Genomic DNA, 57,671 nt, shown 5'->3' with positions numbered 1-57,671 from the left:
AGCCTTGGGACACCCCTTAAATCGAGTGGAAAATGGGTCACAATCCTTCGCCCCGACCTGCCCGCGCCTCCGAGTTGTCGGAAGCCTGCTGCCCGGTGGACGCCGCTGAAGCCGAAGACATCGCTGTTCGGCTCTATGACCTGCCGGGCGCAGCCACGCGCTTCGACACCGAAAAGGACGATACGTTCCTGATCGACGGTCAGGAGCGGGGGCGGTTCGTGCTCAAGATCGCCCATCCCTCTGAACAGCTGGAGGAACTCGACTTTCAGGTCGCGCTTTTGCGTCATCTTGAGGCGCAGGCAGCTGACCTGCCGGTCCCCCGTGCCCATCGTGACCTGAATGGCTCTGATCTGCCCATCATCACCACCCGCGCCGGCGAGCGGCGCGCCGTGCGGCTCATCACTTTTCTGCCCGGGACACCGCTCGACCGGACGACCTCCACCACCCCGCAGCGGGAGCAGATCGGTGAAGTGCTGGCAAAGCTGCGCCACGCCATGGCCGGCTTTTCCCATCCGGCCGACGGCCGGACGCTGGCCTGGGATGTCACCCACTTGCTCGATCTCGCCGACCTGACGTGCTTCATTCCCGAAGGACCCAAACGGGACTGGGTCACCCGTGCGCTGGAGCGGTTTGCGGAAATCAGGCCGCAGCTTGACCTGTGCCGGCGGCAGGTGCTGCACAACGACTTCAATACGTCGAACCTCGTCGTTGATCACGCCAGTCCGCAGTTCCTGACCGGCGTCATCGATTTCGGCGATGCGGTCCGCACGGCCATCGCCGTCGATGTCTCGACAGCGCTGATGAACCAGATGCCGAAGAACATCGATACTGCGGGCCGGTGCGATCTGTTCGACGAACCGCGCGACGTTTTGCGTGGCTATCTGCGCCATGCCGACCTGACCGCTGAGGAACTTCGCCTCATCCCCTTCCTGGCGATGGGGCGGCTCGCGGTCCGGGCCCTTCTGACCTGCTGGCGCGCTGAAATTTTCCCCCAGAACAGCCACTACATCCTGCGTCATACTGAGGCTGGATGGGCTCACCTCGCGTGGTTTCACGCACTCTCGACCGCGCAGATTTCCCAACTCCTGACCCGATAGGAACCGAAATGTCCAAGCAGACCGCTCCCCTGCCCAAAGGCTTCCGTGGCGACATGGCGAATGGCTTCAACCCTCAGGATGCAGCCCATCTCGAAAGTGAAGACCTGGCGCATGTCGCAAGGCGGCAACGGCTGCTCGGACCCGCATACCGGCTGTTTTACAAGTCGCCGGTGCAGATCTCGCGGGCGAAGGGCGTGTTTCTCTATGACCGCGACGGCAACGAATATCTGGACGCCTACAACAACGTGGTCTCGCTCGGCCATTCCCATCCCCGCGTCGTCGCGGCGATCAGCAAGCAGATGGAAACTCTCTGCACCCATACACGCTACATGCAGGAGCCCTTGCTGGACTTTGCCGAAGCTCTGATCGGCACCTTCGGCGGTGAACTCGGCCGGAACGGCTGCGCGATGTTCACCTGCACCGGGTCGGAAGCCAACGACCTTGCTCTTCGCATCGCGCGTTTCCACACCGGTAAGACCGGCGTCATCGTCACCTCCGAGGCCTATCACGGCAACAGCGGTGCTGTGGCGGCGATCTCACCGTCACTGGGCAAGAAATCGGCGCTCGATCCCTATCTGCGTACCGTCGCGGCACCGGATTCCTATCGCCTGCCCGCCGCCGAAATCGGCCGGAGGATGGCCGAAGATGTCGCGCGCCAGATCGCCGACCTGCAGCGCCACGGCGGCGGTCTGGCTGCCTTCATCGCGGATTCCGTCTTTTCCTCCGATGGCCTCTACACCGAACCCACCGATGTTCTGGCACCGGTTGCCGAAGTGGTCCGCAAGGCGGGAGGGCTGTTCATCGCCGACGAGGTGCAATCCGGCTTCGGGCGTACCGGCACCCACCTGTGGGGGCACGCGCGTCACAGGGTGGATCCGGACATCGTCACCATGGGCAAGCCAATGGGTAACGGCTATCCGGTTGCGGGCCTTGTGCTGCGGCCGGAACTCGTCAGCGAATTCGGTGCCAGCATGCGTTACTTCAACACCTTTGGCGGCAATTCCGTCGCCATTGCTGCAGCACAGGCCGTTCTCGATACAATCCATGAAGAGGGGTTGATGCAGAATGCGGTGAAGGTGGGCGGACAGATCCTCGATGGCCTGCGCGACTTGCAGGCGAAGTATGAGTTTGTCGGCGATGTGCGCGGCGCCGGACTCTATTTCGCCGTGGAACTGGTCAAGGACCGCGAGAGCAAGACGCCGGACATGGACCGCGCGCTCGCTGCCGTTAATGCCTTGCGCGAGCAGCGCATCCTGATTTCCGCAACGGGGGCGGATGCGCATATCCTGAAGATCCGGCCGCCCCTGGTCTTCACTCCGGATCATGCGGCTCGTCTGCTTGAAGGGGTCGATACCGCGCTGCGCGCCGTCCACGTCTAGTTCGGGTCGGATGTGCCGGCGGACACACCTTCATGCTTGCCCTGCGCCACCACCTGTGGCGTAGCTGCACCTAGCACGACCAAAGCCGAGCGATGCAGCTGAACATCATGACACAAACAGACGATCTTGGGACGGAAGCAGAACCTGCTTCCGTCAGCGCTGTGGACCTCCTCACGCAGACGCTACGACAGCGCATTTTGTCGGGCGATTTCCAGCCCGGCGAATTCCTCCGCGACATCAAGATGTGCGAAGAGCATAAAACCTCGCGGCACACCTTCCGCACAGCAGCACAGGTTTTGGTTACCCAAGGCCTGTTGCGTCAGATCCCCAACCGCGGCTTCATGCTCCCCGAGTTCGGGCCCGATGACATCGTCGACATCACACGCGTGCGGGGTGCCATCGAGGGCGAAGCCATCCGCCTGATCGTGCTGACCGGGATCATCCCGCCGGCCGCGCTCGAGGCCGTCGCGGTGATGCAGGCTTCGACCCTTACTGCCGATAAAACTGCGCTGGTCACAGCAGACCGGGACTTTCACCGTGCCATCATCGCCGCGAGCGGCAGCCCCCGCCTGAAGCGGACTTACGCTGGTCTCGAAGGCGAAATCGAGTTGCTGCTCGTGCAGCGGCAGGGCTTTTATGGCACCGCAGCGGAAATGGCTGAAGAGCACGAAAGGCTTATCATCAGCCTGAAAAGCCGCCATTACGATACTGCGCGCGACGCGTTTCAGGAACACTGGGAAGATCTGCAGATCAAGTTGCTTGACCAGCGTTAAAGTATTTTTGCATGGCAGCGTCTGCTTTCAGTTCGTTTCGCCTTTTCCACGCGAGCGGCTCAAAAACCAGAAATGCCGCAAGGTTGAGTGTCCAGGGACAGCGGACTGGACGGCATGATCAGCTCCTGAGATCAGCCAAGAGCTTGAGAAATGAGGGCGTAAGACTGCAGGCTGGTTGCCGGGCGGGTGCGGGGTGAATGCACCATTGCCGTTCCGGTCCCAGTGACGGACAGGCCAAGCGCCTCGGCATAGGCAGAAAGCCCCTGGTCCTCGGGCAGGTCCATCCGCAGGAAGCGGCCGGACAGATGCGTGGCGGAAGCAGCGATGAGCGCCCGCGCTGCGGCTTTATCATCTGCCACCACGGGGCCCAGCACATGACCGAGCCCAAATGGGCGCAACAAGGCAAAGCCGCCGTTCGTGGTCAGGGTTTCGCCCATTCCTGCAATACGCGACAGAAGCCCTGCACGGTCCATCCCGCTGGCGTCACGGTCCATCTTCTGAAGAATAGCGATATCAGCCGGGCCGGCGCGGACCGGGCGCTCCGGGCGCTCCGCACGGGCCAGGCCCTGAAGCTGCAGGATCCGTCCAGAGGGCACAAAGCCCTGTTTGCGGTAAAGCGGCAAGCCCGCCTCCGTGGCCACAAGCCGCATCTCGCGGTCCCCGGCAAGGGCCATGATCGCTTTCATCACCCGCCCCCCAAGCCCGCACCCGCGCATGGCGGCATCGACGATGATCATGTTGAGTGTCGCCACAGGGCCGTGAAAGGAACACAGCCCCGTTGCGACCACCTGCCCATACGCGACGGCGGCAACGCCTTGAGAAACGGTCAGTCCAAGCTGCCAGTCCTCGATACGGTGCGGCCACCCTGCAGCCTGCGACAGGGCCAGCGCGCCGGGTAAGTGCTCTGCGCAAAAGGGGACGATCTCGACCTTTGTCAGAGCAGATGTATCAACCATCGTCATTGCAGGTTTCCCTGTTCCGTTTCCTGAAGATTATCCCGCCTGCTGCAGAATTTTTGGCCCGTTCCCATGCTCTTGCGGCTGTTTGGGCCAGTGCTTGCGAAGGTGGCCGCAGAAAATGCCGTTCGCCGCGGATGCCCTCCGCCTGCCGCCGGACCGGCGCGCAAATGACGCGCAATTCACTCGGGTGTCTGCTTCTCGGGCTTGCGGGCATGGGAAACACCGGCCCGGACCCGGATCACCGCCACGATACGGGTGGCCCGGAGACGCCCGGCTTCAATGCCATGAAGGACCACGCATAAGCTTGGTATCCGCAACAAGATGCGGATTATCACCGGCAATGAGCCCGTTTCCTCTGTCACGCCGGCACATCGTTCCGGTCTGGCGTTCTGGGGCTCTGGAGGGGATGAGCATCAATGGCCGCAGGCACTGTTTGCCCCCCTTGAAGGGACAGGCGGGCTGGCCGCATCGTACCCCATTCTCCCTGCCCTAGAGAAAGCACAGAAGAATATGCCTGACAGCCGCGAAAGTTCGGTGGTTCGTGCTGCTGCCTCAACCATAAACGACTGCTTTTTGAGCCTGAAAAGACCAATCATGAAGAAGAGATGACGGATGCTCGGGAGCTTTAGATCTGGTCCGGACCGCGCCTTTCGAGGGCGGCAGGAATTCCAAGGAAAAGCGGGACGGCAACGGTAGCGAAGGGGACGCGATGAGCCAGGGACTTGAAAGTACCTTCAAGAAGGACATCGCGCTTTCGGTTCGTGGCCTGACTGTGAGTCTGCCCGAGGGAATGGAGCGGGCACACGCAATCGACGGCGTGTCCTTCGACTTGCCACGTGGTCAGATCCTTTGCGTGATCGGCGAAAGCGGTTCGGGCAAGTCCATGACGGCCAATACCGTCATGGGACTTCTGCCCAAAGCCATGAGGGTCACTGCCGGGTCTGTCCGTCTGGAAGATCGCGAAATCATCGGAATGGGCGCCGAAGAGCTGCGCAGTCTGCGCGGGCGCGTGGTCTCCATGATCTTCCAGGATCCGCTGTCGGCGCTGAATCCGCTGATGACCGTGGGCGCCCAGATCGACGAAGCAATGGCAGCCCATGGCGTCGGCACAGTGGTGTCGCGCCGGGAACGCTCGCTGGAACTGCTGACCGAGGTCGGCCTGCCCGAGCCTGAGCTGATGTATCACCAGTATCCGTTCCGCCTGTCGGGCGGCCAGCGTCAGAGGGTGATGATCGCCATGGCGCTGGCGCTGGAGCCGTCGATCCTGATAGCGGACGAGCCAACGACGGCGCTGGATGTGACGACGCAGGCGCAGATCCTGAAGCTTATCCGGGACATCCAGCGCCGCAAGGGCATGAGTGTGATGTTCATCACCCATGATTTCGGCGTCGTCGCAGAGATCGCCGACTCCGTGGTGGTCATGGAAAAAGGCCATTTGGTCGAGTCGGGGCTGGCCGCGAAGGTCCTGAAGAGCCCCGATCATCCCTATACCCAACGCCTGATCGCCGCCGTGCCGCATCTGCGCAGCGAAGATCGGGTGCCGGTTGTGACGGCAAGCGCCGAGCCGGTGCTGAAGGTCCGTGGTCTGGTCCGGACCTATCGCAGCGGCAGCAAACTGTTTCGCACCGAGCGGGTGGTACCTGCCGTGCGTGAAGTGTCGTTTGACGTCAGTCCCGGCCGCACTCTGGGCGTCGTCGGCGAAAGCGGGTCGGGAAAATCCTCTCTCGGACGCCTGCTCATCAAGCTGATGCCGGCCGACAGTGGGTCAATCCTTTTCGAGGGGCGCGACATTGCCCGGCTTTCCGAAAGGGACTTCAGCGGTATGCGGCCGAAGATCCAGATGATCTTTCAGGACCCCTTTGCCTCGCTTAACCCCCGCATGACGATCGGCACCATTCTGACCGTCGGACCTGTCGCACATGGAGTACCCGCAGCGCAGGCGCGTGAAGCCGCAAAAGACCTTCTGACCAAGGTTGGGCTCGAGCCCCGCGCGATGGAGCGCTATCCGCACGAGTTCTCGGGCGGACAGCGCCAGCGGATCGGCATTGCCCGTGCCTTGATGTTCAAGCCGAAGCTGCTTGTTGCCGATGAAGCGGTCTCCGCACTGGATGTCTCGATCCAGGCACAGATCCTGGAACTGCTGGACCGTATCCAGCGCGAGACCGGGGTCGCGATGATCTTCATCACCCATGACCTGCGCGTGGCCAGCCAGATCTGCGATGAGATCGCCGTGATGCAGAAGGGCCGGATCGTCGAGATGGGGCCGCCCTCACAGATCTTCTTCAACCCGCAAGCTGACTACACGCGCGAGCTGGTCTCGGCCATTCCGGGAGAAGGCATTGACCCCGGAGTTTCAGCGGCTTGCTGAATTCGGTGATCATCAACCAGAGACAAACAGAGGAGAACAAGATGACCAGTAAGATCACCAGACCTGCCGGATATTCCCGCCGTGCCGCACTGCAAATTCTGGCGGCAGGCGGCGCGATTGGGGCCTTTGCACCGCACCTCTTCGGCAAACCCGCCTTCGCCCAGCCCGCGACACCAAGTGGCCGAATTGTCGTCGGTCTGTCGCAGGAACCGACCGTGTTCAACCCGCTGATGCCGCATATCGAAGTCGACGACAGCGTCATCTACTCGGTTTTCGATGCGCTGTTCCGGATCACGGCTGAAGGTCAGATCGTGCCGAACCTCGCGGTCGAAGTGCCCACTCAGGCCAACGGCGGCATTTCAGCAGATGGCCTGTCCTGGCGCATCCGTCTGCGCGACGATGTGCGCTGGCATGATGGCACGCCTTTTACCGCCAATGACGTGAAGTTCACGCTGGAACTGATCGTCAACCCCAACTTCAAGGCCTGGAGGACGACCGGCCATAATTTGGTCCGCGACATTACCGTTGTTTCTCCGACCGAAATCACTTGGCGCATGGAAGAGCCCTTCGCGCCTTACCTCTCATTCCTGACCGAAACCTTCATCGTTCCTGAGCACCTGCTGAAGGATGAGAGCAACGTCAACGAGGCAGCCTTCAACCAGGCGCCTGTCGGCACCGGCGCCTTCAAGTGGGCGCAGCGTCAGGCTGGCGATCACGTCGAGCTGGTTGCCAACCCGAACTACCACGATGACGGCCCCTATATCGAGAAGCTCATCTTCAAATACATCCCGGACCAGACTGTGCTCTACACCCAGTTCCGCAGCGGAGACATCGACCTGGTCGGAAATGCCTTCATAACTCCCGACAACTATCATGAGGCGAGCACCCTGCCGAACCGCACCGTGACCCTGGTGCCGCGCAGTTCCGTCGAGTCGATCTATCTGAACCAGGGTCTGCCGCAGTTCAAGGAGAAGGCTGTGCGCGAGGCGCTGTACTTCGCCATCGACCGGCAGTCGATCATCGACATTCTGTACTACGGTGTCGCACGTCAGATTGAGACATTCATGCCGCCGCAGTCTTTCTACTATCATGAAAATCTGCCGAAGCATGAGTACAATCCCGCCCGGGCCGCGGAGATGCTGGACGCAGCGGGTTGGGTACGCGGAGCGGATGGAATCCGGACCAAGGACGGGGTCAGGCTGTCGTTCAAGAACTCAACAACGACGGGTGCGCATCTTCGCGAACAGGCCCAGCAGTTCATCCAGCAGTCTTTCGCCGAGATCGGCGTCGAGATGACGATCGAGAATATGCCCCCGGCAGTCATGTGGGGTGATTTCTGGAGACTGTCACAATTCGAAAGCGCGATGGTTGCCATCACCTATCTGGTCGGCGCTGACCCTGATGTGACCACCCGCTTCCATACCAATGCCATTGCGGCTCAAGGTGGGCGCGGATCGAACAACGCCCAGTATTCCAACCCGGAAGTGGACAAGCTGCTGGAAGAGGGCGCCAAGACCTTCGATCCCGAAGCGCGGCGTGCAATCTACCTGAAGGTACAAGAAATCATTCGTGACGATTTGCCTTTCCTGCCGTTGTTCATCAACACCGCAGTGTACGGTTGGAAGTCAAACGTTCAGGGTTTCGAGGCAAACAGCAACACCCGCACGGAATCTTCAAACGCGGCTTCCTGGTACTTGGACTGACGTCACAGATGCCGCCGCCCGTCCTTCGTGGCGGGCGGCGAACTTATCCGCACGCCACCGGAGGGAAACATGGCTGCATTCCTGTTAGGCCGACTGATGCAGAGCCTGGTGCTGCTGGTGATCGTTTCGATCATTGGCTTTACCGTCCTGAATATGATCCCCGGCGGCCCTCTGGCGCAATACGCCCTGGATCCCGGCATGACGCAGGAAGACATGGCGCGGATCAAGGAACAGCTGGGGCTGAACAGGCCAGTCTGGACCCAATACATCGATTGGGCCGGGCGCCTGTTACTGGGAGACTGGGGAACGTCGTTTCGCGATGGCAGTCCGGTTTTGTCGGTGATTTCCCGGCATGTGCCTGCCACTCTCCTTCTGATGGGGTCATCGACCGTGATTGCAGTGGCCGTGGGCACATGGGTTGGTATCCGCGGTGCTACGCATCGCTATTCGGCCTTTGATTACATGGCGACTGTCGGTGCGATGATCGCGCTGTCGATCCCGACCTTCTGGTTCGGGCTCATCGGCATCTATGTATTCTCGCTGAAGCTCGGCTGGTTGCCTGCGGGCAACATGTACACGATCGGCGACGGATCGGTGCTGAATTACCTGCACCATCTCATCATGCCGTCGGTCGTTCTGGCACTGGTCCACATTGCGATCTGGAGCCGTTTCATGCGCACGGCCACGCTGGACGCTATCAGCCAAGAGTTCGTCAAGACTGCCCGGGCCAAAGGGGTCAGCGAACGCCGGGTGATCATGAAGCATGTCGTGGGCAATGCGCTTTTGCCGATGATCACGCTTGCGGGGGTTCAACTGCCTTCGTTGCTGACGGGCGCACTGGTGACCGAAACCGTCTTCACCTGGCCGGGCATGGGACGTCTGTTCCTCGATAGCCTGGGCTATAGCGATTATCCGGTGGTGATGGGCCTGCTCATGTTCTCGGCGGTGCTGACCATCGCCGCCAACCTTGTCGCCGATATCGTGGTCGCACTCGTCGATCCGCGCATCCGTCTTACCTGAACCGCGCTCAAGGAGGCTCCCATGACCACCGTGCAAATTCTCCCTGCCCCGATGCCCCGCTGGTGGCAAAGCCTCGTCGTGCGGCGGTTCCTTACGCACCGGCTGGCCCTCCTGGGGCTGCTGATGATCAGCATTGTCATATTGCTGTGCGCCTTCGGACCCTACTTTCTTCCCTATGACATGCTGCAGGTCGACCTGCGGGCACGCTTCGCACCGCCACTTACCGGCCAGCACTATCTGGGGACGGACCCTCTGGGCCGTGACATTGCAGCACGTTTGCTGATGGCGGGCAGGATTTCGCTGCTCGTCGGCTTTTTCGCCATGCTTCTGGCGACGATCCTCGGGACGTTGATCGGTGTTGTCGCAGGATACAGCGGGCGCACGGTGAACGCTGTCATGATGCGGCTTGTTGACGGGTTCCTGTCTTTTCCCACGATCTTTCTTCTGCTGGCTCTGGCAGTCGCACTGAAACCCAGCCCGATCATGATCACGGTGATCATCGCACTTACCGGCTGGATGGAAGTGGCCCGCATCGTCGAAGCCGAAGTGCGGTCACTGAAAGAGCGGGAATATGTTCTTGCCGGCCGCATGCTGGGCTTGTCGCACAGCCATATCATGTTCCGCGAGATTCTGCCCAATTGCGTGGGGCCAATCATCGTCGCGGCCACCCTGACAGTGGCCCGCGCTATCCTGTTGGAAGCCTATATCAGCTTCCTGGGCTTCGGCATCCAGCCGCCTCTGCCAAGCTGGGGCAACATGTTGAACGGGGCGCAACAATACCTTGGATCAGCCCCGTGGATGGCGATCATTCCGGGCGCCGCGATTACCATCGCCGTGTCCAGCTTCAACTTCATCGGTGACGGTCTGCGTGATGCGCTTGACGTCCGCAACGACAGCTTCTGAGGAGATCTTGACGTCCGCATTCCAGCCTGCCCGGATCGCGCGTCATTGGTGTTGGAAGACAGCCTCACCAGCGCCTTTATCCGGCCAGCCGTTGTGCCAGTACAGACCGGTGCGGCGGTGCTGGGCGCATGTGTTGGGGGCGTGTTATGGCGCCGTCATGGCAGCCTTGCCGCGTCATTTGGCAGCTAACTCTCCACCGCACTGCCGCATGGGGTTGCGGCGTTGCAGCATTTGGGGTAGCGGTTTTTGCGGATGGCCCCTCCCGGCTGTCCAGGCACCCAAATTCAGGGGCGGCAAGCCCCCCTTTCCCGGCACACCTCCCGGCGCTGCTGGAAACACTCATGACTTCAAGGAGTTGACCCATGCTCGGCAGAAACGTTCCCGATGTGACCTTCCGCACCCGCGTGCGTGACGAAAGCGTTGGCGGGCCGAACCCGTTCCGCTGGGAAGACAAGACCACGGCCGACTATTTTGCCGGCAAGCGCGTGGTGCTGTTCTCCCTGCCCGGCGCCTTCACGCCGACCTGCTCGACCTATCAGCTGCCGGATTTCGAGAAGCTGTTCGGCGAGTTTCAGGCGCTCGGCGTCGATGCCATCTACTGCATCTCGGTCAATGATGCCTTCGTGATGAACGCCTGGGCCAAGGCTCAGGAGATCAAGAACGTTCAGGTCATCCCGGATGGCTCGGGCGAATTCACCCGCAAGATGGGCATGCTGGTCGCCAAGGACAACGTCGGCTTCGGCATGCGCTCCTGGCGCTATGCCGCCGTTGTCGACAATGGCCGCGTCGAGAAGTGGTTCGAGGAAGAAGGCTTCTCCGACAACTGCGCCACCGACCCCTATGGCGTCTCCTCGCCACAGAACATCCTCGAAGCCCTGAAGGCAGACGCGGCCACCAAGGCCGCCTGATCCGGCTTTCCGGCTGACGAAAACAGCAAACCCCGGCGCGAGAGATTGCGCCGGGGTTTTGTGTCTGGAGTTTTATGCCAGGGGCTTGCAAACGGCCCGCCCGTTCACACAGCGGCCATCACTTGCTTGCGGCTGAGACGGTTCTGGCGGCCTCGTCAATGGTGTCAGAGACAGTCTCCGGCTGCGTCATGAACAGAGCATGGCTCGCCTGCACCCGGGTGATCCTGGCATTGATGCGCCCGGCCATATGGACCAGCATGGCCTGATCAAATGCCTTGTCTTCGGTGGCGATCACCGCCCAGCTGGGCTTCATGCGCCAGGCTGCGTTTTCGAGCTTGGTGCCGAATGCCGACATATTGATCGGAACCTGCGAGTCCCGCATGAAGGCGGCCTCGGCATCCGTCGTGTCATGCGCGAAGCCAGCCTTGAACTTTTCCGGGCTGACATAGCCGAACCCGTCCGCCGTGATGTCCAGCACGAATGCCGATGCAGGGGCGAAGCCCTCATATTGCTGAGCCGTGGTCTCGCCCGCATCCGGGGACAGCGCGGAGACATAGACCAGCCCTGCGACCTTGGGATCAATGCCTGCTTCCGTGATGACGGTGCCGCCCCAGGAGTGCCCGACGAGAATGACCGGGCCGTCCTGCCGCTCAAGCGCACGCCGGGTGGCCGCAACATCGTCCTGAAGAGAGGTCAGCGGGTTCTGGACGATGGTCACGCGGTAACCGCGCTGTGTGAGGTTGTCGTAAACGCCCTTCCAGCCCGAGCCATCCGCGAAAGCGCCATGGACGAGCACGACGTTCTTGACGGACTGATCGTGAGGAATGCTGTCAGCAGCGTTTGCCACCTGTGCGGCAGACATTGCGGCGGCCGCTGCAATCGCGGCGATGGTGGTCCTGATCTGGCGGGTCATGATTATCTCCTTCTTAAGTTGCAATAACATTTATCGCGATATCTCTATTATCGAACCTCACTCGACGCGTCAAGCGGATTGTTATCGCGATATTGGTTTTCGCCGGCGCATGGGTTATATACCGGCTGACAGGAGCCCCGAATGACCGAACGCCCCAATGATCCGCCGCCCTTGCACGACCAGTTGTGCTACGCAATCTACAGTGCCGGCATCGCCATCCAGCGCGCCTACAAGCCCCTGCTCGACGGGCTGGGCCTGACGTATCCGCAGTATCTGGTGCTCAACGTGCTGTGGAGCGAAGATGGCCAGACAGTGGGTGCCATCGCCCGCGCCCTGGCCCTGGAATCCAGCACGCTTACCCCGGTCCTGAAGCGCCTCGAAACATCCGGACTGCTGCGCAGAACCCGGAACCTGAACAACGAACGGCAGGTGCTGATCGCCTTGACGGAAGAGGGCATCGCCTTGAAGCACAAGGCGGGCTGTCTCAGCGACACCCTGCTTGCCGCCTCGGCCCAGACGCCACAGCAACTGGCTGATCTGAACCGCGGCATCCGCCATCTGCGCGATGCAGTCTATGCGCAGCTCGGCGGGTGGGACACGCCCGCCTGACCAGCGGTTACATGCAGTGGCGGCTACACCGTCGGCACGGTTCCCCCGTCGATGGTGTATTCGCTGCCGGTGATCGAGGCGGCGCGGCTGGAGGCCAGGAAGGCGATCAGATTGGCGACCTCCTCCGGTTTTGCTGGTCGGCCCAGCGGAATGCCCCCCAGCGCGTCCATGATGATCGTCTTGCCGCCCTCAAGGTCCGTGCCCGCTTCTCTTGCCAAACGCTGCGCCAGATGAACCGAGGCTTCCGTCTCGATCCAGCCCGGCGACACCCGGACCACCCGCACGCCCTTGGGTGAAACCTCCTTGGAGAGGGCCTTGCTGTAGGCCGACAGCGCCGCCTTGGCTGCGGCATAGCCGGTGGTGGCTTCCGGCAGCGGCATCACGCTTTGGATGGAGGTGACATGCACGACCACGCCACTTCCCCGGGCCGCCATCTCCGGGACCAGCAGCCGGTCCAGCCGGACGGCAGGCAAAAGATTGAGCGACAGTTCCTGCTGCCAGTGATCCTCCGTCAGCGCCGCAAAGCCGCCGCCGGGGGCTGACGAGCCCCCCAGCATGTGGACGATGACATCTGTGCCGCCGAGCCGTTGACGTGCAGCCTCTGAGACGGTTTCGCATCCCTCAAGGGTGGTCAGGTCCGCTTCGACGAAAAGCGCCTCCGGCAGGCTTGCCGGACGTGCCCGCGCCGTGGTCAGGACCTGCGCACCCAGCTCGCGGAACAGGCTCACCACCGCAGCACCCGCCCCCTTGGTTCCGGCGGTGACGAGAACCCGCTTGCCCTCCAGATCGAGAAAGCCGCTCATGCCGTGATCTCCAGCGCGGTGATTTCACCGTCCCTGAGGGTGAAGGTATAGGAGAGGATCAGCGGGCTGCCGGGAAACTGGCCGCTGACCCTCGCACGGACGAAAGCCTTGCCGTCTCCTGAGGTGGCTTCAAGCGGCTCGGCAACAAACTGGGATGCGGCCTTGGCTGCGCTCCACCAGCTGCGAATGGCAGCCGTGCCCTGATGACGGGCGCCTTCGTCCTGCACGACCGCGTCCGCTGCGAAGGTGTCCGACAAGGCATCTGCATCGTTGCGGCTGTCTGCGTCAAAAAACGCTTTCACGATACCGGGCATATCCATCGTGTGTCTCCTTTTCCGATGACACGACTTTAGCCCTCAAGCATTGTATGGATAAGCAGGACAAAGATGCATATCGTGATGAATGGAACGGGACAATGGAACAGGCCAGCCTGAGGGAACTTGAAGCGGTCATCGCCATTGCACGGCGGGGAACATTCCGGGCAGCGGCGATCGAACTCGGCATGTCGACGACGGCGCTCAGCCACACGGTCAGCAAGCTGGAAGCGGGGCTGGGCGTGCGGCTGTTCAACCGCACCACGCGCAGCGTTTCGCTGACGGAGGCCGGCCGGCTTTTCGTGCAGCAGATCTCGCCTGCGCTCCAGGACCTGCATACGGCTTTGGACTGCGTCCGTGCGCAACGCGGCACCCCGTCCGGAACGATAAGGATCAACGCCGCGCCCTTTGCAGCCCGCGCGATCCTTTCGCCGCTCGTGCTGGAATTTCTGCGCCGCTATCCGGAGATGCACGCCGATATCGTCACCGAAGGAAAGATGGTCGATATTGTCCGGGACGGGTTCGATCTGGGCGTCAGGGTTGCGGGGCTCGTTCCGAGCGACATGATCGCCGTATCCCTGGGCCAACCCCAGCGGCATGCGGTGGTGGGAAGCCCTGCCTATTTCGAGAAACATGGCCGGCCGATGGTCCCGCCCGATCTGCTCAATCACCGGTGCATCCGCGTCCGCCTGCCCGATGGCGCGCTGTTCCGCTGGTGGTTCGAAAAGGAGGGGGAGCAGCTGCATCTTGATGTGCCGGGGCCAATCACCCTCGATGAGGCGAGCCTCGTGCGGGCAGCCGCGCTTGAAGGCACCGGTGTGGGCTATACGATGGAACAGGAAGCGCTTGCGGACATCGAAGCGGGACGCCTTGTCCGGGTCCTAGAGGACTGGACACCACCCTATCCGGGGCTGTGCCTCTATTATCCCGGCCGCCGCAATCTTTCCGCTGGTGTGCGGGCGTTTCTGGACCTTGCCAGGGAATATGCGCGCCGCATCGGATGAACGGTGGAACTGTACGGGTCTGCCAACACAGAGACCACGAAACAACGATGCCACGGCCGTAGCCGTGGCATGAGGCAGCACTGGTGGGCTGCTTCTTCGTTCTCAGCTTGCCTTCTTCTGCTTTTCAGTGTCCTCGCGCATTTCAAGCCACATGGCGTTGAGGATGGCGAGGCAGCAGGCCAGAGGCATACCGAGGATCCAGGCGAAGTACCACATGGGCAGGTTCCTTCAGTAAGAGGCGTGATCGTTGGCGACGCTTTCCTCGCTCACCTTGCCCCACAGCACCCGGTAGACATAGGCGGTGTACATGAGGATCAGCGGCAGGAAGATGATGGTCGCAACGAGCATGTTGAAGAGGGTGGCATGGCTTGAGGGCGAGTCCCATACCGTCAGTCCGGCCTGCGGCTGCAGCGAGCTGGGCAGGATGAAGGGGAACATGGAAACGCCCACCGTGGCGATGATGCCGAAGACGGCCAGCTTCGAGGAGATGAAGGTCAGCGCCTCGAAGCGGGTGTTGAGGCCGATGAGCGCGCCCACTGCCCCGGCAAAGCCGAGCACGGGGGCAAGGATCATCCACGGATAGAGGCTGTAATTCTCCATCCAGGCGCCGGGCGCCCGTTCCACCACCTTGGCCAGCGGGTTGGCCTGCATCTGCGGGTCAATGGCGCTGGTGATGCGGTAGCCCTCGACAAAGCCGGAGGAGACGGCAAGGCCGCCCAGCGCAAAGAGGACGATGACAGCGAGCGCGGCAACCGTGCCGTAGAAACGGCCGCGCTTCGCCACCACACCATCGGCCTTGAGGCCGAGCCAGGCCCCGCCGTGCATGACCAGCATGGCGACGGACAGCAGGCCGCAGAGCAGCGCAAAGGGCGAGAACAGACCGAAGAAGGACCCGGAATAGGTCATCCTCAGGTCATTGTCGAAGCTGAAGGGTACGCCCTGCAGCGCGTTGCCGACGGCCACGCCAAACACCAGCGCAGGCACGGCACTGCCGGTGAACAGCGCCCAGTCCCAGCGGCTGCGCCAGACCGGATCCGGGCTCTTGGAGCGGTACTTGAAGGCGACGGGCCGCAGGATGAGCGCGGCCAGCGCCACGAACATGGCAAGGTAGAAGCCGGAGAAGCTGACCGCATAAAGCGCGGGCCAGGCGGCGAAGATGGCCCCGCCGCCCAGCACCAGCCACACCTGATTGCCTTCCCATGTGGGGGCGATGGAATTGATGGCGACGCGCCGCTCGATATCGGAGCGGCCGACGACCGGCAGAAGGGTGCCGACGCCCATATCGAAGCCGTCCGTTGCGGCAAAGCCGATCAGCAGGATGCCGAGCAGGCCCCACCAGATGAGCTTGAGGACGGAATAGTCGATGAGTTCATAAAGGACCATGGTCTTACTCCGCAGCAATCTGGATGGGACGGGGCGAGGTCATGCCCGTCTCGGGAAGGGAGGGCTCTTCGGGCCCCTTGCGGATGTATTTCAGCAGCAGCTTCACCTCGATGACGAGGAGCGCGGTGTAGAGCGCCACGAAGCCGGCCAGCGTCATGAGCACATCCCCGACCGTGAGGCTCGAGACACCGGCAGCGGTGGTCAGCATGCCTTCGATGATCCACGGCTGGCGGCCATATTCGGCGACGAACCAGCCCATTTCCGCAGCGATCCAGGGCAGCGGAATGGACCAGACGGCCACATGCAGCAGCCAGCGGTGGTTCTTGCGGACCTTTTCCAGCTTGCCGGCTGAAGTGAGGTAGAAGAACACAGCCGTCAGCAGGATGAAGAAGAAGCCGCAGGCGACCATGATGCGGAAGGCATAGAACATCGGCCAGACATTGGGCACCGTGTTCCAGGCGGCCGCGTCGATCTGAGCTTCCGTCGCCTGTGTCAGCGTGTCCGTGTGGGGCTCAAGCAGGTAGCCATAGCCCAGATCCTGCACATGCTGCTGGAACAGGGCCCGCTTTTCCGGCGTGTCGTCTCCGGCGCGGATCTCGCGCAGGGTCTCAAGGGCAATGGCGCCGGAGCGGATGCGGTCCTTCGACTGCTCCACCAGTTCCTTGATGCCGGGCATTTCCTGATCCAGCGAGCGGGTGGCGATGAGGCCCATCACGTAAGGCACGTGGATGGCGAAGCTGTTCTCGCGCTTTGCCATGTCCGGAATGGCGATGATGTTGAAGGAAGCAGGAGCGGGCTCGGTTTCCCACATGGCTTCCATCACGGCCAGCTTCATCTTCTGGTTCGTGTTGGCCTCGTAGCCGCTTTCATCACCCAGCACGACGACAGAGAGGGCAGAGGCAAAGCCGAAGGCGGCGGCCACGGCGATGGAGCGGCGGGCCAGCTCCAGATGGCGGCCTTTCAGCATGTACCAGGCCGACACACCCAGCACGAACAGCGCCGCCGTGACATAGCCGGCGGAGACCGTGTGCACGAACTTGGCCTGTGCCACCGGGTTGAAGATCACGTCATAGAAGCTTGCGACTTCCATGCGCATGGTGTCGATGTTGAACACCGCTCCTACCGGGTGCTGCATCCAGCCATTGGCGACCAGGATCCACAGGGCGGAGAAATTGGTACCCAGCGCCATGGCCCAGGTGGCGGTCAGATGGCCGCGCGGGGTCATCCTGTCCCAGCCGAAGAAGAACAGGCCGACGAAGGTTGCCTCGAGGAAGAAGGCCATCAGCCCCTCGATGGCCAGCGGCGCGCCGAAGACATCGCCCACATACTGGCTGTAGTAGCTCCAGTTCATGCCGAACTGGAATTCCATGGTGAGGCCTGTGGACACCCCCAGCACGAAGTTGATGCCGAACAACGTGCCCCAGAATTTGACCATGCGCTTCCAGATCTCGCGGCCCGTCATCACATAGACGGTTTCCATGACCGCCAGAATGACAGAGAGCCCGAGGGTGAGTGGCACGAAGAGAAAGTGATAAAGCGCAGTCATGGCAAACTGCAGACGAGAGAGTTCTACGACCCCGATATCCATGGCTTGTCTCCCGTCCCGGACTGGCGCGAGAGCCCCATCTCGCGTTCCACCGGTGACATAGTTTCGGATTTGACGAACTATAATAGAACGCTGGTGGACGTTTTGTTACCAACAGTTGCCGCGGCGGTTTCGCGCAGGGGCAACAAGGTTCAGCCCGTAGGGTATTTCAGACTGATGACGCCTTGATTTCAAAGGTTTCGCCCCCTCTTGATACGTACAAGCCCCGATTTCAGACAATAGATGCGCCTGATCGAGATCAAGACTGGCGGAAGTGCAGAACACGGGTGGCGCGGTCCATTTCACGTCTGTGATGCGAGATCATCAGAACGGCAGAGTCGCCGCGCAGGATTTCGATCGTGTCGAGCACGCGGGCAGCGCTTATCGGGTCAAGCCCTTCCGTCACCTCGTCCAGCAGCCACAAGCAGGGGCGCTGCAAGAGCGCCCGGGCCAGCGTGAAGCGCCGGGCCTCGCCGCCGGAAAGGCCGGTGCTGCCCTGCCCCAAGGGGCTCAGCAACCCCTCCGGCCGGGCAGCGATGACATCCTGAAGACCCACCCGCTCCAGCGCCTGCCACATCTCGTCCGGGGTAGCCTCCGGGGCGGCAAGACGCAGGTTTTCGGCCACCGTCCCGGCGAAGAGGACGGGCTTTTGCGTGACCACGGCGACAGAGCGGCGCAGGGCGGCCTCCTCCAGAGCTTCGAGGGGCTGCCCCTCCAGCCAGATCCGGCCGCTGTCCGGCGGCATCAGGCGGCTGGCGAGGGCCAGAACCGTGGACTTGCCGCAGCCGCTGGGTCCAGCAAGGCAAAGCCATTCGCCCGGCGCAACCGTGAGGCTGAAATCCTCCAGCACGGGGCGGATGGCGCCGGGATAGGTGAAGCTGACCGATGAAAGTGCCAGCACGGCGCCAGCGGGGGCGGTTCCGGCATAAGAGGCCGCAGCAGGTTCCGCCGGACGGACATCCGCACCGGCGGCAAGCGGCACCAGCCGGTCCGCCGCGCGGCGGGTGCGGGTGAAGGCGGCAAGGCCGGGCAGCAAGCCGGCCAGCGTTTCGGCCAAAGCCAGCGAGGCCAGAATGACACCTGCGGCAATGGCAGCGCCCGCCAGCCCGCCTTCCACTTCACGTGCCATCACGGCCAGCGCAATGGCGGCAATCGCTTGCCCCGAGGCCATGACGGCAAGTTCCGCACGGGAGGTGACATGCTCGATGCGGCGGGCAGCCTTGGCGCGGCGCCGGTCGGCGGAAAGAACCGCCCCCACCGGCTGGTCAAGACCGCCATAGACGGCAAGGTCACGGCGGCCAGCCACGAGATCAACGGTGCGCAGACGGATGGCTTCTTCTGCCGCTTCTGCGCGGCGCGCTTCACCAGCCATGACCGGCGCCATGACACGGCGGGCAGCGCCCAGTAGCACCAGCGGGCCAAGCAGCACCAGCAGCAGGGCGGCGGGCACAAGGCTGGCAGCCATGAGCGCCGCCACCGCCAGCACGGCGGCAAGGGCAGCAGCAGGCACGGCAAGGCGCAGATAGACCCGGTCGAGCTGGTCGATATCCAGCGTCAGGCGGGAGAGCTTCAGGCCGCTGCGGCTCTGCTGGGCGCTGGCAGCGCGACGATGCGCGAAGCCGGTAAAGACACGGGCGCGCAGGTCCGCCAGAAAACGGAAGGTGGCGTCATGGGTCAGCATCCGCTCGCCATAGCGCCCGGCGGTGCGGGCAATGGCAAAGGCGCGGATGAGCGCGCTGGGGACGAAGAAATTCAGCAGCGTGCCGGCCACCCCGGCGAGGGCGGAGGCGGTGATGAACCAGCCGGACACGCCAAGCAGCAGGAACCCCGCCAGCGCGGGGACGAGGGCCGCCGCGAGCCCCAGAAGGAAACTGGCGCGGCCAGCGGCGAACTGCAGGCGCAGGAGTTGGAGAACGGAACTCATTCGGCCACCTCCGGCAGGCTCTGGGGCTCAAGATCGAAGACCCGGCCCGGCAGCGCGAGCAGCGCCGGATCGTGGCTGGCGATGAGCGCGCTGCGGCCCCGGCACAGGACTTTCAGGCCCGCGATGACGACGGCCGCTGTGTCCTCATCGAGCCCGGCGGTGGGCTCGTCTGCGAGCACCAGCAGCGGATCAGGCCGCAGCATGGCGCGGGCAAGGGCAATGCGGCGCGCTTCGCCAACCGAAAGGCCGAAGCCATCCTCGCCGAGGCTGGTCGCAAGGCCGCGCGGCATCTGTTCGACAAGAGTTTTAGCCCCTGCCAGTTCCAGCGCAGCCCAGATGTCAGCATCTGTGGCGTCTGGCGCGGCGCGGCGCAGATTGGCGCGCACGGAACCGAAGAACAGGCGCGGGTCCTGCGACAGCCAGGCAATGCGGCTGCGCCAGAGCCCCTGGTCCAGCGCGGAAAGCGGCGTGCCGCTGATCAGGATTTCGCCCGACAGCGGCGGATTGAGGCCGATGAGCGCATCCATCAAGGTGGATTTGCCCGAGCCGCTCGGTCCGCGCAGATGGAGCAACTCGCCGGGGCGCAAATCAAGATCAAGCCCGGCGAGCACTGGCCGGTCTTCATGGCCAAGCGTGACAGACCGGAACGTGACGGCCACCGGCCCGGCAGGCGGCGTCACGGCTGGCTGAGCTGGCGCGGGAGCCGCATCCTCCTCCGCCATAGGCAGCTGTGCCAGATGGGCGGCTGCGGCCTGCGCCCCCGCCTTGTCGTGATAGGCAGCGGCAAAGGCCCGCAGGGGCGAGAAGAATTCCGGTGCCAGCAGCAGCACGAACAGGCCGGACCACAGATCAACCGGCGCACCCCACGTGCCGAAATTGAGCTGCCCGAGCAGGGAGAAGCCGACATAGACGGCGACAAAGGCAACGCCCAGCGCGCTGAACAGCTCCAGAACGGTAGAGGAGAGGAAGGCGATGCGCAGCACCTTCATGGTTGCCACACGGAAGGACTGCCCGGCCTCTGCCACCTGCCGGCCCGTGCGCTCTGCCGCGCCCAGAAGCTTGAGGGTTTCGAGCCCCGCCAGCCGGTCCATGAGGAACCCGCCAAGCCGGGTCAGTTCGCCCTGCTGTTCGTCAGAGGCCGATTGTGCCCGCATGCCGATGAGGGCCATGAAAAGCGGGATCATGGGACCAGCCACCAGCAGGATCACGGCTACGAACCAGTTGACCCAGAAGCTGATGAGCAGGATCGCCAGCGGCGCCAGAACCAGCCGGATGCGGATCGGCAGGAAGCGGCGGAGATAGGGGCCGACCGCCTCGACCTGATCGGTGACGGCGGCCGCTACCGCGCCGCTGACCGGCAGTTTTGCGGCAGGCCCCGCCTTGGCAAGGCCGGTGAGCAGGCGGCGGCGCAGGGTGGTTTTCACCCGCTCGGCGGCCTCAAAGGCAAGGCGGCTTGCGGCCAGCGAGAGCGCGTAGCGCAGGACAGCCAGCAGGATGACAATGCCGGCCATCACCTGCGCCGTTTCAAGGGAAGACAGCGGCGTGGGCCAGCCGGGCAGCTTCAGGGCAACGGGAAAGGCAATCTGCACCACTGCCGTGGCAATGGCGGCGGCCTGGACAATCCAGAGACAATCAGCAAACCCGGCCAGCATCCCGGCCCGGGCGATGGTCCGGCGCTCCGGTGCCGTGATGGCGCGAAGAAGCTCCGTTCCGGCCGGAACGGGTTGTGCTGCGGCCTTGCCGGCCTCCACGCCATGCGCCGCGCAGCCGTCCGCTGCGGTGTGGGCGCTTGTCTGCTCACTCATGCGTTTCCTGACCGGCCGCACGAAGCAGCCTTGTCTGTCCCCCAACAGGGCCAGCCGCCATGCGGGTCACGGCAGCCAGCTTTACCTTAGTCCGGTTATAGACTGGCCACAGAGGGAGGCAACTTGGGAAAAAAACGCGTTTTGTCGCATTTGGATGAAGCGGTGAACAAGTTCTCTATGCCGGAGGGAAGGATAGGCGTATGATCCTGATCCGTTCCCTACCGCCTCGCCCTGCCTCTTGACACGGCCCGGCCATACACCACATCTGGGGCCGGTTCGAGGCACCGGCCGCTCGCAAGCTTATCTGTGGTGAAGCCCTCGTGAAGACATCAGCCAGACCAGCGCATGCGCTCATGGCAATGCGAGCACCCGTGGCTTTCTAGCATGCACATGCTGATGAAGGCAGATCCAATGACAAACAGAACACCTCCCGTGACAGCCGGGGATTACAAGGCGCAGGCCAAGAGGCTGCGCAACGCTATGGCCGCGCAAGGCACACCGGTTTCCCATTCCCGTGCGCTTGAGCTGATTGCCGAGACCCATGGGGCCCGCGACTGGAACACGCTTGCCGCCCGGGCGGCAGCACCGGTGTCAATGCGGCAAGCGGCAGAGATGGCGATCCCGCACTTCCTTCAGGTGAGCGCGAGGGTGCGCGGCCGCTATTTGGGCCAGCCGTTCGAGGGCACGGTTCTGTCCGTCTCCTCCATGTCTGGCGGCAAACGCTTCAGAATCGGTATCCAGTTCGACGAAGCCGTCGACGTGGTCACTTTCGACAGCTTCTCCGCCTTCCGCCGCCGCATTGCGGCAATGGTGGATGTGAACGGCGTTTCACCCCAGCGAAACTCCAACGGAGAGCCGCATCTGGTGATCGAGCCAGAGAACACGTTGCCGGTGTAGACGCCGCTGTGGTGATCGCATCGGTCAGAAGCAGAAAGGGCGGCCACCGGGGCCGCCCTTTCCAATTTGATCCGAACCAGTTCAGCGCATCGTCGGGATGACGAACTCGGCGCCGTCCTTGATGCCCGAGGGCCAGCGGGAGGTGACCGTCTTCGTGCGGGTGTAGAACTTGAAGGCATCCGGGCCGTGCTGGTTCAGGTCGCCGAAGCCGGACTTCTTCCAGCCGCCGAAGGTGTGGTAGGCGAGCGGAACCGGGATCGGCACGTTGATGCCGACCATGCCGATGTTGATGCGCGAGGCAAAGTCGCGGGCCGCGTCACCGTCACGGGTGAAGATGGCAGCGCCGTTGCCGTATTCATGGCTCATCGGCAGGTCGATGGCTTCCTCATAGGTCTTGGCACGGACGACGGAGAGAACCGGGCCGAAGATCTCGGTCTTGTAGATCTCCATGTCCTTGGTGACGTTGTCGAACAGGCAGCCGCCGATGAAATAGCCGTTCTCATAGCCCTGAAACTTGAAGTCGCGGCCATCGACGACGAGCTTGGCGCCTTCCGCAACACCCTTGTCGACGAGGCCCTTGACGCGGGTGTAGGCATCCTTCGTGACCAGCGGACCGAAGTCGATGTCGTTGCCGCCGGTGTAAGGCCCGATCTTGAGGCTTTCAACGCGGGGGGCAAGCTTGGCGATGAGGCGGTCGGCCGTGTCTTCGCCCACCGGAACGGCGACGGAAATCGCCATGCAGCGCTCGCCTGCCGCGCCATAACCGGCGCCGACCAGAGCATCCACCGCCTGATCCATATCCGCATCCGGCATGATGATCATGTGGTTCTTGGCCCCGCCGAAGCACTGCACGCGCTTGCCGGCCGCGCAGCCGCGCGAATAGACGTAATGGGCGATGGCGGTGGAGCCGACGAAGCCGACGGCCTGGATGATATCGTCGTCCAGAATGGCGTCCACGCTGTCCTTGTCACCGTTGACCACGTTGAGGATACCGGCGGGCAGGCCAGCCTCGATCATCAATTCGGCCAGCATCAGCGGCACGGAAGGGTCGCGCTCGGACGGCTTCAGGATGAAGGCATTGCCCGCTGCGATGGCCGGGCAGAACTTCCACATCGGGATCATGGCCGGGAAGTTGAACGGGGTGATGCCAGCGACAACGCCCAGCGCCTGGCGCATGGAATACATGTCGATGCCGGGGCCTGCGCCTTCGGTGAACTCGCCCTTCATCAGGTGCGGCACACCGATGCAGAACTCGGCCACTTCGAGACCGCGGATCACGTCACCCTTGGCGTCCGGAATGGTCTTGCCATGCTCGCGGGACAGGGCCTCGGCCAGCTTGTCCATGTCGCGGTGCAGAAGATCGACGAACTTCATCAGCACGCGGGCGCGCTTCTGCGGGTTCTGCGCGGCCCAGGCGGGCTGGGCGGCAGCGGCATTTTCGACGGCAGCGCGCAGCTCGGCCTTGGTGGCCAGCGCCACCTGCGCCTGAACTTCACCGGTTGCCGGGTTGAAGACATCGGCAAAGCGGCCAGACGTGCCCTCCACATGCTTGCCGCCGATGAAATGTCCGATCTTGCGCATCTGCTGTCCTCCGGGCTGAAGATGCCTCGCATGGCATCCCTTTTGATGCCCTTGTCTTGCCTGTGTTATTTTGCAAAAACAACAGCGCATTTCCCGCAACCGCTGTGCATTTTTGCACATCAAGGAGCGCAGCATGAACTGGGATGACCTGAGGATCTTTCTGGCTGTCGCCCGCTCGGGCCAGATGCTGGGCGCTGCAAAGCGGCTGGGGGTGAACCATGCCACGGTCGCCCGGCGGCTGACCGCGCTGGAAGACAGCCTGAACACACGGCTGGTGGAGCGCGGCACGACGGGATGCAGCCTGACGGAAGCGGGCGAACGCCTGCTGCCCGCAGCCGAGCGGATGGAGGCGGAATTGCTGGCGGCCAGTTCCAGCCTGTCCGGCACGCATCCGGGGATCAGCGGCACGGTGCGCATCGGCGCGCCGGATGGCTTCGGCGTCACCTATCTCGCTCCGCGGCTTGCCCGGCTGACGCGGGCGCATCCGGGGCTGACCATCCAGCTTGTCCCCATGCCGCGTTCCTTCTCGCTCTCCCGGCGCGAGGCGGATATTGCGGTGACCATCGAGCGGCCGGAGCATGGGCGGCTGGTGGCGGCAAAGCTCGTGGACTATGCCCTCGGCCTTTATGCCTCGACGGAGTATCTCGCCCGGCGCGGCGCGCCGCAGACGCTGGCGGATCTTTCTGAACATGATCTCGTCGGCTCGGTGGAAGACCTCATCTATTCCCCTGCCCTCAATTATGCGGCCGATTTTACCCGCAACTGGACATCGCGCTTCGAGATCGCCTCGGCGCTTGGCCAGACGGAAGCGGTGCGGGCGGGCGCAGGCATCGGCATTCTGCACGCTTTCATCGCCCGCAATGACGCAAACCTCCGCCCCGTTCTGCCGGAAGTGCAGGTGAAGCGGGCCTACTGGATGGTGACGCACGAAAGCTCCCGCCCGCTGCGCCACATCGCCGCCGTGCAGAACTTCCTGCGTGCCTGCGTGGCGGAGGACAGGGCGATGTTCGGGTGAGGAATGCCGGGCCTATGACCGCTTCACGGTTCCGAGAAAGGCCCTGACCTCAGCAAGGTTTTTCAGGCGGTGCACGGCCAGATGCGGCGGCGGGGATTGCCAGACCTCCAGCAGCTTGGCGCGGGCGGAGTGCCGGGCCGTCCAGATGAAATGCAGGAACTTGAGCGTTTCCTTGCTGAACTGCTCCGGGCAGCCTTCCGTCAGATCCGGACGGCTTTGCCCGCGGTAGCGCCAGCTGCGGCGCAGCACCCGGACCATGCGCAGCCAGACCGGCACATCAAGCCAGATGAAGGTATCCGCCCGGGCGATCCGTTCCGGATAGGTGCGCGAATGGCCGCCCTCGAAGATCCAGCGCTCCTGCTGGTGGACTTCGCTGGTCAAACGGTCCTTGTCTTCCTTGCTGCGCTCGACCCAGCCCGGCAGCCAATGGATCTGGTCCATGTGGAAGACGGGCAGGCCCGTGCGCTCGCCCAGTTGCCGCGCCAGGATGCTTTTGCCCGAACCGGGGCCGCCAACAATCATCACGCGCTGCATGTTCTGTCTCTGATGAAGTGGAAGGGAACGGGAGAGGAAACAGACTGTTCAATGGACAGGCCGGACGAAGAAGGCCACCTTAAAGTTCAAATATGGCAAGGGTTCGCACGAGGAGAAAGACGATGACCTGGCTGAATGCACCTGATCCGGTTCCCGGCGATGCGGCAAGCTGCGACCAGATCGAAACGGTGATCATGCCGCGCACGTCGGATCTTGGCGGTTTCGAGGTGCGGCGCGCCCTGCCCTCCACCCGGCGGCGCATGGTCGGGCCTTTCATCTTCTTCGACCAGATCGGTCCGGCGGAGCTGATCGTGGGCGGCGGCGTGGATGTGCGGCCGCATCCGCATATCGGCCTTGCCACCGTCACCTACCTGCTGGAAGGCGAGCTCTACCACCGCGACAGCCTCGGCTCCGACCAGCTGATCAAGCCGGGTGAACTGAACTGGATGTCCTCCGGGCGCGGCATCGTGCATTCGGAACGTGAGCGGGACGAGCGCAAGGCGGCGCCACGGCCCCTGTTCGGCACCCAGAGCTGGGTGGCGCTGCCCAAGCACCTGGAGGAGAGCGAGCCCTTCTTTGCCCACCATTCCGATGCGGCTTTGCCTGCCCTGAGTGATCAGGGAGCAACCGTTCGCATTGTTGCGGGCGGGCTTTACGGGGCGCAGTCGCCGGTGAAGACGGCAACCGATCTCTTCTTCGCCGATGTGCATCTGGAGGCAGGTGCCCGCATTCCGCTGGATGCAGGCTATGAGGAGCGCGCAATCTATATGCTGCAAGGCGAAGTCGAGGTGTCCGGCCAGACCTTTGGCCCGGCGCAGCTGCTCGTCTTCAAGCCCGGCGACCGGCTGGAGATCCGCGCCACGGCGAAGGGCCCTGCCCGCTTCATGCTGCTGGGCGGCGAGCCGATGGACGGGCGGCGCTACATCTGGTGGAATTTCGTCTCCTCGTCGAAGGAACGGATCGAACAGGCCAAGGAAGACTGGCGCAAGGGCCGCTTCGACATCGTGCCGGGCGATGAGGAAGACTTCATCCCGCTGCCCGAGGCATGAGTGGAGAGGCCTGACGGACAGGGCTGGCAGTTTTGCCGAGTTTTCACTTCCCTTCCCCGTGTGTGTGGTTAAACTCCTGATCACAAAGCGGAGTTCAACCGTTGGGGGGAATGGGAAATGACGCGGATTTCAGCCCTTGGCCTGCGCCGGATGGCGCTTTGCAGTCTCTCGGCATTTGCGATCCTTGCTGCAGTTCCCGCAGAGGCGGCGCGCACGGACGTGACGCTCGGCGTACGGCTGGAGCCGCCCCATCTTGACCCTACCGCAGGCGCGGCAGCCGCCATTGACGAGGTGGTGTTCATCAACCTCTTTGAAGGCCTGACACAGGTTGCGGCCGACGGCACGGTGAAGCCCGCGCTGGCCGAAAGCTGGACCATTTCGGATGATGGCAAGACCTACACATTCAAGCTGCGCGAAGGTGTGACCTTCCACGATGGCACCAGCTTCGACGCCGAGGACGTGAAATTTTCGCTGGAGCGGGCCAAGGCAGACGGCAGCGTCAACGCTCAGAAAGCCCGGTTCGAGGCGATAGACAGCGTCGAGGCGAGCAGCCCCTCCGAAGTGATCATCACCCTGAAGCAGCCGGTGGGCGATTTCATCACCCTGCTGGGCACCGGCGACGCTGTGATCGTAGCGCCGGAAAGCGCGGAGACCAACAAGACGGCTCCCGTCGGCACCGGGCCTTTCCGCTTCGGCCAGTGGGTGCAGGGTGACCGGGTGGAACTGCAGAAGAATGCGGACTACTGGGGCACGCCGGTGAAGCTGGACAAGGCGGTGTTCAAGATCATTGGCGACAATGCCGCCTCTTTCTCGGCGCTGATGTCGGGCGATGTGGACGGTTTCCCGATCTATCCGGCGCCGGAGAACCTGCCGCAGTTCGAGGCGGATCCACGCTTTGCCGTGGTGGTGGGCACCACCGAGGGCGAGACGGTGCTGGCCACCAACAATGCCCGCAAACCGTTTGATGACCTGCGGGTGCGGCAGGCCATCGCGCATCTGATCGACCGGCAGGCGCTGATAGACGGAGCGCAGTTCGGCTATGGCACGCCCATCGGCTCGCATTTTGCCCCGCATGCTCCGGCCTATGAAGATCTGACCGGCACCTATCCCTTCGACGTCGAAAAAGCCAGGGCCCTGCTGGCGGAGGCCGGCTATGCGGATGGCTTCAAGGCAACGCTGAAACTGCCGCCCCCGGCCTATGCCCGCCGCAGCGGGGAAATTCTGGCCGCCCAGTTCAAGGAAGCCGGCATTGAGCTGGAGATCATTCCGCTGGAATGGGCGCAGTGGCTGGAGCATGTGTTCAAGGGCAAGGACTATGACCTCAGCATCGTCGCCCATACCGAAGCCAATGATATCGATATCTACGCGCGCGATGACTACTACTTCAATTACAAGAACCCCGCCTTCAACGAGCTGATGGCAAAGGTCAGCGCCACCAGCGATGAGGCCGAGCGCGGCGCGCTGCTGCGGCAGGCGCAGGAAATGCTGGCGAAGGATGCCGTCAACGGCTTCCTGTTCCAGCTGCCCAAGACCGGCGTGTGGGACGTGAAGCTGAAGGGCCTTTGGGAAAACGCGCCCGTGCAGGCCAATGACCTGACCGGCGTCTATTGGGAAGACTGAGGCGCATGGGGGCCAGCACGCATAAGGGTTCTTGCGTCCCCGCGCCCTGCAGGATGGCCGCATGACCGGCTTCCTGCTGCGCCGGTTCGTGAGCCTGTGCCTGACGCTGCTGGCGGCGGCGCTGGCGGTGTTCCTGATCCTGGAAGTCATCCCCGGCGACCCGGCCCAGCTGATGCTGGGCGTGGAGGCGAGGCCCGACACGCTGGAGGCGCTGCGCAACCAGATGGGGCTCGGCCGCCCGGCGGCGGAACGGTTTCTGCTCTGGATTGCAGGCCTTCTGCAAGGGGATCTGGGTGTCAGCTACACCTACTCGGTGCCGGTGCGCGATCTGGTGGCTGCCCGGCTGCCCGTCACCTTGCCGCTGGCCCTCATCGCGCTGCTTCTCAGCATTGTCATCGCCATCCCTGCAGGTGTCTGGGCGGCGAGCCGCAGGGGCCGGGCGGCGGATACCGGCATCATGGCGCTGACGCAGGTGGGCGTCGCCGTGCCGAATTTCTGGTTCGCCATGCTGATGGTCTATGTCTTTGCCGTCAGCCTGCGGCTGCTGCCCTCCGGCGGCTTTCCGGGCTGGGACAAGGGCATTGGCGCTGCGCTGGCCGCACTGATCATGCCGGCTGTGGCGCTCGCCCTGCCGCAGGCATCCATCCTTGCGCGCATCATGCGCTCGGCGCTGGTCGACACGCTGCATGAGGACTACATCCGCACCGCCCGTGCCAAGGGGCTGACGGAACGTGCAGCGCTCTGGGGTCATGCGCTGCGCAATGCGATGATCCCGGTCCTGACTATCCTTGGCCTACAACTGTCGTTTCTGGTGACGGGCACGATCATCATCGAGAATGTCTTCTACCTGCCGGGGCTTGGGCGGCTGATCTTCCAGGCCATCACCCAGCGCGATCTGATCGTCGTCAAAAGCGTCGTGGTGCTGATGGTCGGCTTCGTCATCTTCGTGACCTTCCTCGTGGATGCAGCCTATGCGCTGGCGGATCCGCGGCTGCGGCGGAGGGCGGCGTGAGCAGACGGCATCTATCCTTCGCACTCGGCCTGGCGCTGACGCTGCTGTTCCTCGGCGCGGCCCTGCTGTCGCTGGTGTGGACGCCGCACGACATTGCCACCTTCAAGGTGTCCGCCAAGCTGCAGGGCCCCAGCCTTACCTATTGGCTGGGAACTGACCACTATGGCAGGGATGTGCTCTCCATGCTCATGGTGGGCGCGCGCACCTCGATTGCCGTGGCGCTGGTGGCGGTGGGCATCGGCATGGCGATCGGCATTCCGCTGGGGCTGTGGGCCGCGAACCGGCGGGGCCTGATAGACGAAGCAATCATGCGCTTCAACGATCTGGTCTTCGCGTTTCCCGCCCTGCTGTCCGCCGTGCTGATCACGGCGCTGGCCGGTCCCGGCGCCTTCAATGCGGTTCTTGCCATTGGCCTCTTCAACATTCCCGTCTTTGCCCGCGTCGCACGCGGCGCGGCGCTCGCCCTCTCTTCGCGCGAATATCTGATGGCGGCGCGGGTGGCGGGAAAGGGCGAGGTGCGGGTGACGGTGGAACATGTGCTGCCGAACATCGCCAACCTGCTGATCGTGCAGGCGACCATCCAGTTCTCTCTCGGCATCCTTGCCGAAGCGTCTCTGTCCTACATCGGCCTCGGCGCCCAGCCGCCGCTGACGAGCTGGGGGCGGATGCTGAACGAGGCGCAGACGATGATGGCCTTTGCCCCGCAACTGGCGCTTTACCCAGGCCTTGCCATCGTGCTGACGGTGATGGGGCTCAACCTGCTGGGGGATGGCCTGCGCGACCTGACCGACCCGAAACTGCGGGGACGCGCATGACCGGACCGCTGCTGAGCGTCAACAACCTGTCGCTGGACATTGGTTCCCGGCAGATCATCCGCTATCTCAGCCTTGAGATCCGCGCGGGCGAAGTGCTGGGGCTGGTGGGGGAAAGCGGATCGGGCAAGTCGCTGACAGCGCTCTCGATCCTGCGCCTGCTGCCGCACAGCGCAAGGCTCTCTGGCTCCATCCGGCTGGATGGGGAGGAACTGACGGACAAGAGCGAGGCTGCCATGTGCGCCTTGCGCGGCAATCTCGTCTCCATGGTGTTTCAGGAGCCGATGACGGCGCTGAACCCGGTGAAGACCATTGGCGCACAGGTGGCGGAGAGTCTCACCGTGCATGGCAAGGTGAGCCGCGCGGAGGCAGCGCGGGAAGCCTCCCTGCTGCTGGACCGGGTGGGCCTCACGCGCGCCCGTGTCTCGCCGGACCGGTTTCCGCATGAACTGTCAGGCGGGCAGCGCCAGCGCGTGGTCATCGCCATGGCCATTGCCTGCCGCCCGAAGCTGCTGATTGCCGATGAGCCGACAACGGCCCTCGATGTAACCGTTCAGGCGCAGATCCTCGATCTGCTGAAGGAGATCGTCGGCCGCGAGAAGATCGCGCTGCTGTTGATCAGCCATGATCTGGCCGTGGTGGCCGACATGGCCGCCCGTATCGCCATCATGAAGGACGGGGAACTGGTGGAGGAAGGCCCCACCCGCCAGCTGTTGCGCGGTTTCAATGCCCCCTACTCCCGCCGCCTGCTGGCGGCCTCCAGCCATATGCCGAAGCGCATTGCGGCCAGCCCGGCGGCAGCCGGCCGCAAGCAGACAGCGGCCACGCCGCTGCTGAGGGTGGACCGGCTGACGGTTGATTATCCGATCCCTGGCGCAGGGTTTCTCTCGCGCCTGACCGGACGCGGAGGGCGGCTCAGGGCGGTCGACGGTGTCAGCCTGGAAGTTGCGGAAGGGGAAAGCGTCGGGCTGGTGGGCGAATCCGGTTGCGGCAAGTCCACATTGGCGCGGACCATTCTCGGCCTGCAGAAACCGTCCGGCGGCACAATCCTGATTGACGGCGAGGCGCCGCACGAGGTGCGCGGTGAGGCCATGCGGGCGCTGCGGCGCAAGGTGCAGGTGGTGTTTCAGGACCCCTATGGCAGCTTCGATCCGCGCCAGACGGTGGAACAGGCGATTGCCGAGCCGCTGCATCTTTATCCGGAGCTGAAGCCTGCACAGAAGCGGCGGCGGGTGGCGGATGCGCTGGTGTCCGTTGGCCTCACGCCCGAGGACGGGAAGAAATACCCGCATGAGTTCTCCGGCGGGCAGCGCCAGCGCATCGGCATCGCCCGGGCTCTGGTGACGGAGCCAAAGCTGATCATCGCAGATGAGCCCGTATCGGCGCTGGATGTGTCGATCCGGGCGCAGGTGCTCGATCTTTTCGCCAGCCTGCAGGACCGGCTCGGCCTGAGCTATCTCTTCATCTCGCACGACCTGACGGTGGTGCGGGCGATCACCGACCGGGTGGTGGTGATGAACGGGGGCGTGGCTGTCGAGGAGGGGAAGACCGCAGCCGTGCTGACCGAGCCATCCCATCCCTATACGAAACTGCTGGTGGCCTCCGCCCCGGATCTCGACGCCGTCCTGCGGCGGCGGGAGGCGGAAGAAGCCGGGCTCAGCGCACCGGCTTGATCAGGCGCAGGCGCCAGGTGACGCCCTTCTTGTCCGACACCAGCCGGTAGTCATCCAGCACCTGCCAGCGGCTGGCATCGTCCGTCGCTTCCCAGAGGCGGGCGATGAGCTTGTTTGCACCGGACTCCGGCCGCTTCGGGGAGTACATCGACAGGGCAATCACCCCGTCCTCCGCCAGGAACGGCACGTAGCGGGAAACAACGGCTGCCGGATCATCGGCGAAATGCAGCACCTCGTTGAAGACAACGGCGCTGTAACGCTCGCCTTCATTGGGCGCGAAGCTGTGCATGTCGCCCGCCCGCAGCGAGGCGATGGACGGGTCCACATTGGCGATTTCCAGCGCGCGCGGGGCCAGGTCCACGCCCGTGTAGTGCTTGAGCCCGAGCGGGGCGAGACGCTCATAGAGAAGGCCTTCGCCGCAGCCGATATCCAGCACCCGGTCAAAGGCCTTGTTCAGCAGCAGCCACATGCCGATAATGCCGTAGCGCCCGCTTTCTGGAAGATCACGCAGGAAGTCCCAGCGGCCGGCCTCGTATTCCTCGTCCCAGCCTTCGGCGGTGGTGGCATTCTTCGACATGTCAAAACTCCTGTGCCAGGGCGCTGGCATGCAGTTGCGTCACGCCCTGTATTCTCCTGAAGCGCCGGAAGCGCTCATTCTCGCATGGCTTCACTTATAGGGGTCGGCTGCGTCGCGCAAACCATCTCCCAGGAAATTGAACGCAAGGACGACAATGATGATCGGGATGATCGGCGCCATCAGCCAGGGATAGACCGTCACCACCGAGATGTTCTGCGCCTCGTTGAGCAGCACGCCCCAGGAGACGGCCGGACGGCGCAGGCCCAGATTGAGGAACGACAGCGCGGTTTCACCCAGGATCATGCCCGGAATGGACAGGGTGGCCGAGGCGATGATGTGGCTGGTGAAACCGGGCAGCAGATGCTTGCGGATGACGCGGGACGGCTTTGCGCCCATCAGCAGTGCCGCCTGTGCATATTCCTCCTCGCGCAGGGACAGGAGCTTGGAGCGCACCGCACGGGCAAGGCCCGGCCAGTCGAGCAGGCCCAGAATGATGGTGATGCCGAAATAGATCCACACCGGATTCCACGTCACCGGCAGGGCAGCGGAGAGCGCCATCCACAGCGGCAGCTCCGGCAGGGAGCGCATGATCTCGATGAGGCGCTGGATGGCGCTGTCGATGAAGCCGCCGAAATAGCCGGCAATGCCGCCGAAGAACAGCCCAAGCACGATGGAGATGGCGACGCCAACGAGGCCGACGGTCAGCGACAGCCTTGCGCCATAGACGAGACCGGAGAACTGGTCGCGGCCGAGACGGTCTGTGCCCAGCGGGAAGAATGTCCCGTCAGACGGCGCACACACGAGACGGAAGCTGGCGTCGAACAGGCCCCAGAACTCATAGGTGCTGCCACGGCAGAAGAAGCGCAGATGTTTCGGTGTGCTGCGGTCTTCCGTATAGACCCAGCGCAGGTTCTCCATGTCGACCTCGGCCTTGAGGTCATAGACGAAGGGCGTGGTCAGGCTGCCCTCATGGAAGAAGCGCACGACCTGCGGCGGCGCATAGAGATGCTGGGAATCGCGCTCCGACGGCTTGTAGGGCGCAATCACCTCGGCGAAGGGCACGCAGAGATAGAACAGCAGCAGAATGACGCCGGACCACAGGGCGAGTTTGTGGCGGCGGAACTTCCACCACATGATCTGCCACTGGGAGGCCTGGAAATAGCGTTCCTGCTCCGGCGTCAGGGCCTTGGTTTCGCGCGGGTTGAAGGGCGCATCGTCAACGAAATGCCCCTCGTCACGATCGGTTGCACTCATGCGCCGGCCCTCCCGCCCAGACGGATGCGCGGATCAAGGACCGCCAGAAGAAGATCGGACACCAGCATGCCCAGCAGGGTCAGCATGGCAACGAACAGCAGGATGAAGCCGGCCAGGAACTGATCCTGCGACTGCAGCGCCGACAGAAGCACCGGCCCGACGGTGGGCAGATTGAGCACCACGGAGACGATGACCGAACCGGAGACGAGCGAAGGGATCAGGTTGCCGATGTCGGAGATGAAGGGGTTCAGCGCCATGCGCAGCGGATACTTCACCAGTGCCTTGCCCTCGCTGAGGCCCTTGGCGCGGGCGGTGGTGACATATTGCTTGTGCAGTTCGTCCAGCAGGTTGGCCCGAAGGCGGCGGATCATCGCGGCCGTGCCTGAGGTGCCGATGACGATGGTCGGCACGATCAGATGCGCCATGACGGACATGGCCTTGTCCATGCTCCACGGCTGGCCGATGTACTGCGGGTCCATCAAGCCGCCGATCGACAGGCCGAACCATTGATTGAAGAAATAGAGCAGGATCAGGCCCAGCAGGAAGTTCGGGGTCGCAAGGCCGAGATACCCCAGCAGGGTGAAGCCGTAATCCCCCCAGGAATATTGCCGTGTTGCCGAGTAGATGCCGATGGGGAAGGACACGACATAGACGAAGAGGATGGTGGCGGCATTCAGGATCAGGGTCAGCGGCAGGGTCGGCCCCACCACTTCGGACACCGGCTTTTCAAACTCGAAGGACCAGCCCCAGTTGCCCTGGAGCAAGCCGTCAAAGCCGTGGGGACCGGACCAGGCACCGATCCAGATGAGATAGCGCTCGAAGAACGGCCGGTCCATGGCAAATTCGGCGCGCAGGAACTCCAGCTTGGCAATGGAGGACGCCTCGCCGGTGGAGCGCAGCATGGCGATCTGGTTGGAGATGTAATCACCCGCCGGCAGCTCGATGATGAAGAAGATCAGCAGGCTGATCACGAAAAGCGTCGGGATCATCGTCAGGACCCGGCGCAGGATGTAGACAAACATCAGAGCCCCTCTCTCTGCCCGGCGCGGATGGCGCACACCTGCTCAAACAACAGGACAGTCATTCTCTCTCACGCCCCCTCAACGCTGACCGGACAGCCAGAATTCGTCCATGCGGTGAAGCCCGAACTGGGAACCGGGGTCCCAGCCGTAGATGGCTTCCTCCGGCACGTTTTCGACACCCTTGACCACCACCGGCTGGCGCACCTGCGAGACGAGGCCGATGCGGATGGTCTCGTCTGCGTGGATCTGGAGAATCTGGTGCCAGATCTGTTCGCGCTGTTCCGGCGAGATGGAGGTGAGCCAGGCGTCGTAAAGCTGCATCAGCTTGATGGCAGGCTCCCAGTCAGGCTTTTCACCGCTCTTGCCGCCGGTCTCGTAGAAATCCCCCCAGGAGGGCCAGGACAGCCAGTCGACACGGGAGGGCACAAGCTCGGTGGGCGGCATTTCCGATGTCGGGATGCCGTTGTCGAGGCCGGACCAGACCGCCATGACGAGATCGCCGGAAATGGCCCTGTCGCGCATGGTGTCGCGCTGGCTTGGCTTGACGAACAGCTTCACGCCGATATCGCGCCAGGTCTCGCCCACCAGCTCCAGCGCGTCGGATTCCGTCTGGCTCTCGCCGGAGGTCTCCACGATGATTTCCAGCGGGCGGCCATCGGGCAGCAGGCGGATGCCATCGCCGCGCCGCTTGGTCAGGCCCATCTCGTCCAGCAGGGCATTGGCCTTGTCCGGATCGAAGTCCGCCCAGCGGGTGCGGTAGTCTTCCCTGTAGAGCGGGCTGATGTCGATGACCGTGTCATTGCCCGGCACGGCAAGGCCGAAATAGAGCACCCGGTTGATCATTTCCCGGTCGATGCCCAGGGACAGGGCATGGCGGAAGCGGGTGTCGCGCAGAAGCGTGCGCCACACCGGGTCTTTCACCGTCAGGTTCGGCAGGATGGCAATCTCCGCGCCCTTGGAAATCGGCCAGAGCAGCGTCTTGTAGCCCTGGTTCTTCTCGCCCTTCTTCAGCACCGTGATATCGGCGAAGGACAGGTTGCGGGCCTGAAGATTGACGTCGCCCGCCTGGGTCTTGGCCGGGATCAGCTTGCCGTCGGCCACGGTCATGATCACCCGGTCGACATAGGGCAGCTGCTGGCCGGTGCTGTCCACCCGGTGATAGAAGGGATTGCGCACCAGAACGAACCGCTGGTCACTTTCACCCGTGATCCGGACCCAGGGCTGCAGCGAGGGCAGATCGGGGTTGCCCGCATTGTACATGTCATCCAGCTTGTTGTGCAGCGCCGCCCAAGAGCGCGCCTTCTGCGCCTGCGCCGCCCGCTCGATGATGGCCGGATCGCCATAGCGGGCATGATACTGTTTCAGGTAATGCGCCGGGCGGTAGATGAACGGCGGGCGGGAGAGCGCCAGTTCCGGCAGGAACAGTGGATTGGGGCTGTCCCAGCTGTAGCGGACGGTCGTCTCGTCCAGAACCTCGAACACCGGCCCCTTGCCGCCCGCCAGCAGGAAGGGCGGCAGGCCGGCCGGCGTCAGCTCAGGATTGGTGATCACATCCTCGAAGAAGTAGCGGAAATCCTCGGAGGTGAAGGGCTGGCCGTTGGACCACTTGTGCCCCTTGCGCAGATGCAGCGTGAAGATGCGCCCGTCCACCACCTCGACATCCTTGAGAATGTCGGGAACAAGCTCCAGATCCGCATTGTAGCCGACAAGCCGGGCATAGCCCCAGACGTTGATCAGGCGCACATCACGGGCCCGGCCGATGAGGGTGTTGATATCGCCGCCCGGCACGCCGGTCTTGCGGCCCTTGGCCTCCAGATCCACGATCAGCGGCTCTTGCGGCACGCGCTCGCTGACCGGCGGCGGATTGATGAAGCCAAGCTGCTCAAGACCGGCCGTTTCCTTCAGCACCAGCGCGGATGCCGGAGACAGAAGCGCGGCGGCGACAAGGCAGGCTGCGGCCAGCCGCCGGCCTGCCGCCAGAACATGCCCGCTCATGCTGCGGTCTCCTTCAGGGGGCCGCCTGCGGCAAGGCCCGGGGCGCAAACCAGATGTTCGGGCGCCACTTCCACAAGCGTGGGCGCCATGCCTGCGCCAAGACGGTATGGCTCCGGCCAGGCGGATGGGTCCGAGGCCCTCTGCGCGCCGAGAGCGGCAAAATCCAGCGGACAGTTCAGATCCGGCTCCGGCACGGCGGCCAGCAGCGCGCGCGTATAGGGATGCTGCGGATTGGAGATCACGTCCCTCGTCCGGCCCAGCTCGACCAGCCGCCCGCGGCACATCACGGCGATGCGGTCGGCGATGTAGTCAACGACCGCGAGATTGTGGCTGACGAAGAGATAGGTGAGGCCGAGATCGGCCTTGAGATCCTGCAGCAGGTTCAGAACCTGCGCCTGCACGGACACGTCAAGCGCAGAGGTTGGCTCGTCGCAGAGGATGAACTCCGGTCCGAGTGCCAGGGCGCGGGCGATGCCGATGCGCTGGCGCTGGCCACCGGAGAAGGAATGGGGATAGCGGCGCAGATAGCGCGGATCGAGGCCGACAAGCTGGATCAGCTCACGCACCCGCTCGGCCTGTTCCCTCGGCGTGCCGACCTTGTGGATCTGCAGCGGCTCGCTGAGGATCTCGTTCACCGTCATGCGCGGATTGAGCGAGGAGAAGGGATCCTGGAAGATGAACTGGGCCCGGCGGCGGTAGTCGAGCAGTTCGGCGCCGCAGAGTTCCGCCACATTGGCCGGTGTCTTGCCTCCGTGATAGATGATCGAGCCGCCGGACACCGGAACGGCCCTCAGAATTGCCTTGGCAAGGGTGGTCTTGCCGGAGCCGGACTCGCCGACAATGCCCAGACACTCGCCCTTGCGGACCGTCAGGTTGATATCGTCGAGCGCCTTCACCGTGCGCGGCTTGCCCGAAAACAGGCTGCCCTTGCGGGTGGTGAAATCCTTGGAAACGCCCTTGATCTCGATCAGGGGCTTGCCGGCCGGCAGATCAGAGGCCGCACATGCGGTTCTGCGGATGCCGGATGTATCCACCTTGATCGGGCGGATCGGCTCCAGCCGCTCGGCCTTGTCCATGTGGAAGCGCGGTACGGCATGAAGCAGCGCCTTGAGATAGGGGTGGCCCGGCGCGGAAAACAGCTGGCTGGCCGTGCCCTTTTCCATGATGCGCCCGTGATAGATCACCACCACCTCGTCCGCCATGTTGGCAACGACGCCGAAGTCATGGGTGATCATCAGCACGGACATCTGCAGCTCGGACTGCACTTCCTTGATGAGCTTGAGGATTTCGGCCTGGATCGTGACATCGAGGGCCGTTGTCGGCTCATCGGCGATCAGCAGCGCCGGGCGGCAGATCAGGGCCATGGCAATCATGGCGCGCTGACGCAGGCCGCCGGACAGCTCGAAGGGGTAGTTGTCGAGCGCGCGGGCGGGGTCCGGGAAATGCACGAGACGCAGCATCTCGCGCGTCAGCTCCCGCGCCTCGCCCGCCCCGCAATTGCGGTGCAGCCGCGCCGCCTCGCCGATCTGGTCGCCGATGGTGTGCAGCGGCGAGAGCGAGGTCATCGGCTCCTGGAAGATGATGGCCACCCGGTTGCCGCGCAGGTGCCGCATCTGCGGGCCCTTGCGGTCGAGCGCTGCAATATTCACCGGCGGGGTCTTGCCGGTGGGATCGCTCAACACCACTTCACCGGACGAGACGTGGGCCGATGCGGGCAGCAGGCCCATGATCGTCTGGGATACGACAGTCTTGCCGGAACCGGACTCGCCCACCAGGGCAACTGTCTTGTTCTGGGGAATGGCGAAAGAAATTCCGTCGACGGCGCGCGAGACGCCTTCGTCCGTATGGAAATCAACGGTCAGGCCGTTGATCGAGAGTACATTCACTCTGGTGTCCCTCCCCCAAGAGACAGTTGCTGCACACGAAGGCCGCCTGCCGCATGGCATGCTCTCCCCCGTAATACCTGTGTTCATAACGGTATAGGGAAGTCATGCCGCTTCCGTGACGGCTATCACATGTTCAGCCTATCCGCACAGAATACCCGGCGGCAAGAGACAGGCGTTGATGATCCGGAGAAATGCAGTGCTGACGGGACCTTATTCCGCAGCGGAGGCGTCTTCGGCGGGCATGGCAGACAGGACCTTGCCATGCACATCGAGCCTCCACACCTCGATGTCGCCGCTGCGCCCGCGCAGCTGCTGCTGTCCGACCCGCTGCACACACGCGTCCTGCGGGAGCTGACAGACCGTCTCGCCACTGACGAGGATGATGACATCCTCCTCACCGGCAAACTCGCGCCCCAGAGACTGCAGCCGCTCGCAGACATTCACGGCATCGCCCACGATCGTGTAGTTCCACCGGTCCAGCGCCCCGACATTGCCAACCACGACCGGCCCGGAATGCAGACCGACGCGCACACGGACGGGCGTAAGCCCCTGTTCGCGCCGCTGCCGGTTCTGGACCATGATTGCATGGCCGATCTTCTGCGCGGTGCGGGCGGCCGCGAGGGCGTGGTCGGCCCGTGCATCGGGGGCGCCCCAGAAGGCCATCATGCCATCACCGATGAACTTGTCGACCGTGCCGCCCTCCTCCTCCACGGCCGCAACCAGAATGGCAAAATGCTCATTCAGCATCGCCGCCGTTTCCGAGGCTGTCAGGCTCTCGGACAGGGACGTGAAGCCCATGATGTCGGTGAAGAGGATGCTCAGTTCCGCTTCACGGGCAAGGGCTGCCTGGTCAAGACCGATCCGCATCAGCTTGCGGAACAGGGAACGGGGCACATAGGTGTTCATGGCCTTGAGGCCGATGACCATGGCATTGAAGGCCAGCGCCACCTGATCGACCTCCTTGACGCGGCTCCTCGGCAGGGGCGTCACCTCATCCAGGGCGAGACGGCCCACATGTTCGGACTGGGCCGCCAGAAGCCGCAAAGGCCGGGCGACGCGGCGGCCAAGCCAGACCGCGATCAGGACGCCGATGACGATGGCCGCCACTCCCACAAGCGCGGAACCGGAAACGCGCTGGATCTCACGCGAGACGGATGTGGCGCGGAAATACTGCCCGATGATCCAGGGCTCCGGACTGTAGCCGGAAACCGGCACCCGCATCAGAATGAACTCCTGAGCAGCTGCGTTGATGCCGATCACTTCGATACCCAGATCCGCGGCACGCTGGAAGGTCGCGTAACGCTGCCCCGTGGCGATACCTGAGAGAACCGGATCGCCGAAGTCTTCAAGGCTGGCGGGAGGCGCAGTCGCCGGGGCCGTGCCGGTGATCAGCAGATGCTGATCGGAGTGCACCAGAACGTCGCCGCCGGAGGTGAGCACGAACGTTGTCGTATCCGGCCCTTCATCCAAAGCTCTCACGGCTTCGCCGATGCTGGCAAGCGACGTTGCCGCCGTCAGATAGGCGACAGTCTGGCCATCACGCAGCAGAGGAACCGTCACATTCGCATAAACACCGGTGGGATGCGTGACCAGCGGCCCCCAGACCGGGCGGGACGAGGGCTCCAGCCGCGGCAGACTGTCTGGCGCGCGGCCCGGAACGTCGGCTGCTTCTTTGAACGGCCAGAGCTTGCCATTGTCAGCCTTGAAAATGCCAAAGCTGTTGCCGCGCAGATCCCGGATCAGGATCACGGAGAGACGGCCGTTGGCAGCCGCAGCGGCGCTGAGGTCAGCCAGCGTCTGCTCGCTTGCCTCCGGCTTCATCATGCCTTCGTCAAAGAGCCGTTTGAGCGCGACGGCAGCATCCTCGACCTGATCAAGATGGCCGCGAACCTGCCGCTCCATGCTCTGGATCGTTAGGATTGCCTTGTCGTTGAGCAGGGAGAACGTGTTCTCGAAATTGGCCTTCACGGACATAAAGAGCACCAGCGCCATGCCTGAGGCTATCAAAAGCCCGAAGCTGAAGCTCACGATGCGGGTCAGGGCAAAGTTGCGCCGCCTGCCGCCGAAAATCCGGAAGATATTCAATTCCGCATCGTCCTCCAAATAGCTGTGGCACCTGCCCCGCTCTCAGGTGCCCTTACATCCTTGTCCCGCTTTGCCGGGCAATGCAAACGTGAAGGCGCCTATTCACCCTTCTCCCAGCCGATTTCGGCAAGCACCGACGCTGTATGCTCGCCAAGGCCCGGAGCAGCCGTTTTAAGGGACAGCTCCGCATTGCGGAAGCGGATCGGCGTGCGCACCGAAGGCACGGAACCGGCAGCAACATGGGTTGCCGGAAGGTCCACCTTGAGCTGGCGGTGCAGAACCTGAGGGTCCTCGAAGACATCGGCGACCGTGTTGATCGGACCGGCGGGCACGCCTGCCGTCTCAAGCGCTGCCAGAAGATCATCCCGCGTGAAGCGGGCCGTGAGATCCGCCAGCTGCGGCACCAGCACATCGCGCCCGGCCACACGGCCCGCGTTGGTGGCATAGGCCGGGTCTGTGGCAAACTGCGGGCAGCCGAGGATGCCGCACAGGCGCTGGAACTGGCCGTCGTTGCCGCAGGCGATGATCAGGTGCCCGTCGCTGGAGGGGAACACCTGATAGGGCACGATGTTTGGATGGGCATTGCCCAGGCGGCGCGGTGCCTTGCCGGAGATGAAGTAATTCTCCGCCTGATTGGCCAGCACCGCCACCTGCGTGTCCAGAAGCGCCATGTCCACATGCTCGCCCTCACCGGTCATGTCGCGGCGGCGGAGCGCTGCCAGAATGCCGATGACGCCGTAGACGCCGGTGAAGATGTCGGCAATCGCGACCCCGACCTTCTGCGGTTCGCCGTCCCGGTCTCCCGTGAGATCCATGAGCCCGCCGGTGCCCTGGATCATGAAGTCATAACCGGCCCGGTGGGCATAGGGCCCATCCTGACCGAAGCCGGTGATGGAGCAATATATCAGCCTCGGGTTGACCGCTTTCAGGCTGTCATAGTCCAGCCCGTATTTCACGAGGCCGCCGACCTTGAAATTCTCGATGAGAATGTCCGCATCCTGCGCAAGACGGCGCACCAGCGCCTGCCCCTCCGCCGTGGTGAAATCCGCTGTGATGGAGCGTTTGCCGCGGTTGCAGGCATGGTAATAGGCCGCGTCAGACGGCTCGCCATCCGCGCCGGTCAGGAAGGGAGGGCCCCATGTGCGGGTGTCGTCCCCGGCCGGGCTTTCCACCTTGATCACATCCGCGCCGAGGTCTGCCAGCGTCTGCCCGGCCCAGGGGCCTGCCAGAATGCGCGCAAGTTCCAGTACCTTGAGACCTTCGAGCGGTGCGCCCACGATGGAATCTCCTCATCAACGATTGCCGGACCCTGCGTAGCGCCTTGGGCGCACGGGTGCAATCACCACAATCCGCGGCCTGACGGATGCAAACAAGCTGCCAGCAGGGACTTCGCTTTTTCACGGGGTTGCAAGCGGCCGCCGGGTCTGTTTGAACAGGCATCCAGCCAGCCTTCAGGAGTGCCCCATGTCATCGCAGGAAAACGCCATCATACGCCTCGAAGACTACCGGGCGCCCGCCTTCCAGATTCCGCGCATTTCTCTTGATGTGCATCTGGCGCCGCATGACACGCGCATAACAGCCACGCTGGAGATCGAGCCTTCCAGCCAGAATCGCAGCGCCCTCATTCTGGACGGTGATGGCCTCGCGCTACTGGAGGTGCATCTGAATGGCGAACGTCTGGACAAGGACAGCTACGAGGCTTCGCCCAGCCGGTTTGAACTGAAGCAGACGCCGCAGGCGCCCTTCACCCTCACATTCGTGACCTGCCTCAATCCGGAGGCCAACAGCACGCTGATGGGGCTCTACCGGTCCTCCGGCACCTACTGCACCCAGTGCGAGGCCGAAGGCTTCCGCCGCATCACCTATTTTCTCGACCGGCCGGATGTGCTGAGCATCTACACCACCCGGATCGAAGCCAATGAGGCCGAGGCGCCGGTGCTGCTGGGCAACGGCAACCCGGTGGAGCACGGGCGGATCGAAGGCACCGGCCGTCACTATGCGGTGTGGCATGACCCGCACCCCAAGCCCGCCTATCTGTTTGCGCTGGTCGCGGGCAAACTCGCCCGGCTCACGGAGACCTTCACCACCCGCTCGGGCCGCGCGGTGGAACTCGGCATCTATGTGGAGCCCGGCAAGGAGCACATGTGCGGCTGGGCCATGGACAGCCTGCGCCGTTCCATGATCTGGGACGAGGAGGTCTTCGGCCTCGAATATGACCTTGATGTCTTCAACATCGTTGCCGTGTCCGATTTCAACATGGGCGCGATGGAGAACAAGGGCCTCAACATCTTCAACGACAAATACGTTCTGGCCGATGAGGAAACGGCGACCGACCAGGACTATGCCCACGTGGAAGCCGTGATCGCGCACGAGTATTTCCACAACTGGACCGGCAACCGCATCACCTGCCGCGACTGGTTCCAGTTGTGCCTCAAGGAAGGGCTGACCGTCTTCCGCGATCAGGAATTCAGCTCGGACATGCGCTCGCGCCCGGTGAAGCGCATCGCCGATGTGCGGCTGCTGCGCTCGCATCAGTTTCCGGAGGATGCCGGCCCCCTCGCCCACCCTGTGCGGCCGCGCGCCTACAAGGAAATCAACAACTTCTACACGGCGACGGTCTATGAAAAGGGTGCCGAGATCATCCGCATGCTCAAGACCCTGCTGGGGGCTGAGGCGTTCCGCAAGGGATTTGACCTCTATGTGGAACGGCATGACGGGACGGCGGCAACCATCGAGGAGTTCCTCGCCTGCTTCGCCGGGGCCTCGGGCCGGGATCTGACGCAATTTGCCCGCTGGTACGACCATCCCGGCACGCCGCGCCTGCAGGCAGACATTCATCATGATGCGGCAGCCGGGCGCCTGACCCTGACCTTCACGCAGGAACTCTCCAAGGCGGCGCAGGATGCCGGGTGCAATGCCTTCGAAATTCCGGTCAGCTTCGGCCTCATTGGTCCCGATGGCGGTGACCTGCCGCTTGAGCGCGGGGATGGCGGCCCGGAAGGCGTGCTGGTTCTGACGGAACAGCGGCAGAGCTTCACCTTTGAAGGCATCTTCGACAAGCCCCTGCCCTCGCTGCTGCGCGGCTTCTCTGCGCCGGTGAAGCTGGAGGCGGGACTGACACCGGCCGATCTGCTGATGATGCTGCGCAAGGACAGCGATCCCTTCAACCGCTGGCAGGCCGGGCAGGATCAGGCAACGCGCGAACTGATGCGGCTTTACGAGGAGGCCCGCAGGGGCGGAACGCTCGCCTGCGACATGGCTCTGGTGAATGCGCTGGGAGACGTTCTGGGCAACGAGGACCTGGACCATGCCTTCCGGGCGCAGATTCTGGCCCTGCCGGGCGAGGCAGACCTTGCCCGTGACATCGGCAGCAACGTGGACACCGACGCGATCCTTGCTGCACGCAAGACCTTGCGCCAGGCCATCGGCCGTCAGCATGGGGCACTTCTTGCGGATATGGTGATCAGGCTGGATGACAGCGGGCCCTTCCGCCCGGATGCAGCCAGCGCCGGGCAGCGCGCCCTGAAAGGCCTGTGCCTGAGCTATGCCGCAGCTTCCGGGCTGCCGGAGACGCCGGAACTTGTGGCCCGTGCCGTGCGCAGCGCAGGCAACATGACCGACCGTCTGGCGGCCCTGACGGCCGCCGTTCACGAAGGGCTGCCGGTGGCCGAAGAGGCGCTGCTCAGTTTCGAGGCGCGGCATGGGGGCCATGCGCTGGCAATGGACAAATGGTTCACCGTGCAGGCCACGCGGCCGCATCCTTCCGCGCTGACCACCACCGACAGCCTCACCCACCATGCGGCCTTCGACTGGTTCAACCCCAACCGGGTGCGCGCGCTGATCGGCGCCTTTGCCACCGGAAACCAGTCGCAATTTGCAAGGGCGGACGGGGCCGGATTCATCTTTGCCGCCGAGGCAATCAAGCGGCTGGACCCGAAGAACCCGCAGGTGGCCGCCAGGCTTCTGACGGTGTTCCGCTCATGGAAGGCTTATGAGCCGGGCCGCGCGGCTCTTGCTGAAGCGGCGCTGAAGTCCATTGCAGCGCAGCCGGATCTGTCGCGTGATTGCAGCGACATCGTGGAACGCTGCCTCGCCTGAGCGGCAGAAAACCGCACCGGAAGAGGTTAACGCCAGAGGTTTTGCCAAGTCTCTGGCGTTAACCATTTTTTTCATTTTGCATCTGGACAAACCATTAAAGCTGGATTCAAATGCAATTGATTCGGACGTAACCAATTACCGGATCAACGAAATTCACCACAATCGGGACCTTGCCGATGGCGCGGGCTTTTGCCGGCAGCGCGTCCATGCGACGCCTTGCCCAAATCACTGGCTCTAACAAGGCCACGAATTCTCTGACCGGGCACATCCGGCTTCTGGCTCAGCCGACCTATCAGCGGCTGCTGCGGACCGAACCCCTGTTCCGCCGCCTGATCCCGGCACTTTGCCTCGTCTTTATCGCCAGCCTTGCGCTCTACCGCGTGCTTGAGCTGACATTCGCCTATCAGGAGACCGAGCAGCAGGCGCGCGACAAGATCGCGCTGATCGCCTCGGTCCTGTCGTCGCGGCTCGTCAGCGAGGAAAGCGCCATGCCGGAAGTGGGCTACCGGACCGCGCTCCAGCGCGTGCTGGCCGACGCCCTGCCCGCAGGCGCCACCAGCGAAGGCCGCCAGATCCTGCTGACCGATCCGGAAGGCCAGATCGTTGCCTCCTCCCCGATGCGTCCGGAGCTGGAAGGCACGATGATTGCCGACCTGTTCGGCCCCTCGCAGCCGCTGACGGTGTTTGGTGCTCGCGCCGGCGTGCTCACGATCAACAAGGGAAGCGACGAGGCCGCTCTGGCCACCGTGCATCACCTCGCCGGACGGCTGGGCATGGTTGCCGTGATGCAGCCCGAGCATCAGCTTTTTGCCGGATGGCGCTCGGATGTATCGACCAACGTCACCCTCTTCGTCGGCACATCGACGGTTCTGCTGGTGATGATCTACGGTTTCTTCGCGCAGGCGACCCGCGCCGAGCAGGCTGATGAGATCTACGCCGCCACCCGCAGCCGCATCGACACGGCCCTGACCCATGGCCGCTGCGGCCTCTTCGACTGGGACCTGTCGCGCGGACGCATCTTCTGGTCTGCCTCGCTCTACCATCTGCTCGGCCGTGAGCCGAAGGACGACATCCTTGGCTTTGCCGAGATTTCCGACCTGACGCACCCGGAAGACATCAACCTCTACGCTCTGGCCGAAAGCCTGCTGGCGGACGGCGAAACGACGGTGGACCGCATGTTCCGCATGCGCCATGCCAATGGTTCCTGGGTGTGGCTGCGGGCCCGTGGCGAAGTCCAGACCGAGCCCGGCCGCCATGAGCCGCATCTGATCGGCATCTGCATCGACGTGACCGAGCAGCATCAGCTTGCCGAGCAGGGCCGCACCGCCGACCTGCGCCTGCGCGACGCCATCGAGACGATCTCCGAAGCCTTCGTGCTGTGGAACTCGGACAACGAACTGGTGATCTGCAATTCGAACTACCAGTCGCTGCATAATCTGCCCGACACGGTGGTGCGCCCCGGCACGCCCTACACAACCGTCATGGAAGCGGCGCGCAATTCGCACATCAAGACCGTGCCCTCCCTGCCCTCCACGCTGATACCGGGCAGCAACACTGCCTATGAAGCGCAGCTGGATGACGGCCGCTGGCTGCAGATCTCCGAACGGCGCACCAAGGACGGCGGCTTCGTGTCGGTGGGTACGGACATTACCCCGCTGAAGCGGCAGGAAGAGCGGCTGATGGAGAGCGAGCGGCGCCTGATGGCCACCGTTTCGGACCTGCGCAAGTCGCGCCAGACACTGGAAATGCAGGCGCAGCAGCTGGTGGAACTGGCCGACAAATACGCCCAGGAAAAGACCAACGCGGAGAACGCCAACCGCGCCAAGTCCGAGTTCCTGGCCAATATCTCACATGAACTGCGCACGCCGCTGAACGCCATCATCGGCTTCTCCGACATCATGGACAAGGCCATGTTCGGCCCCATCGGCTCGGAGCGCTATGCAGAATACTGCCGCGACATCTACGAAAGCGGCACCTACCTGCTGAACGTGATCAACGACATCCTCGACATGTCGAAGATCGAAGCCGGCCGCATGGACATGAGCATGACGCCCTTCGACGCCCAGTCGGTGATCGAGGAAGCCGTGCGCATCATCCGCGCCCCGGCACAGGAGAAGGACATCGAGGTCACCTGCGAAGTCGAGGAGGGGCTCGACATCACAGCCGACCGCCGTGCCTTCAAGCAGGTGCTGCTGAACCTCCTCTCCAACGGCATCAAGTTCACGCCGGACCACGGCGAGGTGCGCCTCAAGGCCACGACTGCGGACGGGTTTGCCCGGATCGAAGTCACGGACACAGGCATCGGCATCCGCAAGTCGGATGTGGAACGCCTCGCCAAACCCTTCGTCCAGGTGGAGAACCAGTTCACCAAGACGCACAAGGGCTCAGGTCTCGGCCTTGCCATCGCCCGGTCGCTGATCGAGATGCAGGGAGGCGCAATGATGATCGACTCCGTGCCGGGTCAGGGCACCACCGTCTCCTTCACGCTTCCTCTGACGCAGGACGCCGCGGCTGCGTGAAGACAGGAACAGTTTCCTGAAACAGAAAAACCCCGGGATGCGCCACGGCGCACCCCGGGGTTTTTCTTCCAAGATCAGCAAAGACAGGATGTCAGTCCGGCTTGACCGGGCCGATCAGCCTTTCGAAGATGCTGCGGACATTGGCCTGTGTCTCGGCCAGTTCCACCTCAAGGCGGGCGAGATCGGGTGCTGCCGCTGCGTTGAGCAGCAGTGCGAGCACGCCGCCCGGCGCCTCGACCGGCAGGAACTTGCCCGTCAGCGTCATGCGCAGGATTTGGGTCAGGCGGTGATAGAGCCGCAACGCCTGCAAGAGCCCGCCCGCGTCATCCGCATTCAGCAGCCCGAGTTCCAGCGCCCGGCCAAGGGCAATCTCCGTGTTCTGGGCCAGAACCTCAGGATGCGCGTGGCCATGCACCAGCTGCAGATACTGGGCGACGAACTCGATATCGACGAGCCCGCCTGCGACCTGTTTCAGATCCCAGATATCCTTGGTGCCCTTCTCCTTCTCGATACGCCCGCGCATGGATGCCACGTCAGCGGCAATCTTCTGCGCCTCGCGCGGCCGGCAGAGGATTTCCTGCAGGAAGGCGGAGACCTTGGCGGAGAAGGCTTCCGACGAGCTGGTCAGCACACGCGCCCGGGTCAGGGCCATATGCTCCCAGGTCCAGGCCTCGTTGCGCTGATAGGTTTCAAAGGCGGTGATGCTGGTGGCCAGCGGACCGGCATTGCCGGAGGGGCGCAGGCGGAAATCCACCTCGTAGAGGCTGCCTTCCGCCGTCGGTGCGGACAGGGCCGTTACAAGCCGCTGGGTCAGGCGGATGTAGTACTGGCTGACCGGCAGCGGCCTCGCACCATCAGAGCCGGTGGCATCTTCCGGCACCTCATAGAGCAGGATGAGATCCAGATCGGAGCTGGCCGTCATCTCTTCGCCGCCGAGCTTGCCCATGGACAGAAGCGCAAACTCTCCGCCCGGCACATGCCCATGGGACGCAGCCACGTGTTCCACCACCCGCGCCAGAATGCGATCCAGCACCACTTCGGCAAGCCGGGCCAGAGCATGGCCGACCTGATCGGCCGACAGGGTGTCCGACAGCAGCCGCAGGCCGATCAGGAACTGCTGCTCCTGCGCGAAAATGCGCGCCCTGTCCAGCGCCTCTTCATAGTAGCGGGCGAGGGTAAGTGTCTGATCAAGACCAGCGCGGAACTCTTCGCGGCTCGGCATGGCACCGAAGAAAGCCGGATCGAGCACCGCATCCAGCACATGCACCCGGCGCGCCACCGTTTCGGCCAGACGCGGCGCGGAGCCCATGACCGTTGCCATCAGATGCAGAAGCTGGGGGTTGGAGCGGAGCAGGGAGAAAAGCTGCACGCCCGCAGGCAGACGGCCCAGAAACGCGTCGAAGGCGCGCAATGCCGCGTCCGCATTGTCGCTGCGGGCGAGCGCCGAAATCAGCGCCGGATGCAGCTCGGTCAGCCGCTCGCGCGCCTTGGTCGAGCGCATGGCCGGATAGCGGCCGAAATGCCAGGCCTTGATGATCTTCGCCGCATCCGAAGGCTGGCGGTAGCCGAGACGGGATAGGGTTTCCAGCGTGTCCGGATCATCGTCATCGCCGGTGAAGACAAGATTGCCCATGTCCGACGCCAGTTCCGGCTCATCCTCGAACAGACCGGCATAATGCCTCTGCACGGTCTGCAACTGCTTCAGCAGTTCGGTCTCAAAAGACGGCAGGTCATCGAAACCGGCGAGGAAAGCCACGCGCTGCAGGCCTTCGCCCAGCTGCGGCAGCAGGTGGGTCTGCTCGTCATTGAGCATCTGGATGCGATGCTCGACCTTGCGCAGGAAGCGGTAGGCCTCTTTCAGGTCGTCGCGGGTGTCCGGCTTGATCCAGTTGAAGGCGACAAGCCGGTCGAGCATGTCGAGCGTGCGGCGCCCGCGCAGTTCGGGATTGCGCCCGCCTGCGATCAGCTGCTGCGTCTGGACGAAGAATTCGACCTCGCGGATGCCGCCCCGGCCCAGCTTCACATTGTGCCCGGCAACGGCGATCTTGCCGTGCCCCTTGTGCATGTGGATCTGGCGCTTGATGGAATGCACGTCCGCAATGGCGGCAAAGTCCAGATACTTGCGCCAGATGAAGGGCACGATCTCGTGCAGGAAAGCTTCGCCCGCCGGAATGTCACCGGCGCAGGGCCGCGCCTTGATCAAGGCTGCCCGCTCCCAGTTCTGCCCCAGCGCTTCGTAATAGGCGAGAGCGGCGGGCACAGATATGGCCACAGGCGTTGCACCGGGATCCGGCCGGAGCCGCAGATCGGTGCGGAAGACATAGCCGTCCGCCGTGCGCTCCTGCATGATCTTCACCAGCCGCTTGGTCAGGCGCACGAACTCCACCGGAGCCTCGGCATTGGCGGAAAGCGGCGCGATCTCTGGATCATAGAAGACGATAAGATCGATATCGCTGGAGTAATTCAGCTCGAAGGCACCGTGCTTGCCCATGGCAAGAACGATGAGGCCGGAGCCTTTTTCCGGCTCGTCCAAGTCCTGCGGCGAGAACTTGCCGCGCGCGGCCAGCTCCCGCAGGCACAGGCGGATGGCGGCGGTGAGGCTGGCATCGGCAAGTTCGGCCAGCGCGCGCGTCACATCATCAAGGTCAATCGCCCCGCCAATGTCGGCAAGGGCAACGGCAAGGGCCAGATCCTGCTTGAGCTGGCGCAACTCGCGCATCAGCCCGGCCTCATCAGCAGGCCGCGCCTCCCGGGCAGCATGGATCGTGCCGGAGATCAGGCCTTCCAGATCCTCCCCAAGCACCCGTTGCAAACGCTGCGGGCGCACCATGGCGAGCTCGCGCAGATAAGGGGCATTGGCAAAGACACTGGCGAGAAACGCACGAAGCTGCGGATCCCGGCCGAGCCATGCCGCAAGATCCGAGGTGCTTGCATCCTCCGCTGCGCGGATCAGCAGATCGGAGAGAACGCTCTCTGCCCTTTCGGGAGACTGTGGCCGCGGAACGACCTTGATGCGATGGCGCAGCGGCCCCTTTTCAGCTCCGGCTTCCCGCTTCCCTGCTTCTGTCGTCACGTCTTGCGCCTCCCGGCATGTCCACTTGAGCTGCCGGAAGATCAATCCTCGCAACCAGCCCCGGCCCGGCATCCCCCAGTGCAAGGGAGCCGCCATGCAGCCGGGCAATCGCCTTCACAAGGCTCAGGCCCAGCCCGTATCCCGGCTCGGTCCGGCTCTCCTCCAGCCGGACAAAGCGGTCCAGAACACGCCCGCGATCCTTTTCTTCAATGCCCCGCCCGTTGTCAGCGACGCTTATGGCGATCCGGTCATGCTCCTGTTCGAGCTTTAAGGTGATCGCAAGCGGCTGTCCATCCTCGGGCTGGCCGTATTTCAGAGCATTCTCAATGAGGTTGACCAGCGCCTGGGCGACAAGCTCGCGGTTGGCCAGAGCCCGGAATTCACCCTCCCCCACGACGGTGAGGCTTCCGCCGTCATCCTCGACGACGGGCTGATAAAGATCCGCCACTTCAAGCGCCACCTGCTTCAGATCGACCTGTTCATGCCCGGCTTCCGGCGACATGGATTCAACACGGGCAATCCGCAGCAAGGCATCGAAGATCCGCAGAAGGCCATCGCAGTCCTCGAGCGTTTCTTCCATGGCCTGCCGGTAGTCCGTCCCGGTTCCGCCATCGCGCAGCGCCGCCTCGATGCGGGTGCGCATGCGGGTGAGCGGCGTCTTGAGATCGTGGGCAATGTTATCGGTCACATCGCGCAGGCCCTGCATCAGCTGCTCGATCCGCTCCAGCATGCCGTTGAGGCTGAGGGCCAGACGGTCGAACTCATCGCCGTTTCCGGCAACGGGCAGGCGGCGGGACAGATTGCCTTCCATGATCTGGTTGCTGGTCGCAGCCATGGCGTCGATGCGGCGCAGCACATAGCGCGAGACGAAGAGCCAGGACACGCCCGCCATGGCCAGAACCACCAGAAGCCATACCCGCATGGCCCCGGCCAGCACTTCCTTGAAGCGCTGCTGCTCCCCAAGATCACGCCCGACCAGCAGACGGAAGCCGCCGGGGATTTCGAAGGTCCGGACAACGGCCTGCCGCTCGCTTTCCCGGTTGACCTCGCCATCGGCCTCGCGGCGGAAATAGGTCACCCGGCGCACGCCGCCGTCCGCCTCCTCCAGCACGGTCGTCGGAAGGCGGGAGATGTTCCCGGCAAGCGCATTGCCAGCAAAATCGATGAGAAGATAGATGCTGGCGTCAGGCCGGCGCGCCCGGGCGTCAATGGCCGTGACCAGCGCCCGGACGCCGCCGCGTGCGAACTGGTCGGCAAGACCTTCGATTTCCGCATCAACGGTCTGCACCACCTGACCGGTGATCAGCGTGTTGGTGTTGCTGGAAATGGAGAAAAGCAGAAACCCGGACAGCGCGGTGAACACAGCCAGATAGAGCAGCGACAGCTTGAAAGCCGTCGTGCGGATGAGCCTAGCCAGCGCTGTCACGGATCGTGTATCCCGCACCACGGACAGTGTGAAGCAGCGGCACGTCAAAATCCTTGTCGATCTTGGACCGCAGCCGGGACACATGCACGTCAATCACATTGGTCTGGGGGTCGAAGTGGTATTCCCAGACATTCTCTAGCAGCATGGTGCGCGTCACCACCTGACCGGCGTGCTGCATCAGATACTCAAGCAGGCGGAACTCGCGCGGCTGCAGCGGAATGTCCTTGCCGCTGCGGGTGCAGCGGTGGGCAAGGCGGTCCAGCTCAAGATCCGCAACCCGGTAGGTCGTCTCGCTGTCACCACCGGCCTTGGGCCGGCGCCCCAGCGCCTCGACACGGGCCAGCAGCTCGGTGAAGGCGAAAGGCTTGGGCAGATAATCATCGCCCCCTGCCCTGAGGCCCGTCACCCGGTCATCGACCTGGCCGAGCGCCGAGAGGATCAGCACGGGCGTGTGGTCGCCGCTCTTGCGCAGGGACTGAATGATCGCAAGACCATCCAGGCGCGGCAGCATGCGGTCGACGATCAGCACGTCATAGCGGCTGTCCTGCGCCATCTGCAGCCCTTCCTCGCCATCGGCGGCAAGATCTGCAGAGTGACCGACCTCGCGCAGCCCCTTCGCAACATAGGCGGCGGCTTGCTTGTCGTCTTCGATGATGAGAATTTTCAGCATGCCAATCTTTTACCTGAGCTTTTGCCCGGAAAGAACCGGAAAGAAGTGTCCGCAGCAACCCTCTTGCGGGTGCTGCGGACACTTGGCCTGACCTCTGTGGGGTGGGATCGGGGGCAGCGGAGACCCGAAAGGCCAGGCATGAGGCGGGGGATCTCCGGAGGCTGCCGGATGCCCCGCCCCAATCCATGCGGCTTAACCGACGTTGAGCGGCAAGGCGACGAAACGGGCGCTGTCATCGCGGAAGACCCGCATCAGCACGGCCTTGCGGCCATCCTTTTCGGCCTTGGCCAGCGCCGCCTGAACGTCCGCCGGGGTTGAGACTTTCTGACCGGCGACTTCGGCAATCACATCACCGCGGGCAAGACCCTTGTCTGCGGCAGGCCCTGCCGGGTCCACGTTCAGGACCACCACGCCCTCGACATCAAGTCCGGCCTGGGAGGCGGATGCCAGATCAATTCCGAGATCTTCAAGCTCGGTCTTACCCGCACCCTCATCACCGGCGGCGGCCATCTGCTGGCTGTCGGTCAGTTTGCCGAGCGTGACGGAGACATCCTTTTCCTTGCCATTGCGCCAGACCGTCAGGTCCACCTTCGTTCCCGGCGCATAGGCCGCAATCATGCGGGACAGCTCCCGCGGACCTTTCACGTCTGCGCCATCGACCTTGAGGATCGTGTCGCCGGCCTCAATCCCGGCCTTGGCGGCAGGGCTGCCGTTCTGCGGATCGGAGACGATTGCTCCCTGTGCATCGGCGAGGCCGAGGCTGGCTGCGATGTCATCCGTTACCGGCTGGATCTGGACGCCCAGCCAGCCGCGCGTCACGGCGCCATCCTTCTGCAGCGAGGCAACAACATCACGCGCCGTCGAAGCAGGGATGGCGAAGGCAATGCCGACGTTGCCGCCGGACGGCGAGTAGATGGCGGCGTTGATGCCGATCACCTCACCCTTCATGTTGAAGGCCGGGCCACCCGAGTTGCCGCGGTTGACCGGGGCATCGATCTGGATGAAGTCGTCATAGGGACCGGCGCCGATGTCACGGCCGCGCGCCGAGACGATACCGGCAGTCACGGTTCCGCCAAGGCCGAAGGGGTTGCCAATGGCCACGACCCACTCACCGACGGAAGGGGCGTCCTCTGCGAAAGCCACGTAGGTGAATTTCTTGTCCGATTCCACCTTCAAGACCGCAAGGTCCGTGCGCGGGTCCGCCCCGATCAGCTTGGCCTTGTAGTCATGACCTTCGTTGTCGGTCACGGTGAATTCCGTGCCCTTGTCGACCACGTGGTTGTTGGTCACCACATAACCGTCATCGGATATGAAGAAGCCGGAGCCCTGGGACATTTCATAAGGACGGGAATTCTGCTGGCCGCCACCCTGTCCTCCCTGGCCACGGCGCTCGAAGAAGCGCTTCAGCGGATGACCGTCCGGCAGCTCATCCATCCCCGGCAGGCCAAAGAAGTCTTCGCCGCCACGGAAATTCATCATGCGCGGCTGGGCGGCCTGCTTCACCTTGACGCTGACCACGGCCGGCTGCACGGCGGATACGACGTTGGAGAAATTCAGCGGGGCGGGCTGGCTCACCTCGACGGGGGCAGCAAAAGCATAATTGGAAGGAACGAGACCCTGAACGGTCAGAGCTCCGGCAAGGCCAAGAGCCATGGCACCAGCCAGCAGGCTTGCCTTGTGGCGGGCGAAGAACCCGGCGGAAGGCTTGCCGGACTGCTCAGAATTCTGCTGCTCGGACATGAAATCACTCCTCATCGTCTGACTGTCTTTCCGGCGCAGGCGGGGCACCGCGCCTTGTTGCAAACGAGTATGGAGAGCGCCGCATTACAGGCGCCTGACCGGCGGATTAAACCTTCGTAATGTATTTTCACGCATGAAAAATCAGACACTGTTACAAGTAACAATTAGCAAAAATACATCCGGAAACATCAAATTTTCAGCATTCAACTTATCTCTCCGTAAATCTGTTTTCTGCAATGTCCAACACACATACACCGCATTGTATAGAGGACAGAATGCTGAGATCGCTCGTTGATCTGGCGAAGGAAAGCTGTAGCGGCAAACGCCGCGAACTGATGGGCCATATCGCCAGCCTCTTCATTGAAGGCGCAGACCGCCACACGGATGAAGAGCTGACGCTGTTCAATGACATCCTGATCAATCTGCTTGATCTGATAGACATCAATGAGCGCCGGGAATTTTCCGGCCGGATGGCGCATGTAGATACAACGCCCCGTCCGCTCATCCTCAAACTGGCCAATGACAAGGCGGATGTCGCAGCACCTGTGCTGGAGCATTCATGCGTGCTCACGGATGAGGATCTTTTCCAGCTGGCCCGGACCAAGGGGCAAGATCATCTGATGGCTATTTCGCGGCGGGGCAGTCTCAGGCCGAAGATCACCGATGTGTTGCTGGAACGGGGCGAAAAGCCTGTCCAGCACTCGGTTGCGGCCAATACGGGCGCAGAGCTTTCGGATTGGGGCGGGCGGCTTCTGGTGAAACTCGCCGAAAGTGACCGGGAGCTGCGCGAGGCACTGACCGAACGGCACGATCTGTCCAAGCCGAACTTCGACAGGCTTTTGTCCATGCTGCCCGCCGACCGTCAGGCCAAGCTGCGCTACATCTTTGAAAACAACGAGCGGATGGCCCGCAACCTGTTCAAGGAGGCGAGCGCCCTTGTTGACGAGGGAAAGCTGGAGCGGCGCAAATCACGCCTGAATGCCAAGGCAACACTGAAGGATCTGCGTGACGGTCACAAGCAGCTGGACCAGGCTGTTATCGAGTACAGTCTGTCCAACGAACTCTACGAGCTTGCTTTCCTGCTCGGCCAGTTCGCCCAGATCGACGAAAGGTTTGTCCGCAATATCATGGTGCGCCCAGATGTTGAGGCCATTGCCGTTCTGTGCAGATCAGTCGGAGTAAGCGACACCGCCTTCGGCGCGCTTTGCAAGGCCCGCTGCCGCCACATGCGCTGCCCCTCCACTCAGGTGGATCATTGGGCAGGAGAATACCGGATCCTCTCAGAAGCAGAAGCACAGCGCACCATGCGCTTCATCAAGGTCCGCCTGTCTGTCATGGCAGCTGCGGCGGCGTGAGGAGCCCGCATCGGGAGGCGTGGTATTACCTGCCCTGCCCGGATGCGTCTGCCTCTGGTTCCTCCTTGAGGATCGCCGCCAGCTCAGCCTCTTCGGCAGCTGTCAGAGGCTCAGCTTCGGCTATGGCTGCCCTTCGCTTCTGGCGCCGGGACGCCACCAGAACCGCGATACCGCCTGCGAAGAGAGCCAGGGGCGCAGAGGCCCACAGAAAGATCGTGTTCCAGCCGATCCGCGGCTTCAGCAGCACAAATTCACCATAGCGGGAAACGAGATAGTCGATGACAGCCTCATTGCTGTCGCCCGCGACAAGACGTTCACGCACAAGCACACGCAGATCCTTGGCGAGCGGTGCATCGCTGTCGTCGATCGACTGGTTCTGGCAAACCATGCAGCGCAGCTGTGCAGAGAGCTCCCGCGCGCGCGCTTCCAGCGCAGGATCTGGCAGGATTTCGTCCGGTCCAATGGCGAGGGCAGTTCCGCACAGCGAAAAGACCATGAGCAGGCTTGCAAGAAAACGTCTCATCCGGCTCACTCCGCTGCCACGGTTTGCGGCTTGCCTGCCTTCGCCTTGGCCGGCTTGGGTGCCCCGACCCTAAGGCGCCGGTCGGTCAGGGATACGGCTCCACCCAGCGACATCACCAGCGTGCCCAGCCAGATCAGGGTGATCAGCGGCTTGTGATAGGCGCGCAGGTCCACACTGCCGTCCGCGTGGCTTTCGCCCAGAGAGATGTAGAGCTGCGAGAAACCGAAAGTGGCAATCGCCGCCTCGGTCGTCGGCATGCCCCGCGCCGTATAGACCCGCTTCGAGGGATCCAGCTTTGCGACTTCGCTTCCACCCGAGCGCACGGTAAAATGCCCCACCTGCGCCGTGAAGTTCGGCCCCTGCTGGGGCGCGACGCCGTCAAACGTGAACTGATAGCCGGATACGTCAAACGTATCGCCCGGCTTGGCGTTACGCACCACCTCAATCTGGAAAGCAGAAGCCACCACGATGCCCAGAACGGTCATGCCAAGGCCAAAGTGCCCCAGCACCGTTCCCCAGGCCGAACGCGGCAGACCAAACAGGCGCGGCAGACCACGCGCAAGGCCGACTTCGAGAAGCCTGCTGCGGGAGATGACTTCCGCAATCGAGCCCGCCATCACCCAGACTGCGAGGCCAACACCCAGCGGCGCCAGAACACGGTCCATGCCCCAAAGCCAGAAGACAAAGAGCGTAGCCACAAGTGTCAGGCCGAACACTGCATAGAGCCTTTCACAGGCTGCCAGCAGATCGCCGCGCTTCCAGGCCAGCAGAGGACCAAAAGGAACCGCAATCAGCAGCGGAATCATCAATGGGCCGAAAGTCAGGTTGAAGAATGGCGCCCCTACGGAAATTTTCTCACCCGTCAGTGTCTCGAGCGCCAGCGGATAGAGCGTGCCCACAAACACCGCCGCGCAGGCTGCCGTCAGGAACAGGTTGTTCAGGACCAGCGAACCTTCACGGCTGATCGGCGAGAAGATCCCTCCCTGCTTCAGCATCGGCGCACGCCAAGCGTAGAGCGCCAGCGAGCCGCCAATGAAGACGCACAGGATTCCCAGAATGAACACGCCGCGTGACGGATCGACCGCAAAGGCATGCACGCTGGTCAGAACGCCCGAGCGGACGAGGAATGTTCCAAGCAGCGACAGGGAAAAGGTGAAGATGGCGAGCAGAACCGTCCAGACCTTCAACGCCTCGCGCTTTTCCATGACGATGGCCGAATGCAGCAGTGCTGTGCCAGCCAGCCAGGGCATGAAGGACGCATTCTCGACCGGGTCCCAGAACCACCAGCCGCCCCAGCCCAGTTCATAATAGGCCCAGTAGGAGCCCATGGAGATACCGAGCGTCAGGAACAGCCAGGCCAGCAGCGTCCAGGGCCGCACCCAGCGCGCCCAGGCCGCGTCAATCCGCCCGAGAATCAGCGCTGCGACAGCAAAGGAAAAGGTGATCGAGAAGCCGACATAACCCAGATAGAGCAACGGCGGATGGATCGCGAGGCCAATGTCCTGCAGGATCGGGTTGAGGTCGTTGCCCTCGAAAGGCGCCTCGGCGATCCGCTGGAACGGATTCGAGGTGATCAGGATGAACAGCAGGAAAGCCGTCGACACCCAGGACTGGACACTCAGGACAGTCGCCCGCAGCGGTGCGGGCACATTGCTGCTGAACAGACCCACCAGGGCCCCGAAGAGCACCAGAATAAGCACCCACAGCAGCATGGAGCCTTCGTGATTGCCCCAGACACCGGAGATCTTGAAGATCAGCGGCTTGGCCGAATGGGAGTTCTCCCAGACATTCAGGACGGAAAAATC

General features: G+C 63.4%; 46 protein-coding genes (1 of these 46 only partly in view). 22 read left to right on the top strand and 24 right to left on the bottom strand.

Annotated elements, in window-relative coordinates:
• The first annotated feature begins 32 nt into the window (after window positions 1-32).
• From IF10I1_RS05320 to IF10I1_RS05310, 3 genes are all read left to right on the top strand, one after another.
• The gene (locus tag IF10I1_RS05320; protein WP_186393872.1) at window positions 33-1,097 is read left to right on the top strand and encodes a phosphotransferase; all 1,065 of its coding nucleotides are present in this window, start codon (window positions 33-35) and stop codon (window positions 1,095-1,097) included.
• An 8-nt stretch (window positions 1,098-1,105) separates the two neighbouring features.
• Complete coding sequence (locus IF10I1_RS05315) at window positions 1,106-2,476, top strand: aspartate aminotransferase family protein (protein ID WP_186424387.1); 1,371 nt, start codon at window positions 1,106-1,108, stop codon at window positions 2,474-2,476.
• 92 nt (window positions 2,477-2,568) lie between these two features.
• Complete coding sequence (locus IF10I1_RS05310) at window positions 2,569-3,249, top strand: GntR family transcriptional regulator (RefSeq protein ID WP_123193907.1); 681 nt, start codon at window positions 2,569-2,571, stop codon at window positions 3,247-3,249.
• 131 nt (window positions 3,250-3,380) lie between these two features.
• Here the strand turns inward: IF10I1_RS05310 and IF10I1_RS05305 are convergent, their stop codons facing one another.
• Window positions 3,381-4,211, bottom strand: coding sequence for a GNAT family N-acetyltransferase (locus IF10I1_RS05305; RefSeq protein WP_244293689.1), 831 nt, complete (start codon window positions 4,209-4,211; stop codon window positions 3,381-3,383).
• Window positions 4,212-4,375: 164 nt separating this feature from the next.
• On the opposite strand from IF10I1_RS05305, the gene IF10I1_RS23070 reads away from it, so the two are divergent.
• The 6 genes from IF10I1_RS23070 to IF10I1_RS05280 all read left to right on the top strand — a co-directional run bounded on the left by IF10I1_RS23070 (window position 4,376) and on the right by IF10I1_RS05280 (window position 11,110).
• On the top strand, window positions 4,376-4,510 hold the full coding sequence (locus tag IF10I1_RS23070; protein ID WP_256387914.1) for a hypothetical protein: 135 nt from the start codon (window positions 4,376-4,378) through the stop codon (window positions 4,508-4,510).
• A 407-nt stretch (window positions 4,511-4,917) separates the two neighbouring features.
• Window positions 4,918-6,576, top strand: coding sequence for an ABC transporter ATP-binding protein (locus IF10I1_RS05300; RefSeq protein ID WP_186393874.1), 1,659 nt, complete (start codon window positions 4,918-4,920; stop codon window positions 6,574-6,576).
• Window positions 6,577-6,617: 41 nt separating this feature from the next.
• On the top strand, window positions 6,618-8,279 hold the full coding sequence (locus IF10I1_RS05295) for a peptide ABC transporter substrate-binding protein (protein WP_186393875.1): 1,662 nt from the start codon (window positions 6,618-6,620) through the stop codon (window positions 8,277-8,279).
• 69 nt (window positions 8,280-8,348) lie between these two features.
• On the top strand, window positions 8,349-9,299 hold the full coding sequence (locus IF10I1_RS05290) for an ABC transporter permease (RefSeq protein WP_058900318.1): 951 nt from the start codon (window positions 8,349-8,351) through the stop codon (window positions 9,297-9,299).
• Between the two features lie 21 nt (window positions 9,300-9,320).
• Window positions 9,321-10,202 carry an ABC transporter permease gene (locus IF10I1_RS05285; protein WP_050471172.1) on the top strand — a complete coding sequence of 294 codons (882 nt, stop codon included), beginning with the start codon at window positions 9,321-9,323 and terminating at the stop codon, window positions 10,200-10,202.
• Window positions 10,203-10,564: 362 nt separating this feature from the next.
• On the top strand, window positions 10,565-11,110 hold the full coding sequence (locus IF10I1_RS05280) for a peroxiredoxin (RefSeq protein ID WP_050471171.1): 546 nt from the start codon (window positions 10,565-10,567) through the stop codon (window positions 11,108-11,110).
• A 118-nt stretch (window positions 11,111-11,228) separates the two neighbouring features.
• Here IF10I1_RS05280 and IF10I1_RS05275 read toward each other — a convergent pair whose 3' ends face one another.
• The gene (locus IF10I1_RS05275; protein ID WP_186393876.1) at window positions 11,229-12,023 is read right to left on the bottom strand and encodes an alpha/beta fold hydrolase; all 795 of its coding nucleotides are present in this window, start codon (window positions 12,021-12,023) and stop codon (window positions 11,229-11,231) included.
• 141 nt (window positions 12,024-12,164) lie between these two features.
• On the opposite strand from IF10I1_RS05275, the gene IF10I1_RS05270 reads away from it, so the two are divergent.
• Complete coding sequence (locus IF10I1_RS05270) at window positions 12,165-12,632, top strand: MarR family winged helix-turn-helix transcriptional regulator (RefSeq protein WP_050471169.1); 468 nt, start codon at window positions 12,165-12,167, stop codon at window positions 12,630-12,632.
• 23 nt (window positions 12,633-12,655) lie between these two features.
• Here the strand turns inward: IF10I1_RS05270 and IF10I1_RS05265 are convergent, their stop codons facing one another.
• Together IF10I1_RS05265 and IF10I1_RS05260 are read right to left on the bottom strand one after the other, a co-directional pair.
• Entirely contained in the window at window positions 12,656-13,435 is a 780-nt protein-coding gene (locus IF10I1_RS05265) for an SDR family oxidoreductase (RefSeq protein WP_186393877.1), read from the bottom strand.
• Window positions 13,432-13,755 carry a nuclear transport factor 2 family protein gene (locus tag IF10I1_RS05260; protein ID WP_186393878.1) on the bottom strand — a complete coding sequence of 108 codons (324 nt, stop codon included), beginning with the start codon at window positions 13,753-13,755 and terminating at the stop codon, window positions 13,432-13,434. Before IF10I1_RS05260 ends, IF10I1_RS05265 begins: the two co-directional genes overlap by 4 nt.
• A gap of 47 nt (window positions 13,756-13,802) precedes the next feature.
• On the opposite strand from IF10I1_RS05260, the gene IF10I1_RS05255 reads away from it, so the two are divergent.
• Window positions 13,803-14,753 carry a LysR family transcriptional regulator gene (locus tag IF10I1_RS05255; RefSeq protein WP_094462099.1) on the top strand — a complete coding sequence of 317 codons (951 nt, stop codon included), beginning with the start codon at window positions 13,803-13,805 and terminating at the stop codon, window positions 14,751-14,753.
• Between the two features lie 102 nt (window positions 14,754-14,855).
• On the opposite strand, the gene cydX is transcribed toward IF10I1_RS05255, so the two are convergent.
• The 5 genes from cydX to cydD form a co-directional block, all read right to left on the bottom strand.
• Window positions 14,856-14,969 carry a cytochrome bd-I oxidase subunit CydX gene (gene cydX / locus IF10I1_RS05250; protein WP_019962693.1) on the bottom strand — a complete coding sequence of 38 codons (114 nt, stop codon included), beginning with the start codon at window positions 14,967-14,969 and terminating at the stop codon, window positions 14,856-14,858.
• 12 nt (window positions 14,970-14,981) lie between these two features.
• The gene (gene cydB / locus IF10I1_RS05245; RefSeq protein WP_186393879.1) at window positions 14,982-16,136 is read right to left on the bottom strand and encodes a cytochrome d ubiquinol oxidase subunit II; all 1,155 of its coding nucleotides are present in this window, start codon (window positions 16,134-16,136) and stop codon (window positions 14,982-14,984) included.
• 4 nt (window positions 16,137-16,140) lie between these two features.
• Complete coding sequence (locus IF10I1_RS05240; RefSeq protein ID WP_186393880.1) at window positions 16,141-17,724, bottom strand: cytochrome ubiquinol oxidase subunit I; 1,584 nt, start codon at window positions 17,722-17,724, stop codon at window positions 16,141-16,143.
• Between the two features lie 256 nt (window positions 17,725-17,980).
• Complete coding sequence (gene cydC, locus IF10I1_RS05235; RefSeq protein ID WP_186393881.1) at window positions 17,981-19,645, bottom strand: thiol reductant ABC exporter subunit CydC; 1,665 nt, start codon at window positions 19,643-19,645, stop codon at window positions 17,981-17,983.
• Window positions 19,642-21,450 (bottom strand): thiol reductant ABC exporter subunit CydD, encoded by a 1,809-nt coding sequence (gene cydD, locus IF10I1_RS05230; RefSeq protein WP_186393882.1) that lies wholly within the window; start codon window positions 21,448-21,450, stop codon window positions 19,642-19,644. Before cydD ends, cydC begins: the two co-directional genes overlap by 4 nt.
• A 411-nt stretch (window positions 21,451-21,861) precedes the next feature.
• Here cydD and IF10I1_RS05225 point away from each other — a divergent pair, with 411 nt between their 5' ends.
• On the top strand, window positions 21,862-22,347 hold the full coding sequence (locus IF10I1_RS05225) for a glyoxalase superfamily protein (protein ID WP_186393883.1): 486 nt from the start codon (window positions 21,862-21,864) through the stop codon (window positions 22,345-22,347).
• An 81-nt stretch (window positions 22,348-22,428) separates the two neighbouring features.
• On the opposite strand, the gene IF10I1_RS05220 is transcribed toward IF10I1_RS05225, so the two are convergent.
• A complete protein-coding gene (locus tag IF10I1_RS05220) occupies window positions 22,429-23,928 on the bottom strand; it encodes a CoA-acylating methylmalonate-semialdehyde dehydrogenase (protein ID WP_186393884.1) in 1,500 nt (499 codons plus the stop codon).
• A gap of 133 nt (window positions 23,929-24,061) precedes the next feature.
• Between IF10I1_RS05220 and IF10I1_RS05215 the strand changes: the two genes are divergently transcribed.
• The gene (locus tag IF10I1_RS05215; protein ID WP_186393885.1) at window positions 24,062-24,943 is read left to right on the top strand and encodes a LysR family transcriptional regulator; all 882 of its coding nucleotides are present in this window, start codon (window positions 24,062-24,064) and stop codon (window positions 24,941-24,943) included.
• A gap of 12 nt (window positions 24,944-24,955) precedes the next feature.
• Here IF10I1_RS05215 and IF10I1_RS05210 read toward each other — a convergent pair whose 3' ends face one another.
• Window positions 24,956-25,477, bottom strand: a complete 522-nt coding sequence (locus IF10I1_RS05210) for an AAA family ATPase (protein ID WP_186393886.1) — start codon at window positions 25,475-25,477, stop codon at window positions 24,956-24,958.
• A gap of 122 nt (window positions 25,478-25,599) precedes the next feature.
• Between IF10I1_RS05210 and IF10I1_RS05205 the strand changes: the two genes are divergently transcribed.
• From IF10I1_RS05205 to IF10I1_RS05185, 5 genes are all read left to right on the top strand, one after another.
• Window positions 25,600-26,526: a pirin family protein gene (locus IF10I1_RS05205; RefSeq protein ID WP_094462104.1), complete on the top strand. Its 927-nt coding sequence runs from the start codon at window positions 25,600-25,602 to the stop codon at window positions 26,524-26,526.
• A 117-nt stretch (window positions 26,527-26,643) separates the two neighbouring features.
• Window positions 26,644-28,146 carry an ABC transporter substrate-binding protein gene (locus tag IF10I1_RS05200; protein WP_186424386.1) on the top strand — a complete coding sequence of 501 codons (1,503 nt, stop codon included), beginning with the start codon at window positions 26,644-26,646 and terminating at the stop codon, window positions 28,144-28,146.
• A gap of 61 nt (window positions 28,147-28,207) precedes the next feature.
• On the top strand, window positions 28,208-29,158 hold the full coding sequence (locus IF10I1_RS05195) for an ABC transporter permease (RefSeq protein WP_123195617.1): 951 nt from the start codon (window positions 28,208-28,210) through the stop codon (window positions 29,156-29,158).
• Window positions 29,155-29,973: an ABC transporter permease gene (locus IF10I1_RS05190; protein ID WP_186393888.1), complete on the top strand. Its 819-nt coding sequence runs from the start codon at window positions 29,155-29,157 to the stop codon at window positions 29,971-29,973. The genes IF10I1_RS05195 and IF10I1_RS05190 overlap by 4 nt, the downstream gene beginning before the upstream one ends.
• Entirely contained in the window at window positions 29,970-31,643 is a 1,674-nt protein-coding gene (locus IF10I1_RS05185) for an ABC transporter ATP-binding protein (RefSeq protein ID WP_186393889.1), read from the top strand. The genes IF10I1_RS05190 and IF10I1_RS05185 overlap by 4 nt, the downstream gene beginning before the upstream one ends.
• Here IF10I1_RS05185 and IF10I1_RS05180 read toward each other — a convergent pair.
• From IF10I1_RS05180 to IF10I1_RS05150, 7 genes are all read right to left on the bottom strand, one after another.
• Entirely contained in the window at window positions 31,627-32,220 is a 594-nt protein-coding gene (locus IF10I1_RS05180; protein WP_186393890.1) for a trans-aconitate 2-methyltransferase, read from the bottom strand. The two genes, IF10I1_RS05185 and IF10I1_RS05180, sit on opposite strands and share 17 nt — an antisense overlap.
• Window positions 32,221-32,310: 90 nt before the next feature.
• Window positions 32,311-33,474, bottom strand: a complete 1,164-nt coding sequence (locus IF10I1_RS05175; RefSeq protein WP_186393891.1) for an ABC transporter permease — start codon at window positions 33,472-33,474, stop codon at window positions 32,311-32,313.
• On the bottom strand, window positions 33,471-34,496 hold the full coding sequence (locus IF10I1_RS05170; RefSeq protein ID WP_050471152.1) for an ABC transporter permease: 1,026 nt from the start codon (window positions 34,494-34,496) through the stop codon (window positions 33,471-33,473). Before IF10I1_RS05170 ends, IF10I1_RS05175 begins: the two co-directional genes overlap by 4 nt.
• Before the next feature lie 78 nt (window positions 34,497-34,574).
• Complete coding sequence (locus tag IF10I1_RS05165; protein WP_186393892.1) at window positions 34,575-36,491, bottom strand: ABC transporter substrate-binding protein; 1,917 nt, start codon at window positions 36,489-36,491, stop codon at window positions 34,575-34,577.
• Window positions 36,488-38,377, bottom strand: a complete 1,890-nt coding sequence (locus tag IF10I1_RS05160; protein WP_186393893.1) for an ABC transporter ATP-binding protein — start codon at window positions 38,375-38,377, stop codon at window positions 36,488-36,490. Before IF10I1_RS05160 ends, IF10I1_RS05165 begins: the two co-directional genes overlap by 4 nt.
• A gap of 210 nt (window positions 38,378-38,587) precedes the next feature.
• On the bottom strand, window positions 38,588-40,462 hold the full coding sequence (locus IF10I1_RS05155) for an adenylate/guanylate cyclase domain-containing protein (RefSeq protein ID WP_208977368.1): 1,875 nt from the start codon (window positions 40,460-40,462) through the stop codon (window positions 38,588-38,590).
• Between the two features lie 98 nt (window positions 40,463-40,560).
• Window positions 40,561-41,739: a CaiB/BaiF CoA-transferase family protein gene (locus tag IF10I1_RS05150; RefSeq protein WP_186393895.1), complete on the bottom strand. Its 1,179-nt coding sequence runs from the start codon at window positions 41,737-41,739 to the stop codon at window positions 40,561-40,563.
• A gap of 187 nt (window positions 41,740-41,926) precedes the next feature.
• Between IF10I1_RS05150 and pepN the strand changes: the two genes are divergently transcribed.
• The 3 genes from pepN to IF10I1_RS05135 are packed head-to-tail and all read left to right on the top strand — an operon-like array spanning window position 41,927 to window position 47,079.
• On the top strand, window positions 41,927-44,560 hold the full coding sequence (gene pepN, locus IF10I1_RS05145; RefSeq protein WP_186393896.1) for an aminopeptidase N: 2,634 nt from the start codon (window positions 41,927-41,929) through the stop codon (window positions 44,558-44,560).
• On the top strand, window positions 44,523-44,798 hold the full coding sequence (locus tag IF10I1_RS05140; RefSeq protein WP_186394054.1) for a hypothetical protein: 276 nt from the start codon (window positions 44,523-44,525) through the stop codon (window positions 44,796-44,798). The genes pepN and IF10I1_RS05140 overlap by 38 nt, the downstream gene beginning before the upstream one ends.
• Window positions 44,767-47,079, top strand: a complete 2,313-nt coding sequence (locus IF10I1_RS05135; RefSeq protein WP_244284752.1) for an ATP-binding protein — start codon at window positions 44,767-44,769, stop codon at window positions 47,077-47,079. The genes IF10I1_RS05140 and IF10I1_RS05135 overlap by 32 nt, the downstream gene beginning before the upstream one ends.
• Window positions 47,080-47,170: 91 nt before the next feature.
• On the opposite strand, the gene IF10I1_RS05130 is transcribed toward IF10I1_RS05135, so the two are convergent.
• The 4 genes from IF10I1_RS05130 to IF10I1_RS05115 all read right to left on the bottom strand — a co-directional run bounded on the left by IF10I1_RS05130 (window position 47,171) and on the right by IF10I1_RS05115 (window position 53,988).
• Window positions 47,171-50,152: a bifunctional [glutamine synthetase] adenylyltransferase/[glutamine synthetase]-adenylyl-L-tyrosine phosphorylase gene (locus IF10I1_RS05130; protein WP_186393898.1), complete on the bottom strand. Its 2,982-nt coding sequence runs from the start codon at window positions 50,150-50,152 to the stop codon at window positions 47,171-47,173.
• The gene (locus IF10I1_RS05125) at window positions 50,115-51,578 is read right to left on the bottom strand and encodes a HAMP domain-containing sensor histidine kinase (RefSeq protein ID WP_050471144.1); all 1,464 of its coding nucleotides are present in this window, start codon (window positions 51,576-51,578) and stop codon (window positions 50,115-50,117) included. Before IF10I1_RS05125 ends, IF10I1_RS05130 begins: the two co-directional genes overlap by 38 nt.
• Window positions 51,562-52,248 (bottom strand): response regulator transcription factor, encoded by a 687-nt coding sequence (locus IF10I1_RS05120; RefSeq protein WP_019962717.1) that lies wholly within the window; start codon window positions 52,246-52,248, stop codon window positions 51,562-51,564. Before IF10I1_RS05120 ends, IF10I1_RS05125 begins: the two co-directional genes overlap by 17 nt.
• A gap of 192 nt (window positions 52,249-52,440) precedes the next feature.
• The gene (locus IF10I1_RS05115) at window positions 52,441-53,988 is read right to left on the bottom strand and encodes a Do family serine endopeptidase (RefSeq protein WP_050471142.1); all 1,548 of its coding nucleotides are present in this window, start codon (window positions 53,986-53,988) and stop codon (window positions 52,441-52,443) included.
• 275 nt (window positions 53,989-54,263) lie between these two features.
• Here IF10I1_RS05115 and IF10I1_RS05110 point away from each other — a divergent pair, with 275 nt between their 5' ends.
• On the top strand, window positions 54,264-55,343 hold the full coding sequence (locus IF10I1_RS05110; protein WP_208977367.1) for a DUF2336 domain-containing protein: 1,080 nt from the start codon (window positions 54,264-54,266) through the stop codon (window positions 55,341-55,343).
• 25 nt (window positions 55,344-55,368) lie between these two features.
• Here IF10I1_RS05110 and IF10I1_RS05105 read toward each other — a convergent pair whose 3' ends face one another.
• Complete coding sequence (locus tag IF10I1_RS05105; RefSeq protein ID WP_050471141.1) at window positions 55,369-55,866, bottom strand: cytochrome c-type biogenesis protein; 498 nt, start codon at window positions 55,864-55,866, stop codon at window positions 55,369-55,371.
• A gap of 5 nt (window positions 55,867-55,871) precedes the next feature.
• Window positions 55,872-57,671, bottom strand: partial view of a heme lyase CcmF/NrfE family subunit gene (locus tag IF10I1_RS05100; protein WP_186393899.1) — the 3' portion only. The gene runs 192 nt beyond the window's last position; only the last 1,800 of its 1,992 coding nucleotides appear in the window; the start codon falls outside the window, past its right edge — the gene reads right to left on this strand; its stop codon occupies window positions 55,872-55,874.

The organism is Pannonibacter sp. I15F10I1, from assembly GCF_900185665.1.
Classification (GTDB): Bacteria; Pseudomonadota; Alphaproteobacteria; order Rhizobiales; family Stappiaceae; genus Pannonibacter; species Pannonibacter indicus.
Note: the sequence above shows the minus strand (reverse complement) of the source record. Positions and strands in the feature narration are given on the sequence as shown.

Bases quoted from the DNA above. Each gene is read 5' to 3' on its own strand.
- IF10I1_RS05255 (WP_094462099.1), top strand. From the start codon at position 13,803: ATGGATAAGCAGGACAAAGATGCATATCGTGATGAATGGAACGGGACA.
- IF10I1_RS23070 (WP_256387914.1), top strand. From the start codon at position 4,376: ATGACGCGCAATTCACTCGGGTGTCTGCTTCTCGGGCTTGCGGGCATG.
- IF10I1_RS05115 (WP_050471142.1), bottom strand. From the start codon at position 53,988: ATGTCCGAGCAGCAGAATTCTGAGCAGTCCGGCAAGCCTTCCGCCGGG.
- IF10I1_RS05170 (WP_050471152.1), bottom strand. From the start codon at position 34,496: ATGTTTGTCTACATCCTGCGCCGGGTCCTGACGATGATCCCGACGCTT.
- IF10I1_RS05270 (WP_050471169.1), top strand. From the start codon at position 12,165: ATGACCGAACGCCCCAATGATCCGCCGCCCTTGCACGACCAGTTGTGC.
- IF10I1_RS05265 (WP_186393877.1), bottom strand. From the start codon at position 13,435: ATGAGCGGCTTTCTCGATCTGGAGGGCAAGCGGGTTCTCGTCACCGCC.
- IF10I1_RS05195 (WP_123195617.1), top strand. From the start codon at position 28,208: ATGACCGGCTTCCTGCTGCGCCGGTTCGTGAGCCTGTGCCTGACGCTG.
- IF10I1_RS05220 (WP_186393884.1), bottom strand. From the start codon at position 23,928: ATGCGCAAGATCGGACATTTCATCGGCGGCAAGCATGTGGAGGGCACG.
- cydC (WP_186393881.1), bottom strand. From the start codon at position 19,645: ATGAGTTCCGTTCTCCAACTCCTGCGCCTGCAGTTCGCCGCTGGCCGC.
- IF10I1_RS05110 (WP_208977367.1), top strand. From the start codon at position 54,264: ATGCTGAGATCGCTCGTTGATCTGGCGAAGGAAAGCTGTAGCGGCAAA.
- IF10I1_RS05120 (WP_019962717.1), bottom strand. From the start codon at position 52,248: ATGCTGAAAATTCTCATCATCGAAGACGACAAGCAAGCCGCCGCCTAT.
- IF10I1_RS05290 (WP_058900318.1), top strand. From the start codon at position 8,349: ATGGCTGCATTCCTGTTAGGCCGACTGATGCAGAGCCTGGTGCTGCTG.
- IF10I1_RS05225 (WP_186393883.1), top strand. From the start codon at position 21,862: ATGACAAACAGAACACCTCCCGTGACAGCCGGGGATTACAAGGCGCAG.
- IF10I1_RS05315 (WP_186424387.1), top strand. From the start codon at position 1,106: ATGTCCAAGCAGACCGCTCCCCTGCCCAAAGGCTTCCGTGGCGACATG.
- IF10I1_RS05260 (WP_186393878.1), bottom strand. From the start codon at position 13,755: ATGGATATGCCCGGTATCGTGAAAGCGTTTTTTGACGCAGACAGCCGC.
- IF10I1_RS05300 (WP_186393874.1), top strand. From the start codon at position 4,918: ATGAGCCAGGGACTTGAAAGTACCTTCAAGAAGGACATCGCGCTTTCG.
- cydX (WP_019962693.1), bottom strand. From the start codon at position 14,969: ATGTGGTACTTCGCCTGGATCCTCGGTATGCCTCTGGCCTGCTGCCTC.
- IF10I1_RS05165 (WP_186393892.1), bottom strand. From the start codon at position 36,491: ATGAGCGGGCATGTTCTGGCGGCAGGCCGGCGGCTGGCCGCAGCCTGC.
- IF10I1_RS05205 (WP_094462104.1), top strand. From the start codon at position 25,600: ATGACCTGGCTGAATGCACCTGATCCGGTTCCCGGCGATGCGGCAAGC.
- IF10I1_RS05200 (WP_186424386.1), top strand. From the start codon at position 26,644: ATGACGCGGATTTCAGCCCTTGGCCTGCGCCGGATGGCGCTTTGCAGT.
- IF10I1_RS05240 (WP_186393880.1), bottom strand. From the start codon at position 17,724: ATGGATATCGGGGTCGTAGAACTCTCTCGTCTGCAGTTTGCCATGACT.
- IF10I1_RS05215 (WP_186393885.1), top strand. From the start codon at position 24,062: ATGAACTGGGATGACCTGAGGATCTTTCTGGCTGTCGCCCGCTCGGGC.
- IF10I1_RS05105 (WP_050471141.1), bottom strand. From the start codon at position 55,866: ATGAGACGTTTTCTTGCAAGCCTGCTCATGGTCTTTTCGCTGTGCGGA.
- IF10I1_RS05275 (WP_186393876.1), bottom strand. From the start codon at position 12,023: ATGACCCGCCAGATCAGGACCACCATCGCCGCGATTGCAGCGGCCGCC.
- IF10I1_RS05305 (WP_244293689.1), bottom strand. From the start codon at position 4,211: ATGACGATGGTTGATACATCTGCTCTGACAAAGGTCGAGATCGTCCCC.
- IF10I1_RS05320 (WP_186393872.1), top strand. From the start codon at position 33: ATGGGTCACAATCCTTCGCCCCGACCTGCCCGCGCCTCCGAGTTGTCG.
- IF10I1_RS05285 (WP_050471172.1), top strand. From the start codon at position 9,321: ATGACCACCGTGCAAATTCTCCCTGCCCCGATGCCCCGCTGGTGGCAA.
- pepN (WP_186393896.1), top strand. From the start codon at position 41,927: ATGTCATCGCAGGAAAACGCCATCATACGCCTCGAAGACTACCGGGCG.
- IF10I1_RS05310 (WP_123193907.1), top strand. From the start codon at position 2,569: ATGCAGCTGAACATCATGACACAAACAGACGATCTTGGGACGGAAGCA.
- IF10I1_RS05185 (WP_186393889.1), top strand. From the start codon at position 29,970: ATGACCGGACCGCTGCTGAGCGTCAACAACCTGTCGCTGGACATTGGT.
- cydB (WP_186393879.1), bottom strand. From the start codon at position 16,136: ATGGTCCTTTATGAACTCATCGACTATTCCGTCCTCAAGCTCATCTGG.
- IF10I1_RS05175 (WP_186393891.1), bottom strand. From the start codon at position 33,474: ATGAGTGCAACCGATCGTGACGAGGGGCATTTCGTTGACGATGCGCCC.
- IF10I1_RS05280 (WP_050471171.1), top strand. From the start codon at position 10,565: ATGCTCGGCAGAAACGTTCCCGATGTGACCTTCCGCACCCGCGTGCGT.
- IF10I1_RS05210 (WP_186393886.1), bottom strand. From the start codon at position 25,477: ATGCAGCGCGTGATGATTGTTGGCGGCCCCGGTTCGGGCAAAAGCATC.
- IF10I1_RS05295 (WP_186393875.1), top strand. From the start codon at position 6,618: ATGACCAGTAAGATCACCAGACCTGCCGGATATTCCCGCCGTGCCGCA.
- cydD (WP_186393882.1), bottom strand. From the start codon at position 21,450: ATGAGTGAGCAGACAAGCGCCCACACCGCAGCGGACGGCTGCGCGGCG.
- IF10I1_RS05135 (WP_244284752.1), top strand. From the start codon at position 44,767: ATGCGACGCCTTGCCCAAATCACTGGCTCTAACAAGGCCACGAATTCT.
- IF10I1_RS05180 (WP_186393890.1), bottom strand. From the start codon at position 32,220: ATGTCGAAGAATGCCACCACCGCCGAAGGCTGGGACGAGGAATACGAG.